General features: G+C 35.5%; 53 protein-coding genes (1 of these 53 running past the window's edge). 30 read left to right on the top strand and 23 right to left on the bottom strand.

From position 1 onward, the window contains the following. Together HM990_RS19740 and HM990_RS19735 are read left to right on the top strand one after the other, a co-directional pair. On the top strand, positions 1-1258 hold the 3' portion of the coding sequence (locus HM990_RS19740; protein WP_178991747.1) for a DUF5689 domain-containing protein. The gene continues 203 nt to the left of window position 1, outside the view; the window shows 1258 of its 1461 coding nt (coding positions 204-1461); its start codon lies beyond the left edge, outside the window; its stop codon occupies positions 1256-1258. A gap of 71 nt (positions 1259-1329) precedes the next feature. Continuing rightward, a complete protein-coding gene (locus tag HM990_RS19735; protein ID WP_178991745.1) occupies positions 1330-1692 on the top strand; it encodes a hypothetical protein in 363 nt (120 codons plus the stop codon). 109 nt (positions 1693-1801) lie between these two features. Here the strand turns inward: HM990_RS19735 and HM990_RS19730 are convergent, their stop codons facing one another. Further along, on the bottom strand, positions 1802-2317 hold the full coding sequence (locus tag HM990_RS19730) for a cation transporter (protein ID WP_178991743.1): 516 nt from the start codon (positions 2315-2317) through the stop codon (positions 1802-1804). Positions 2318-2413: 96 nt separating this feature from the next. Between HM990_RS19730 and HM990_RS19725 the strand changes: the two genes are divergently transcribed. Beyond that, a complete protein-coding gene (locus HM990_RS19725; RefSeq protein ID WP_178991741.1) occupies positions 2414-3289 on the top strand; it encodes a DMT family transporter in 876 nt (291 codons plus the stop codon). Between the two features lie 132 nt (positions 3290-3421). Here HM990_RS19725 and HM990_RS19720 read toward each other — a convergent pair whose 3' ends face one another. Both HM990_RS19720 and HM990_RS19715 read right to left on the bottom strand, forming a co-directional pair. Next, positions 3422-5518: an insulinase family protein gene (locus HM990_RS19720; protein WP_229719326.1), complete on the bottom strand. Its 2097-nt coding sequence runs from the start codon at positions 5516-5518 to the stop codon at positions 3422-3424. A gap of 1 nt (position 5519) precedes the next feature. Next, positions 5520-6839, bottom strand: a complete 1320-nt coding sequence (locus HM990_RS19715) for a M16 family metallopeptidase (RefSeq protein ID WP_178991739.1) — start codon at positions 6837-6839, stop codon at positions 5520-5522. 298 nt (positions 6840-7137) lie between these two features. Here HM990_RS19715 and rplU point away from each other — a divergent pair, with 298 nt between their 5' ends. From rplU to HM990_RS19700, 3 genes are all read left to right on the top strand, one after another. Continuing rightward, the gene (rplU, locus tag HM990_RS19710; RefSeq protein WP_178991737.1) at positions 7138-7839 is read left to right on the top strand and encodes a 50S ribosomal protein L21; all 702 of its coding nucleotides are present in this window, start codon (positions 7138-7140) and stop codon (positions 7837-7839) included. Between the two features lie 65 nt (positions 7840-7904). Then, the gene (gene rpmA / locus HM990_RS19705; RefSeq protein ID WP_013869859.1) at positions 7905-8165 is read left to right on the top strand and encodes a 50S ribosomal protein L27; all 261 of its coding nucleotides are present in this window, start codon (positions 7905-7907) and stop codon (positions 8163-8165) included. A gap of 87 nt (positions 8166-8252) precedes the next feature. Beyond that, the gene (locus HM990_RS19700; protein WP_178991735.1) at positions 8253-8591 is read left to right on the top strand and encodes a GldM family protein; all 339 of its coding nucleotides are present in this window, start codon (positions 8253-8255) and stop codon (positions 8589-8591) included. 3 nt (positions 8592-8594) lie between these two features. Here the strand turns inward: HM990_RS19700 and HM990_RS19695 are convergent, their stop codons facing one another. The 6 genes from HM990_RS19695 to HM990_RS19670 form a co-directional block, all read right to left on the bottom strand. Further along, complete coding sequence (locus HM990_RS19695; protein WP_178991733.1) at positions 8595-10367, bottom strand: MutS-related protein; 1773 nt, start codon at positions 10365-10367, stop codon at positions 8595-8597. Positions 10368-10455: 88 nt separating this feature from the next. Beyond that, positions 10456-11202: a succinate dehydrogenase/fumarate reductase iron-sulfur subunit gene (locus HM990_RS19690; protein WP_178991731.1), complete on the bottom strand. Its 747-nt coding sequence runs from the start codon at positions 11200-11202 to the stop codon at positions 10456-10458. 8 nt (positions 11203-11210) lie between these two features. Beyond that, positions 11211-13208: a fumarate reductase/succinate dehydrogenase flavoprotein subunit gene (locus HM990_RS19685; RefSeq protein WP_178991729.1), complete on the bottom strand. Its 1998-nt coding sequence runs from the start codon at positions 13206-13208 to the stop codon at positions 11211-11213. Positions 13209-13223: 15 nt separating this feature from the next. Beyond that, entirely contained in the window at positions 13224-13910 is a 687-nt protein-coding gene (locus HM990_RS19680; RefSeq protein WP_178991727.1) for a succinate dehydrogenase cytochrome b subunit, read from the bottom strand. A gap of 92 nt (positions 13911-14002) precedes the next feature. Then, positions 14003-14875, bottom strand: a complete 873-nt coding sequence (locus HM990_RS19675) for a hypothetical protein (RefSeq protein ID WP_178991725.1) — start codon at positions 14873-14875, stop codon at positions 14003-14005. A gap of 8 nt (positions 14876-14883) precedes the next feature. After that, positions 14884-17727, bottom strand: coding sequence for a VPS10 domain-containing protein (locus HM990_RS19670; RefSeq protein WP_178991723.1), 2844 nt, complete (start codon positions 17725-17727; stop codon positions 14884-14886). A gap of 294 nt (positions 17728-18021) precedes the next feature. On the opposite strand from HM990_RS19670, the gene HM990_RS19665 reads away from it, so the two are divergent. Next, positions 18022-19314, top strand: a complete 1293-nt coding sequence (locus HM990_RS19665; protein WP_178991721.1) for an aminopeptidase P family protein — start codon at positions 18022-18024, stop codon at positions 19312-19314. Between the two features lie 3 nt (positions 19315-19317). On the opposite strand, the gene HM990_RS19660 is transcribed toward HM990_RS19665, so the two are convergent. Next, positions 19318-19788 carry a hypothetical protein gene (locus HM990_RS19660; protein ID WP_178991719.1) on the bottom strand — a complete coding sequence of 157 codons (471 nt, stop codon included), beginning with the start codon at positions 19786-19788 and terminating at the stop codon, positions 19318-19320. Continuing rightward, positions 19788-20057, bottom strand: a complete 270-nt coding sequence (locus tag HM990_RS19655) for a helix-turn-helix domain-containing protein (RefSeq protein ID WP_178991717.1) — start codon at positions 20055-20057, stop codon at positions 19788-19790. Before HM990_RS19655 ends, HM990_RS19660 begins: the two co-directional genes overlap by 1 nt. An 80-nt stretch (positions 20058-20137) precedes the next feature. Here HM990_RS19655 and HM990_RS19650 point away from each other — a divergent pair, with 80 nt between their 5' ends. Continuing rightward, entirely contained in the window at positions 20138-20452 is a 315-nt protein-coding gene (locus HM990_RS19650; protein WP_178991715.1) for a hypothetical protein, read from the top strand. 1 nt (position 20453) lies between these two features. On the opposite strand, the gene HM990_RS19645 is transcribed toward HM990_RS19650, so the two are convergent. Both HM990_RS19645 and HM990_RS19640 read right to left on the bottom strand, forming a co-directional pair. Continuing rightward, positions 20454-21782, bottom strand: a complete 1329-nt coding sequence (locus HM990_RS19645) for an aspartate kinase (protein ID WP_178991713.1) — start codon at positions 21780-21782, stop codon at positions 20454-20456. A 479-nt stretch (positions 21783-22261) separates the two neighbouring features. Further along, positions 22262-23815 (bottom strand): serine hydrolase, encoded by a 1554-nt coding sequence (locus HM990_RS19640; RefSeq protein WP_178991711.1) that lies wholly within the window; start codon positions 23813-23815, stop codon positions 22262-22264. A 94-nt stretch (positions 23816-23909) separates the two neighbouring features. Here HM990_RS19640 and HM990_RS19635 point away from each other — a divergent pair, with 94 nt between their 5' ends. The 3 genes from HM990_RS19635 (at position 23910) to HM990_RS19625 (ending at position 25318) form a co-directional block, all read left to right on the top strand. Continuing rightward, positions 23910-24686 (top strand): alpha/beta fold hydrolase, encoded by a 777-nt coding sequence (locus tag HM990_RS19635; protein WP_178991709.1) that lies wholly within the window; start codon positions 23910-23912, stop codon positions 24684-24686. A gap of 77 nt (positions 24687-24763) precedes the next feature. Continuing rightward, positions 24764-25006 (top strand): hypothetical protein, encoded by a 243-nt coding sequence (locus HM990_RS19630; RefSeq protein ID WP_178991707.1) that lies wholly within the window; start codon positions 24764-24766, stop codon positions 25004-25006. Between the two features lie 81 nt (positions 25007-25087). After that, positions 25088-25318 carry a hypothetical protein gene (locus tag HM990_RS19625; protein ID WP_178991705.1) on the top strand — a complete coding sequence of 77 codons (231 nt, stop codon included), beginning with the start codon at positions 25088-25090 and terminating at the stop codon, positions 25316-25318. Here the strand turns inward: HM990_RS19625 and thiL are convergent. Beyond that, positions 25302-26354, bottom strand: a complete 1053-nt coding sequence (thiL, locus tag HM990_RS19620; protein WP_178991704.1) for a thiamine-phosphate kinase — start codon at positions 26352-26354, stop codon at positions 25302-25304. The genes HM990_RS19625 and thiL overlap by 17 nt on opposite strands. Before the next feature lie 224 nt (positions 26355-26578). On the opposite strand from thiL, the gene HM990_RS19615 reads away from it, so the two are divergent. From HM990_RS19615 to sufD, 7 genes are all read left to right on the top strand, one after another. Further along, positions 26579-26818, top strand: a complete 240-nt coding sequence (locus HM990_RS19615) for a hypothetical protein (protein ID WP_178991702.1) — start codon at positions 26579-26581, stop codon at positions 26816-26818. A 146-nt stretch (positions 26819-26964) separates the two neighbouring features. After that, positions 26965-27294, top strand: a complete 330-nt coding sequence (locus tag HM990_RS19610; protein WP_178991700.1) for a HesB/IscA family protein — start codon at positions 26965-26967, stop codon at positions 27292-27294. A 36-nt stretch (positions 27295-27330) separates the two neighbouring features. Further along, positions 27331-27726 (top strand): four helix bundle protein, encoded by a 396-nt coding sequence (locus HM990_RS19605; protein ID WP_178991698.1) that lies wholly within the window; start codon positions 27331-27333, stop codon positions 27724-27726. Positions 27727-27765: 39 nt separating this feature from the next. Next, complete coding sequence (gene sufB, locus HM990_RS19600; RefSeq protein ID WP_178991696.1) at positions 27766-29214, top strand: Fe-S cluster assembly protein SufB; 1449 nt, start codon at positions 27766-27768, stop codon at positions 29212-29214. Positions 29215-29331: 117 nt separating this feature from the next. Then, complete coding sequence (locus HM990_RS19595; RefSeq protein WP_229719325.1) at positions 29332-29754, top strand: hypothetical protein; 423 nt, start codon at positions 29332-29334, stop codon at positions 29752-29754. Positions 29755-29758: 4 nt separating this feature from the next. Then, complete coding sequence (gene sufC, locus HM990_RS19590) at positions 29759-30511, top strand: Fe-S cluster assembly ATPase SufC (RefSeq protein WP_178991694.1); 753 nt, start codon at positions 29759-29761, stop codon at positions 30509-30511. A gap of 157 nt (positions 30512-30668) precedes the next feature. Further along, positions 30669-31985: a Fe-S cluster assembly protein SufD gene (gene sufD, locus HM990_RS19585; protein ID WP_178991692.1), complete on the top strand. Its 1317-nt coding sequence runs from the start codon at positions 30669-30671 to the stop codon at positions 31983-31985. A gap of 36 nt (positions 31986-32021) precedes the next feature. Here the strand turns inward: sufD and HM990_RS19580 are convergent, their stop codons facing one another. The 4 genes from HM990_RS19580 to HM990_RS19565 are packed head-to-tail and all read right to left on the bottom strand — an operon-like array spanning position 32022 to position 34618. Next, entirely contained in the window at positions 32022-33677 is a 1656-nt protein-coding gene (locus HM990_RS19580; RefSeq protein WP_178991690.1) for a serine hydrolase domain-containing protein, read from the bottom strand. Next, positions 33665-33844: a hypothetical protein gene (locus tag HM990_RS19575; RefSeq protein WP_178991688.1), complete on the bottom strand. Its 180-nt coding sequence runs from the start codon at positions 33842-33844 to the stop codon at positions 33665-33667. The genes HM990_RS19580 and HM990_RS19575 overlap by 13 nt, the downstream gene beginning before the upstream one ends. A 10-nt stretch (positions 33845-33854) precedes the next feature. After that, complete coding sequence (locus HM990_RS19570) at positions 33855-34283, bottom strand: DUF3309 domain-containing protein (RefSeq protein WP_178991687.1); 429 nt, start codon at positions 34281-34283, stop codon at positions 33855-33857. A 2-nt stretch (positions 34284-34285) separates the two neighbouring features. Next, a complete protein-coding gene (locus tag HM990_RS19565; RefSeq protein WP_178991685.1) occupies positions 34286-34618 on the bottom strand; it encodes a PadR family transcriptional regulator in 333 nt (110 codons plus the stop codon). Positions 34619-34745: 127 nt separating this feature from the next. On the opposite strand from HM990_RS19565, the gene HM990_RS19560 reads away from it, so the two are divergent. The 7 genes from HM990_RS19560 (at position 34746) to HM990_RS19530 (ending at position 41433) form a co-directional block, all read left to right on the top strand. Further along, a complete protein-coding gene (locus HM990_RS19560; RefSeq protein ID WP_178992121.1) occupies positions 34746-35960 on the top strand; it encodes an aminotransferase class V-fold PLP-dependent enzyme in 1215 nt (404 codons plus the stop codon). Between the two features lie 44 nt (positions 35961-36004). Next, positions 36005-36826, top strand: coding sequence for an META domain-containing protein (locus HM990_RS19555; protein ID WP_178991683.1), 822 nt, complete (start codon positions 36005-36007; stop codon positions 36824-36826). A 33-nt stretch (positions 36827-36859) separates the two neighbouring features. After that, the gene (locus tag HM990_RS19550) at positions 36860-37282 is read left to right on the top strand and encodes a SufE family protein (protein WP_178991681.1); all 423 of its coding nucleotides are present in this window, start codon (positions 36860-36862) and stop codon (positions 37280-37282) included. Between the two features lie 92 nt (positions 37283-37374). Further along, positions 37375-37701 (top strand): iron-sulfur cluster assembly protein, encoded by a 327-nt coding sequence (locus HM990_RS19545; protein ID WP_178991679.1) that lies wholly within the window; start codon positions 37375-37377, stop codon positions 37699-37701. Positions 37702-38007: 306 nt separating this feature from the next. Then, a complete protein-coding gene (locus HM990_RS19540) occupies positions 38008-39843 on the top strand; it encodes an ABC transporter ATP-binding protein (RefSeq protein ID WP_178991667.1) in 1836 nt (611 codons plus the stop codon). Between the two features lie 17 nt (positions 39844-39860). After that, a complete protein-coding gene (locus HM990_RS19535; RefSeq protein WP_178991665.1) occupies positions 39861-40373 on the top strand; it encodes a DUF2480 family protein in 513 nt (170 codons plus the stop codon). 130 nt (positions 40374-40503) lie between these two features. Continuing rightward, positions 40504-41433 carry a DUF3078 domain-containing protein gene (locus HM990_RS19530; RefSeq protein WP_178991663.1) on the top strand — a complete coding sequence of 310 codons (930 nt, stop codon included), beginning with the start codon at positions 40504-40506 and terminating at the stop codon, positions 41431-41433. 72 nt (positions 41434-41505) lie between these two features. On the opposite strand, the gene HM990_RS19525 is transcribed toward HM990_RS19530, so the two are convergent. Together HM990_RS19525 and hflX are read right to left on the bottom strand one after the other, a co-directional pair. After that, positions 41506-43779 carry a transglycosylase domain-containing protein gene (locus HM990_RS19525; protein WP_178991661.1) on the bottom strand — a complete coding sequence of 758 codons (2274 nt, stop codon included), beginning with the start codon at positions 43777-43779 and terminating at the stop codon, positions 41506-41508. A gap of 150 nt (positions 43780-43929) precedes the next feature. Continuing rightward, the gene (gene hflX / locus HM990_RS19520; RefSeq protein ID WP_178991659.1) at positions 43930-45141 is read right to left on the bottom strand and encodes a GTPase HflX; all 1212 of its coding nucleotides are present in this window, start codon (positions 45139-45141) and stop codon (positions 43930-43932) included. A gap of 47 nt (positions 45142-45188) precedes the next feature. Here hflX and HM990_RS19915 point away from each other — a divergent pair, with 47 nt between their 5' ends. The 4 genes from HM990_RS19915 to HM990_RS19505 all read left to right on the top strand — a co-directional run bounded on the left by HM990_RS19915 (position 45189) and on the right by HM990_RS19505 (position 53877). After that, positions 45189-45428 (top strand): endonuclease/exonuclease/phosphatase family protein, encoded by a 240-nt coding sequence (locus HM990_RS19915; RefSeq protein WP_262886569.1) that lies wholly within the window; start codon positions 45189-45191, stop codon positions 45426-45428. Between the two features lie 225 nt (positions 45429-45653). Then, on the top strand, positions 45654-51002 hold the full coding sequence (locus HM990_RS19515; protein WP_178991657.1) for a fibronectin type III domain-containing protein: 5349 nt from the start codon (positions 45654-45656) through the stop codon (positions 51000-51002). Positions 51003-51028: 26 nt separating this feature from the next. After that, positions 51029-51934, top strand: a complete 906-nt coding sequence (locus HM990_RS19510) for a PorP/SprF family type IX secretion system membrane protein (protein WP_178991655.1) — start codon at positions 51029-51031, stop codon at positions 51932-51934. A 20-nt stretch (positions 51935-51954) separates the two neighbouring features. After that, entirely contained in the window at positions 51955-53877 is a 1923-nt protein-coding gene (locus HM990_RS19505) for an OmpA family protein (protein WP_178991653.1), read from the top strand. Between the two features lie 75 nt (positions 53878-53952). On the opposite strand, the gene HM990_RS19500 is transcribed toward HM990_RS19505, so the two are convergent. Continuing rightward, the gene (locus tag HM990_RS19500) at positions 53953-54453 is read right to left on the bottom strand and encodes a CYTH domain-containing protein (RefSeq protein WP_229719324.1); all 501 of its coding nucleotides are present in this window, start codon (positions 54451-54453) and stop codon (positions 53953-53955) included. A 20-nt stretch (positions 54454-54473) separates the two neighbouring features. On the opposite strand from HM990_RS19500, the gene dinB reads away from it, so the two are divergent. Further along, entirely contained in the window at positions 54474-55577 is a 1104-nt protein-coding gene (gene dinB, locus HM990_RS19495; RefSeq protein WP_178991651.1) for a DNA polymerase IV, read from the top strand. Between the two features lie 103 nt (positions 55578-55680). Here the strand turns inward: dinB and pyk are convergent, their stop codons facing one another. Then, positions 55681-57123, bottom strand: a complete 1443-nt coding sequence (gene pyk, locus HM990_RS19490) for a pyruvate kinase (protein WP_178991641.1) — start codon at positions 57121-57123, stop codon at positions 55681-55683. Position 57124: 1 nt separating this feature from the next. Next, the gene (locus HM990_RS19485; RefSeq protein WP_178991639.1) at positions 57125-57604 is read right to left on the bottom strand and encodes an IPExxxVDY family protein; all 480 of its coding nucleotides are present in this window, start codon (positions 57602-57604) and stop codon (positions 57125-57127) included. Positions 57605-57671: the final 67 nt, after the last annotated feature.

Here is a 57671-nt window from a genome sequence, read left to right as displayed (position 1 = left end):
ACAACCCTTAGATTACTCAAATGAATCTGATACAGTTGCTTATGTGTTTAGTGATACTGATTTTTATGTAACAGGATATGTAGTATCATCTGATGAAGGTGGTAATTATTTTGAGGAATTAATTATTCAAGACAAACCAGAAAACCCAACCGTCGGTATTAAAGTGTTAATAGATGTCAATCCATTATTTACCAAATATGAAGTAGGCAGAAAAATATATGTAAAGATTAGTGGGTTAGCCGTGGGTATCAGTAATGGCGTTTTGGTTCTAGGATCTCAAGCTGGAAGTGGCGTAGATAAGATACCTTCACAATTTGAAAATGAATTTATTGAAAGGTCCACTGAAGTTGCAACTATTATACCGCTTCCATTTAATATTTCTGATTTGAATGAAGATGCTCGTGATAAGACAAATTTGATGATTGGATTAACGAATGTCCAATTTAACAGAAATGAAGTTTTTGATGTTGTCAATAACTTTGACACTTATGCCTCATCTGCTCAAGATCAATTTGATGGCGAGCGAACACTTGAGAGTTGTGAATCAGGTGATGATGTTATATTTAGTACGAGTACATTTGCTGATTTTAAAGGTTTGGCCTTACCTAAAGGAAGAGGTACTGTGAATGCTGTTTTGTCTAGAACTTTTGAAGGCGATAATTATATTGTAGCTATAAATACACCTGAAGATATAGAATTTGGTCCTGAAGAGGAACGTTGCGATCCAGATTTCTTCGATTGTACAGGTCCTTCTGGTGGAGGTGCTGCATTTTTCTCCGAGAATTTTGAAGGTTTTGCAGGTTATGCTGCAGAAGGTTGGACTAATGTTAATGTAAGTGGTGGAAGCACAACATGGATTACAGGTAGTTTTAGTGGTTCTACTTACGCTCAAATCTCTGGTTTTAATAGTGGTGATGACGAAATAAATGTGTGGTTAGTGACTCCTCCTGTAGATATGGATTCAACAGAAGGTGAAGAATTATCTTTTGATATACAATCTAACTTTGATAATGGTACTATATTAACTGTTTTAGTATCTACTGATTTTACAGGAGACCCTACAACGGCAACTTGGTCCATATTAGATGCTTCAATTCCTTCTGGACCTAGTGGAGGATTTGGTAGTTTTGAAGGTGTAGGTCCAATAAACGTTTCTTGTATTGATGGCACTGTGCACTATGCCTTCTTTTACGAAGGATCTGATCCTAGCGCAACAACAAGATATCACGTTGATAACATAGAAATTACAGGTAACTAAGATTATCTAATTATATAATCAAAAGCCACATTATTTTTAAATATGTGGCTTTTTTTTGATATTAAAAATTTATGCTAGATCGTTATTATATTTCTGTTTTTAACCATTATAAAAAAGCTTTTGGTAGGCGTAGTTTAACCATTGCTCTTTTTTATATCAACTTTTTAGAGCTGTCATTTACTTTTGTATTAGCTGCATTTTTTATGGCATTCGCTAAGCAGATGAAAATTCAAGTCATGTCATCCACAAAATTTTGGGTGTTGCTAACTTTAATTGCACTCTTTATAATTGCAAAAAACTGGATGCGCTATAATGGAAAGAAAAGAACTATTCTTAACGCCAAACTAAAGACTAAGCAGACTTCAGTCTTATTATTATGGCTTCTCCCTTTAGGTTGCTTTGCTCTGGCGTTTATACTTCTTCAGGTTCAATAAGCTTAACTCCTTTTTTACATATAAAACAAAAGTCGAGGTGAGAACAATAAAAAAACGCTAACTTTACAGCTAGCGTTTCATCTTTAATAATTTTTCAAGTATAATAGGTTTACTCTGTTTTTTCCTCTTTACTGCAACATGCCTTCTCGCAATCGGCTTTACAAGCTTTCTTTTCAGCTTCAGTTTTGTTTGCACAACATGCTTTATCGCAATCAGCTTTGCAGGCTTTCTTTTCAGCACCGAAATCATCAACCTTGTGCATATCCTTCACTTTATATATGTCGGCAACGTTACTTACTACCTCTTCTAAAGATTTAGGAGTTACTTTAGCTTCATCATATTCAACCATTGCTAAACGTTTGTCAAAATCAACTTTTGCCGATTTTACACCTTCCATTTTAGCCATTTTCTTTTCGATCGTTTTGGCACAACCCATGGCACAAGTCATTCCATCTATACCAAATTCAACTTTCGCGTAGGTGGCATTTGGGTCTAAAGTTTGAGCAACATCTTTTTTAGAAACTTCTACATCTACGGTTTTAACTTCTGGCGTCGTTTCATTTTTACAAGAAGTAAAAGCTAATGCCATAATTGCAACAATACTTAATGTCTTTAAGGTCTTCATAAATTCAAACTATTATATTTTGGATAAATCTAATAAATATTAGTGCTTCTTGCGAAAGAATTAACGAATTTTGTGATTGATTTACATTGATTTTGTATGAAAAACCCTAATGTTAAGTGGATTTATCTTTTAATTCTCTCCGTAATTTGGGGAAGTTCATTTATTTTAATCAAAAAATCCCTTTTAGGACTTACGCCTTATCAACTTGGTGCTTTAAGAACTATTATTACTGGGATTCTGCTTTTAGCTTTTGGCTTTAATAAACTTAAGGCCATTCCAAAATCAAAATGGAAATGGCTCTTCATTTCTGGGCTCTTAGGCTCTTTTATACCTGCTTTCTTTTTTGCCATTGCAGAAACTGAAATAGATAGTGCTGTGGCTTCTATATTGAATTCTTTAGTGCCACTCAATACCATTCTATTGGGTTTTGCCATTTTTAGAATTACCTCAACCAAGCGCCAAGTTATAGGTGTTATTATTGGGTTCATTGGTACCGCTATTTTAATCCTAAAAGGTTCTGAATTAAACCCAAGTCAAAATTATCTATATGCTGGATTCGTCATTGCTTCTACGTTTATGTATGCTGCTAATGTAAACATCATTAAGCGTTATTTACAAGATGTAAAACCATTAGCTATTGCAGCTGGTAATTATGTGTTTATTGTTGTTCCTGCTCTAATTGTGCTCTTGTTTAGTGATTTTTTTACGGCCGAAACATTTAACAATCCTGCTTTACCAAAAGCACTTATGTATGTGAGTATTCTAGCCATTTTTGGTACAGCTATAGCAAAAGTTATATTTTTTAAGTTGGTGCAAATTTCAACACCTGTTTTTGCCTCTTCAGTAACTTATATTATGCCTATTGTTGCACTAGGTTGGGGAATTTTAGATGACGAAACCTTTAGTTTTATTCAAGGTTTTGCAGCCTTATTAGTTTTGGTTGGTGTTTATTTATCCCATAAACGTAAATAAAAGATCCCGTTCCGAAAACAGGATTAGTTCAACTAATAATTTTAAAAATAATCTGCGTTTATTTTCAAAATAATTTTCACAAAAAAACCGAAGCTTTCACTTCGGTTTAGTTTTATCTATTTTTAGATGTGACTAGTTAAAATCTGCATCTGAAACTCCTTCGTTAATCTTAACTTCAGTAGTTTCAAAAGATAACACTTGAGGTCCTGTTGCAATTTTCATGGTGTTAGGAAACATAATACCATCTTTCTCTTTGTAATTTGAGTAATCTATAACCGTAGTTACAGTTTGACCTTGCATTTCGGCAGATTCTTCCTTTCTAACTAAATAGCCATTTTCTACATCATAATAGCGATAAGAAGTATCTTCACCTTTCGTCACTTTTACCTTATATACATCCTTTCCATCAATAGTCATTAAGCTTTCCAATTCTAAATTAGACGCATCCATATATAATTCCGGAAATAAACCCTTCTCAGCTTTTTTTGCAGCCAGTTCTTTGCCTTCCATAGGAATTTTTTGGCCTTGCTGCTCAGTAAATCCGCTCTCACCATTAAAACTTTGCTTCATTAAAGTCCCCATGCCTTCAGCAATTATTTCAATATTAGATTTGTTGGGAGCCATTTGTTTTACGGTAGCTTTAGGCTTAAATGGAGCACCTTGAATGGTTACTTCAGAGTTAACCAAAATGGTATTGACCTTATTTAAATTTTCTTGGCCTCCAACCGCTGTTATATAATTGTCAACAACTGCTTTTGCAGTTAAACCTTCTGGTAATGGCTTAGAGAAAACCGGCTTTTCAGTTTGGTTGGCAAACTTGTCAAAGTACATAATTGGAATTCCTGTTTTTTCGAGGTTCTCTAACACCTCTGCTCCGTTTCCAACAACTATAATTCTTAAGTTATCCGATTTAAAATATGTGTTCGCCACACGTTGAATATCCTCTACAGTTACATCATTGATTTTTTGTAAATACGTTGTATAAAAATCTTCTGGTAAATCGTTCAATTCAATATTTAACGCATAGTTGGCAATAGTTTGTGGACTTTCTAAAGCCATCACAAAATTCCCAACATATTTTGCCTTGGCATCTTTTAAAAGCTGAGGGTCAACTGGTTCTGTTCTAATTCTATTGATTTCTTTTAAAGCTTCAACAACAGCACTATCAGTTACGGCATTTCTCACTTTTGCAGTCGCATTGAAACGAGATGCACCGTATCTATCATTACCTAAGCTAGAATAGGCTCCATAAGTGTAACCTTTATCTTCTCTAAGGTTTTTAAAAAGGTAACCTTCACCTCCACCGCCTAAGATATTATTGGTAATTAAAGCCGCATGATAATCTTCATCACCCATCTTTAAATCTACATTATTTGTAATAGAAAGGTTAGATTGTGTAGCGTCTGGCACATCCACAAAATTAATTTGTGTGTATTGTACATTAGGACTTGGTTTTGGTACTGTAGAATTTACACCAACAGACTTTGTCCATTCACCAAAATGTGTTTTCACTTGTTTCTTAACGTCTTTAAAATCTACATCACCAACAACTACCAAATAGGCGTTGTTTGGATTAAAGTATTTTTCGTAAAACGCAAGTGCATCCCCAAATGACACGTTATTAATCGTTTCTTCGGTTATAAACTCTCCATATGGATGATTTTTACCATAAGATAGTGCTGAACCAACTCTTCCTGCTATAGCATCAGCACTTTTGGCTTCGGCTTTTAAACCCTCGATAAGTTTCGTTTTCTCTTTTTCAAACTCTTCTTCAGTTAATAACGGATTAATAGCTGCACCAGCTAATAATTCTAAAATTCTTTCAGAATATTTGGTTAAAGAACTTGCAAAACCTCCGCTAAAACCAAAATTTAAATTAGCGCCTAAAAAATCCACTTCTTCATTAAATTCATCTTTAGAAATCGTAGTGGTTCCGTTACCCAACATACTACCTAATAAACTTTCTACCCCAGCTTTTTTACCTGTAGAAATAGGTTGATTATCTATTCTCAATGAATACGAAACTCTTGGTAACTTATGGTTTTCTACCACTAATACTTTTAAGCCATTTTTTAATTCGAATTCTTGTGGTTTGTCAATTGAGATTTCTGGTTCTGGGCCAGCAACAGGCATTTTGGATCTATCTATCTGTGCGTTTGCACTAATAACCATTATAAATAATGTGAAAAACGTTACTATTTTGGTGTTCATATTTAATACTGTTTTCATTTTATTGTTCCTCTGTTTTTGGTAGATATTCTATTTCTACACGTTGATTAGGGCTTAAATATTTTTTAGCCACATCCTGAATTTCTTCTCTTGTAATAGATCTGTAGGTCTCTAACTGATTGTTAATGATGTTTACATCACCATATAGCAAGTAGTATGTTGCCAAAGAACCTGCAATTCCTGCTACACTAGAATTAGAGCTCACGAAATCATTTTCAAACTGATTTAAAAGTTTTTGATAATCGCGCTCACTAATTAATTCATTTTGCATTTTAGCAATTTCTTCATCCATCTCTGCTAATAAGGTGTCTAAACTTACATCACCTAATGGCAAAGCAAATAAGGCAAAAATATTATAATCTACTTGACCTAAATTAACAGCTTGTACTGTTAACGCTTGTTTTTGTTCGTCAATTAATTTCTTGTACAGCACAGAACTTTTTCCACCACTTAAATAAGTGGAAATCATATCCAATACATAAGCTTCTCTAGTCGATTGACCAGGTAAACGATAGGCTGCTATAATTGCAGGTATTTGAATATTCTTATCGTAGGCCACTACTTTTTTCGTTTCCGTGATTGGTGACTCTTTTGGAAAGTTGCGCACGACCTCTGGTCCTTTTTCAACAGCACTGAAATAATCTTTTACCAATTTTTTTGTCTTGTCATAATCAATATCACCTGCCACGACTAATACCGCATTATTCGGTACATAATATTTATCAAAATAGGCATTGAATTCTTCTAAAGTCGCCGCATCTAAATGCTCCATAAGACCAATATTCTGATCTTTGTAAGGATGCACATTAAATAAGCTTTCGCCAATAGTTTTTAGCAGCCCTCCATAAGGTCTGTTATCATAACTTTGACGTTTTTCTTCTTTAACCACTTCGTTCTGCGTATCTACACCAACTTGGTCAATAACTGGATGCAGCATACGTTCAGATTCTAACCACAATCCTAGTTCTAATTTGTTAGAAGGAAATATTTCATAATAATACGTTCTATCCTGAGATGTGTTTGCATTAAAAGTACCTCCATTTGCCGGTATGATTTTCATGAATTCGCCTCGACCAATATTTTCTGAGCCTTCAAATAACAGGTGCTCAAAAAAGTGTGCAAACCCTGTACGTTCCCTATCGCCATCTTTCCCTCCAACGTCATACATCACAGATGTAATTACAACTGGTGCCGTGTTGTCTTGGTGCATAATAACATGCAAGCCATTTTCTAAATCAAATTCCTCAAATTCAACCTTTTGTGCTATTGCCTGATGACCAATAAACAACAAAGAAGCCAAAGCCAGTAAATAGTTTTTCATTGTAGTTTTTTTAAGTTTCAAATTGTTTTATATGTTAGTCTGTACTCAATGAAAATTGTTACAGAACCCCACAAAAATAAGCAATGAATTGTCTTTTTAACATAATTATATGTGAAAACTCTATTTTAGTATGACCCTATTTTTGCCTTTCTTTGTTCAACTGTTTTATAATTAAGGTCAAAACAGGTCTAAAACACTTAAAACGTTTGCCAATTAAGAATTTAGGATTATATTTGCACCCGCTTTCTTAGAGGAAGGCATTATTATTTAATAATCAAATTAATAAAAACGTTACGCTATGTACGCAATTGTAGAGATAGCAGGGCAGCAATTTAAAGTTGCAAAAGACCAAAAAGTTTTTGTTAACCGTTTATCTACCGAAGAAGGTAAAAACGTTTCTTTCGATAACGTTCTTTTAATAGGAGATGGTGACAAAACAACTTTAGGCGCCCCAGCTATAGACGGAGCACAAGTAAGTGCAAAAGTCTTAAAGCACCTTAAAGGTGATAAAGTAATAGTTTTCAAAAAGAAAAGACGTAAAGGTTACCGTGTAAAAAATGGACACAGACAATCTTTAACTGAAATCGTAATCGAAAGTATTGTTGCTTCAGGAGCAAAGAAAGCTGCTCCGAAAAAGGAAACTAAAAAAGCTGAACCAAAAGTAGAAGCGAAAGCTGATGCAAAGCCAGAAGCTAAAAAAGAAGCGCCTAAAGCAAAACCAGTTGCTAAAAAAGCAACAGGAAAAGCTGACGATTTAAAGAAAATTGAAGGTGCTGGACCAAAAGCTGCTGAAGCATTGGTAAACGCTGGATACGAAACTTTTGAGAAAGTGGCTAACGCAAAAGCAGAAGAATTAAGCAATGTGCTTTCTGAAGCTAGCTCTAGATTAGCACACATCGTTACCGATACTTGGCCAAAACAAGCTAAATTAGCTGCAGATGGTAAGTGGGACGAATTAAAAGAATTACAAGAAAGATTAGACGGTGGAATTGAAAAGTAATTTTCAATTGCATTAAATTATAAACTAGTTCCTGACCTTACGTTAGGATAAAAAACCTTAAGATCATGGCTCATAAAAAAGGAGTTGGTAGTTCGAAGAATGGTAGAGAATCAGAATCGAAACGTTTAGGCGTTAAGATTTTTGGTGGACAAGCTGCTATTGCTGGAAACATTATCATAAGACAACGTGGTAACACGCACCATCCAGGTGAAAACGTTTACCAAGGAAAAGACCATACTTTACACGCTAAAGTTGATGGTTTAGTGAAATTTACTAAGAAAAAAGACAACAAGTCTTACGTTTCTATTGAGCCTTTTGAGGCTTAGGAAATTATTTTCTTAAAATTTATAAGAACCCTTTCTGGAAACAGAGAGGGTTTTTTTGTATTTTAGACTTTAGCAAAATATGTTATTATGAAATATCTATTATTACTAACTCTAGTTTTGTCTTCATTGAATGTGAAAGCTCAAAATGAATTCAAGAAAACAAGTTGTGATATAAATATGTCTATAAAAGACATTTTAAAAGAAGGATTTCAAAAAGACTGCAAAAACCTCAAGGACAAAATTATTGTTAGTTTTAAAGTTAAAGTTCCAAAACAAAAAACAGTATTTGTAAAAGGAAATTTACTTAACGACAAAGCAACGGATTATATTTCTAATGCAAAAGTTGGTGACAAAATAACGATATTTAACATTAAGGTGAAAAATAATATACCTGTTCATCCCATAACTATTACAATCAAAGAATAAACCTTACACAATCTCCATCTTCTTCAACAAAAAGCTAGCGTTCATATTTTGGCAGACGCCTTGTTTTAATTTGTAATCGAAAAAGAGTTCATCGTTTATGATTTCTGCGTCAAAATAATAGTTTTTTACTGCTCCTAATTCGGTTTCTATTTCTGTTAAGCTTAAATCGTGCGTAGCAATAATTCCTGTGGCATTTTGTTTCACTAACTTTTCTACGAATTTTCTGGAGCCAATGGCTTTATCGGTACTGTTAGTCCCTTTTAAAATTTCATCGAGGATTACGAAATAGTTTTTGTCGCTTTCAATGGTATCCACCACAAATTTTAATCGTGTCAATTCACTAAAGAAATAGGAGCTGTCGTCGGTTAACGAATCTGTGGTTCGCATGCTTGTAATTAACTTAATGGGCTTATACTTGCTCTCTTTTGCACACACAGGCAATCCAACATTGGCCATAACAATATGAAGTGCAACCGTTCTTAAAAAGGTGCTTTTCCCAGCCATGTTTGCGCCTGTCACAATAAAGAATTGTTCTTCTTCCAGCTTTAAATCACTATCTATTCGTTTTTCAGGATGTAATAAGGGATGTCCTAAACCTTTAGCCAAAATTGTAACTGGTTCATCTGTTAGAGTTGGATATGTAAAGCTTTGGTGGTTAAAGCCATAGTTTCCAAAACTATTAAACGCATCAAAGAAGGTTACGACCTCAAACCAATCGGCCACTTTATCGGCATTTTTAGAAATCCATTTTTCAACAGCATAGCTGTATCGTATATCAAGAAGCAGGTAGCCATTACCTAGAACCAATGAAATGAGATTATTTCTATTATCCAAAGCATCGAGTGCTTTTGAAAATTTTGAAAATATTTCAGATGCTTTTTGGTCTTCAGATTGAATCAATTGTTGCTTGGACTTTAATAATTCAGAATGAAACGTTGTCGTTTCAATAACCTCTAAAAGTAATGCATATTGCTTAAACGTATCTTTTGCGCTTCCTGTATGCTGTGCGAGAACATCAATTTTTTTCCAATATATGCCTGTAATACCGAGTCCCAACAATAACCAATATCCAATCATGGAAATCGGAATAATTTCCATAATTCCTAATCCAAGAATCACTAAAGATGCTATACTAAACGCAATAGTTAAAATATACTGTGCTTTTCCTAAAAAAGGTTTGTAATTTTTTAACCATGTAGTAATTGAAGCTGCGGAATGTTCTATTTCAACACCTTGTGCCACTGCGGTATAGTTTTGTCGCCATTCGGGCATTGCAGCCAATTCCTGTATCGCTTGTTGTCGCTCTTTAATATTTGTAATATCATTCGAAAGCAATTTTTCGGTTAACTTTTCGGTACCTTCTTTTATTGCTGTTCTATTGATAAATTGAAAGAAAGATCCTTTTCCAAATAAATCGATATCCAAACTAAAAAAATGCTTTGGGTTTTGGAATTCTGAGCCATCTGGTCGTTCATGAAAATTCCCTTTTGCTATGTTTAATTCGTTTTCGTTAATAGCAATCAGTCGTTTGTGTAGGTTTCTTTTCGACTTTAAGTCTGTATATCGCGATAATAGAAAAAGGAAAATGGCCATACCAACGACACCAATACCTGCCGCAATTTGCCAGTTTTTATAGGTAAAATAAATGCCTATTCCTGTAAGTATAAAAACGGAAAGTCTAAGTACGCTGAAAAGACTCAGTTGTTTGAATATACGCTTAGATTCCTTTTGATTTACCTCTAATTGTTCTTTATAAAAAGTATTTGGGTTTTGCATGATGCTGAATTAAAAAATCCCAAGATAATACTTTACCTTGGGATTCTATTATTTTTTGTCCTTCCCTAAAGGAAGGGTTGGGATGGGTCTATCCTTTTAATGTCGCAGCTAAATATTCACGATTCATACGCGCAATATTCTCCAGAGAAATACCTTTAGGGCATTCCACTTCGCAAGCTCCAGTATTTGTACAGTTACCAAAACCTTCTTCATCCATTTGCTTTACCATATTTAAAACACGATCGGTAGCTTCCACTTGACCTTGTGGTAATAATGCAAACTGAGACACCTTAGCTGATACAAACAACATTGCCGAAGAGTTTTTACAACTTGCTACACAAGCACCACAACCAATACATGTTGCTGCATCAAAAGACTTATCTGCATTTTCCTTTTCAATCGGAATTGAATTTGCATCTTGTGTGTTTCCTGAAGTATTTACAGAAATAAAACCTCCTGCATGTTGAATACGGTCAAAGGAACTTCTATCTACGATTAAATCTTTAATAACTGGAAATGCGGTTGCTCTCCATGGTTCTATGTAGATTGTATCACCATCTTTGAAACTTCTCATGTGCAGTTGGCACACAGTAACCATGGTATCTGGTCCATGCGCTCTCCCATTTACAAACATTGAACATGATCCACAAATTCCTTCTCGGCAATCATGATCAAAAGCAACTGGTTCCTCGCCTTTATCAATAAGCTCCTGATTTAAAACATCAAGCATTTCTAGAAATGACATATCTGGCGATACATCGCTCATTGGATAATCGACTATCTTTCCTTTATCATTGGCATCTTTTTGACGCCATATTTTTAATGTTAAATTCATAGCTTTTTTTATTTGTAACTTCTCTCTTTCACTTCAATATTTTCGTATACTAAATCTTCTTTATGAAGCACAGCATCTTTAGGTTCTCCTTTATATTCCCAAGCCGAAACAAACTGAAACTCTTTGCGACGCATGGCTTCACCTTCTGGGGTTTGATATTCTTCTCTAAAATGTCCTCCTGCTGATTCCTCTCTTACTAAAGCATCTTTAGCGAATAGCTCTCCTAACTCCAAGAAATCCGCAACACGACCAGCTTTGGCCAATTCTTCATTATATTCGTCTGCCCTTCCTGGAATTTTAACACCTTTCCAAAATTCCGCTCTTAATTCTGCAATTTCAGTAATAGCTTCCTTAAGATCTTTAGCGTTTCTAGCCATTCCGCATTTATTCCACATAATTTTTCCTAAACGCTTATGGAAATGGTCAACAGAATGTGTGCCGTTATTATTAATTAACTTGTCGAGTGTTTCAGTCACACTTTTTTCAGCATCATCAAATTCCTTTGTTTCTGTAGGGATTGGACCTGTTCTAATATCATGGGCTAAATAATCACCTATTGTATAAGGCAATACGAAATAACCATCAGCAAGTCCTTGCATTAATGCAGAAGCACCTAATCGGTTAGCTCCATGATCTGAGAAATTAGCTTCTCCAATACAGTATAAACCAGGCACCGTTGTCATTAAATTATAATCGACCCAAATACCTCCCATTGTGTAATGAACCGCTGGATAAATCATCATTGGTGTTTCGTACGGATTCTGATCTACAATTTTCTCGTACATCTGAAATAAGTTTCCGTATTTATTTTTTACGATTTCCTGACCTAATTTTTTAACTAGCGCCTCATCATTTTCGTCTAATCCTTTAACGTGAGCTTGTTCTTTTCCATAACGCATAAAGGCTGAGGCGAAATCCAAATACACTGCTTCACCGGTTTTATTCACTCCGTAACCAGCATCGCAACGTTCTTTTGCAGCTCTAGAGGCTACATCTCGTGGAACCAAGTTACCAAACGCAGGATAACGACGCTCTAAGTAATAATCTCTATCTTCTTCAGCTAAATCTGTTGGTTTTAAACTGCCATCACGAATAGCTTCAACATCTTTTTTATGTTTTGGTACCCAAATACGTCCATCATTTCTCAACGACTCAGACATTAAGGTTAATTTTGATTGATGATCTCCAGAAACTGGAATACATGTTGGGTGAATTTGCGTATAACATGGATTTGCAAAATAGGCACCACGTTTATGTGCTTTCCACGCTGCTGTTACATTACTACCCATAGCATAAGTAGAAAGGTAAAATGCATTTCCGTAGCCTCCTGTTCCCAATACAACAGCATGTGCTGAATGACGTTCAATTTCGCCTGTCACCAAATTACGTGCTATAATACCTCTAGCTTTTCCGTCAACAACGACAACGTCTAACATTTCGTGACGTGTAAACATCTTGATTTTACCACGACCAATTTGACGATTCATGGCTGAATAGGCTCCTAATAATAATTGTTGACCTGTTTGACCTTTAGCATAAAATGTACGTGATACCAAGACGCCACCAAAGGAACGATTATCTAATAAACCACCATAATCACGAGCAAAGGGCACACCCTGAGCCACACATTGGTCAATAATATTAGTGGATACCTCGGCCAAACGATGCACATTAGCTTCGCGCGAGCGGTAATCACCACCTTTTACAGTATCATAGAATAAACGGTAAGTTGAGTCACCATCACCTTGGTAATTTTTTGCTGCATTGATTCCACCTTGTGCCGCAATTGAATGGGCACGTCTTGGCGAATCTTGAAAACAAAACGCCTTTACGTTATAGCCAAGTTCGGCTAAAGTTGCGGCAGCAGAACCACCAGCCAAACCCGTACCAACAACAATAACATCAATAAGACGCTTATTAGCAGGATTAACGAGGTTAATTTCGTTTTTATGATTAGTCCACTTATCTTCAAGTGGTCCTTTTGGTATTTTAGAATCTAAAGCCATATTAGATGTGTATTATTAGTGATTAAAATGATGGAATAATGCAATAAATATGAATCCTATTGGAATTACAATTGCATAGAATTTTCCGAATCCCTGTAATCCTTTTGTGTATTTATTATTTGCTCCAACCGATTGGAATGCAGAGTCAAAACCATGTAGTAAGTGAAGTGACAGGAATACAAAGCCAAGGCAATAAAGGGCTACACGCCATATAGGTTCAAATTTATGAACGAGTTCCTCATAAAACCGAAAGCCACTATTTACATTATCGGGATCGATCAATCCAGTCATATCGCCTTTGAAATATTTGATATTAATTTCGGGCGCCCAAAAATCAATCATGTGAATGATTAGGAATATAAGAATAAATCCTCCACTCCAAATCATGTTTCTACTCATCCAAGTAGAATTGTCTGATGGATTATTTTTAGAATAGCTAATTTTTCTGGCCTTGTTATTTCTGATTTCTAATACGAATCCCATGACAAAATGAAATATCACCCCAAAAATTAAAATGGGTTGAATCACAAATTGAATAACCCAAAAAGTTCCCATAAAGTGGGATACTTCATTAAAAGTATCTGGACTTACTACAGAAAGAAAGTTGATTGCAAAATGTTGTAATACAAAAATCATTAGGAAGAGTGCCGAAAGTGCCATGGCAAACTTTCTTCCAATCGAAGAATTTAGAATTCCGCTCATTGTTAATCTAATTTATTTTAGTCTCGCAAAGATACAGCGCAATTGGCGTAATCCCAACTGACAATTGTCATAAAGATTTATTTAGAATGAATTTAATTAGAAACACTAGGAATCAATCCTCTTAATCCCATATCAACCACTTGTTCACCAGCAGAAGGTTCGTATTGCCCATCTGCATTCACTTCCGTCCATTCAAAACTATCATTAACTGAAAACGAAAGCGTTACAGTCACATCTTCAGTTTCATTTCCTGTAATAGTAAATGGGTTGGAAAATTCACCAGTAACAATACAAGACCCTTGAGGTACTGGCGAAGTTGCAAACAACGGGTTGGGAACAGTTGTTGCGCCTGGAGGTGCTTGCCCTTGAGTGGTGAAACCCAAAGCTTCAAAAGCCCAAAACCCTTGCAGAACATCATCGTTTACTGCAATTGCACTTCCGTTTAAATCAAATGTGGTGATGTAATTGTTATAACCAACAAAGCTTGCTAAAGTTCCGGTAATTTCAGAACCGTTATTTAAGAGCTGAATATCGCCTTCCTGATAGGCCAAAGATACTCTAACCCATTCGTAAGAACCTGAAGCAACTTCACTCAAAGGCATACTTAAAAACACCTCATCATCACCAGCAAAAATAGCCTGTTGAAAATCAATGGCCATGGCGCCACCTGCATCGGTTTCCTCTCCTACAAAAACCACCTCGCCTTGTCCCAATTGGGTCGTGGCAGTAGGTGCAAACTCAATATAATTGGCACTCATTTTTTGAATGGTTGGCGTTTGTGCTGCATTCCCATCTGGAATTGTAGCGGGTTGGCCTAAATTGTTTAAGCGTTGTTGGTTGGCATCAAAGTTTAACTTTATAATAAGGTTAGCTGCTGAGGGTTGTTGCGAATCGTCATTATCGGTTCCACAAGAGAACACCATTCCAAAGATTGCTAATACTAATACTGATTTAAGATGTTTCATTTTACTAGTTATTTAATTTCAAAAGTCGTTTTGGAATTGTCTATTTGTATCGTATAAACGCCTTTTGGTAAATAATATTTCTTATTGCCTGTTTCTTTAAAATGAATACTCGCATCTTCTTTCATTAAAGCCTTCTTTCCTTTTTCATCAAGTTCTAAATTATAATCCACGTAATTAAATCCTTTCTCAACCGCTACAGACAGCTTCACTAATTCGGAGCCCTCTTGAGACTGTATTTTCAAGGTTTTATTTCTCGAAGATTTACTAAAAAATCTAATCGTGGTTTCTGGTTCAAAAGCATCAAACCAAGGACTCCAAGAACTTCCCCATTGAGCAGAATGTGTTATCGGTTGGATATCCATGAAGGTAATATCATTCGTAGTCTCATCAGCGTTTATAATTTGAAGGGCTTCAATATTAGCCTTATAAATACTTCGGCCGTGCGTTCCTAATACTAAATCTTTAGCTTCGGGTTGAATCACGATATCATGAACAGCCACATTTGGAAGTCCTTTTGAAAATATATGCCACAATTTTCCCTTATTAAAAGAGACATACGCACCATTATCAGTTCCTAAATACAATACATTTTCATTAAACGTGTCTTCCTTTATTACATTAACTGGCGACGTAGGAATGTTGGCACTAATGTCTTTCCACGTTTGTCCGTAATCGTCGCTCCTATAAACATAGACTTTAAAATCATCCCAACGATACCCATTCAAGGTTACGTAAACACGTTCTTTTTTATGTTGCGAGGCAATCACTCTACTTACCCATAAATCTTTTGGCAATGCATTCGAAATTGTGGTCCAGCTTCCTCCTGCATCTTTAGTCATACTTACTACACCATCATCGCTTCCTGTGTAAATCAATCCGAATTGAAAGGGGCTTTCGCTAATAGAAGTCAAGGTGCCATAAGCGACATTTCCTTTTTTTCCACCATTGGTTAAATCATCGCTTATGGCTTCAAAATCATCACCTTTATTCATGGAACGCATCAACTTATTCCCACCCAAATACAGAATATCCTGATTGTGTGGCGACAACAAAATAGGTGTTTGCCAGTTAAAACGGTATGGTGTTTCTCCCAAGGTATGTTTGGGTTGAATGTATTTTAGCTCGTTGGTTTCACGATTGATTCTATAGTAATTCCCAAACTGAAATCCCGTATAAACGATATTCGCATCACGACTATCAATCTGAATTTGCATACCATCGCCTCCCATTAGCTCTTCCCATGGGTATTGTCCGCTTTGGTGCCAAGATTTATCTTCCCTGGCATTGTTAGCACCAACCCAAACGCCATTATCTTGTAATCCGCCATAAACATTATATGGTTTTTCATTATCGACGTTGATGGCATAAAATTGGCCAACGGCTGGCGAATTCAGCTTTATCCAACTTTCGCCGTCGTCGTAGCTCATGTTGAGTCCACCATCATTGCCATCGATTAAATGACCTTGCTTTTTAGGATTTACCCAAAGCGCCTGATGATCGGCATGAACATTTTCACGACTGATAGAAGTAAATGTTTTGCCAGCATCTTTCGATTTTAAAATGGGCACTCCCATAATATAAATGCCATTTTTATCTTGTGGATCTACTCTAATTTCCCCAAAATAATAGCCATAACTGTAATACAAACCATCGATATAATCCTCATGTGTTTTGTCCCAAGATTTTCCTCCATCTGTACTTATATAAACCTCAGCACCAATAACAGGCGTATCAAACAACATAGCATTGGCATCTTCTAAGTAATGTGCCAAATCAATAGGTTTTACAGATCCACTACTCACCAATTGCTTTACGTTAGAGGCTCTGTATTTTTCTTGAAACCCGTTAGTTTTAAGATAATCGTTGAGTGCGTTATCTTCGAGATTCATAAAGGCATCAACGCTCATTGTTTTAAAATCGTCTTTTGTTAATCCTGAAGTTTCTCCTTTTTTAGGCTCCTTTTTTCTATGGAAATGACTATCGTGCAAAGCATAAATGGTGTTTTCATCAAAAACTGCAATTCCTATTCTACCAACACCTTCGCCTGTTGGGAAACCGCTCTTCTCAGTGGTTACCTTTTTCCATGTTTCTCCGCCATCGGTACTTTTGTAAATGGCTGAATTAGTTCCGTTTCCTGTAAAATTCCATGCTTTTCGATCTCTTGTCCAAGACGAAGCGAACATCACATTAAAATTATCTGGCGCATGTTGCACGTCAATGATGCCACTTTTATTATCCACAAATAAGGTTCTGTTCCATGTGTTTCCGCCATCTGTGGTTTTGTAAATGCCGCGTTCTTCATTAGGTGAATACAGGTGACCTGTCACTCCAACAATCACTTCTTCTGGATTTTTAGGATTGATAAGAATACGACCAATATGATGCGAGTCTGGCAAACCAACATGCTCCCAAGTTTTACCGTTATCATTGGATTTTAAAATGCCAATACCTGCATAACTGGAACGTGAGCTATTATTTTCGCCTGTCCCAACCCAAATGGTTCTGTTTTTCCAATCGACAGCAATATCGCCAACATTTTGAGTTGGAGCATTATCTAAAATCGGTGTGAATGTCGTGCCGTTATTGGTGGTATGCCATACGCCTCCAGACGCATATCCAACATAAAATTCGGATGGTGTTTCCGGGTTCACATCCACATCAACTACACGACCGCTCATAACAGTTGGCCCAATACTCTCAAAAGGTACATTTTTGACCAGTGACGTTTCGGTCATTTGTTGTTTCTGCTGCAAAGCCTGCTTATTCGTTGCTGCTGAGGTTGCAGGTTGTTGGGAAAACGCAACAACTGAACTTATAAAAAATAAGAGTGATAAAAGTTTTGATTTAAACATGTTTGCTGGATTTTTAATGCCGTTAATTTAAACATTTCAGAATAAAACCTCATAAAAGTCTCTTAATTTATAAGAGATTATTTGCTTTGGCTTTTGCTTGCGGTTTTGTTTGTTTATTTTTGGGATTATCATATAGGAAGCACACAAATGTCAGCTTGAGCGCAGTCGAAAGCTATTAAATCTATCCACTTAAGACACTTCGACTGCGCTCAAGCTGATAATCAATCTAATATTAATAAGATTCCTTTCCGATAGTTATCGGAATTCACGGGAATTAAAAACTAAATTTTTCTGATGAAATACAATCCCATAAACAATCAACTTTTTATAAAAAACCGCAAAAATTTTATGGCTCAAATGGTGCCAAATAGTTTAGCCGTATTTAATTCTAACGATATTTATCCCATTGGTGCCGACAGTACGATACCTTTTCAACAAGACCGTAATATATTTTACTTAAGTGGTGTAGACCAGGAAGAAAGCATCTTGGTACTTTTTCCAGATTGTCCAAATCCAAAACACCGGGAAATTTTATTTTTAACCGAAACGAACCCACATATTGCAGTTTGGGAAGGTGAAAAACTAACCAAGGAAAAAGCACTTGAAACAGCGGGAATAAAAACGGTGTATTGGCTTGATGATTTCGACAAAATCATGAAGGAAATTATGTCACAAGCAGACACCATTTACATCAATACCAATGAACATTATCGTGCCAATGTTGCCACGGAAACCCGTGAAGCACGTTTTAATAAAAAGATCAAGGCAGAGTTCCCAGCGCATAAAGTGGAAAAAAGCAATCCTATTTTGCAACGTTTACGTTCGGTAAAAGATCCTTTGGAACTCGACCTTATACAAGAAGCTTGTAATATCACGGAAAAAGGATTTCGGAGAATTTTGGACTTTGTAAAACCAGGCATTTGGGAGTATAATATTGAAGCCGAGTTTATGCACGAGTTTTTAAACAACCGCTCAAGAGGATTTGCATACACACCAATTGTCGCTTCTGGTAACAATGCCAATGTGTTGCATTATATTGAAAACAACCAGCAATGTAAAGCTGGTGATTTAATTCTATTGGATGTTGGTGCAGAATACGCCAACTATGCCAGTGATATGAGTAGAACCATTCCTGTTTCGGGTCAATTTACCAAACGCCAAAAAGAGGTTTATAACGCCGTGAATCGTGTAAAAAACGAAGCCACAAAACTATTGGTTCCAGGCGCTATTTGGGCCGATTACCATGTGGAAGTTGGCAAATTAATGACTTCAGAATTAATAGGCCTTGGTTTACTGGACAAAGCCGATGTGCAAAATGAAGACAAAGATTGGCCGGCCTACAAAAAATATTTTATGCATGGCACCTCGCACCATATGGGATTAGATACGCATGATTACGGCATACTTCACGAACCTATGAAAACCAATATGGTCTTTACCGTAGAACCTGGTATTTATATTCCGGATGAAGGTTTTGGCATCCGTTTGGAAGATGACGTGGTGATACAAGAAGAGGGCGAACCGTTTAATTTGATGCGTCATATTCCTATTGAGGCTGATGAGATTGAGGAGATAATGAATGGTTAAACCTTATAAGTTTATTTGAAACTGAATTCTTTTATTTCTTATAATTTTTTCAAGTTCTTCTATTGTCAACATGGCGTAAGAAGGTGACTTTACGTTTAAACATACAAAACAAAATCTAAACCTATAACCTAATAATTTCCCGAAATTAAATTCATTTTCAGTAGCACCAAAAAAGAATCCTTTTGGATTTTCGGGAAGATATTTTTTTGTTGTTTTTAATTCAACAAAAAGTATTTCATCTAGATGAGTTTCTATGAAGTCTTTCTCAAATTTTATTCCTTTTAGTTTTGGAATATATATCATATCAAAAGACTGTAAATAATTATGTGGAATATTAACTCTATCTAAGAGTTCTTTTTTCATATCCTTATCTATTTTGAAAAAGCCAGTTTGTTCTTCGATTAGATAGTTAATTCCTTGCTTTTCAGTGACATTGTTAGATAATGTCAGTTTGAACGAATGTTTTCTTGACATTATTTATTAACTTTTAATTCATAATCATTAAAACTAAGTTTAGTATTTTGTTTTTTGAAATCTATCAATTCAGATACATCCATTTCAAAAGCTTTAGCAAATACCAAAATATTAGTAAGTGAAATATTACGCTCGCCACGTTCAATCATTCCAATATATGTTCTATGAAAACCTGTTAAAAAAGATAATTTCTCTTGGCTTAGTCCTGCTTGAGTTCTTAAGTGTCGAACTCGATTACCAAATTCTATAAGTATGAATTGATTTACCATTAATCAAAACTATACTTATTGTATGCGTTATTCAACATACAATAAGTATCATTTCCTTATATTTGATGAAAAAAGATATTATGGAAAAATATGCAAGAAAAAGTGATGTTGATGGCAACGGAATGAACAGTGGATATTGTTTTGGTAATGGAGATTTTTATTGCCAAAATGAAGAACAAGCTAAACAATATATAGAATCATTAGGATTAGATTGGAAAAATGAACTAAGTAAATTCAACACCAGAGAAGAATGGTTCTATTTTACAGAATGGGAAGAAATTGACCCAGAAGATTTTTTTGATAGTGAAGGTAATTCATATACAACATGTAAAAGATGTAATCAACCTGTAAAGCAAAAAAGTAAAATTTGTAAAAAATGTTTTTCAGCAATTTAATTTAAACGCTCACAACCGTACCCTCAAAAACATAACGCTGTAACTTCTGCAAAGTTTCCAACTTATCACTAGAATTTACCAAAAGTGAAATGTTATTGTTACTGCCGCCATAGGCAATCATACGGACATTAACATCTTGTAGCACTTGGAATAACTGTGGTGTATCTGGATGGTAAATAATTTGATTACCAACCAAGCAAACGATACTCATATAATCGTCAATCTCTACGGTGGCGAATTTTTCGAGTTCTTCTGTGATGGACTCTAAATGTGTGGTGTCGTCAATGGTTAGGGAAACGGCGATTTCAGACGTGGTAATCATATCAATGGAGGTTTCGTATTTTTCAAAGACCTCAAAGACTTTCTTTAAAAAACCGTGAGCCAACAACATACGTACCGACTTTATTTTTATGGCTGTAATCCCATCTTTGGCGGCAATGGCTTTTATGCCTTCACCATGAATTTGGTTGGTAATTAAAGTCCCATGTGCGTTAGGCGCCATCGTGTTTTTAAGTCGCAATGGAATGTCTAAACTACGTACTGGCATTACGGTTTGTGGATGTAAAATTTTAGCACCAAAATAGGCCAATTCCGCAGCTTCATCATAAGATAAATGCGATAAGGCTGTGGTATTATTTACAAAACGTGGATCGTTGTTATGGAAGCCGTCGATGTCGGTCCAGATTTGGACTTCTTCGACTTCAAGTGCTGCACCAATGATGGTAGCTGTGTAATCGCTTCCGCCACGTTGTAAGTTGGTAATTTGCCCTTCGGCATCCAAACAAATAAACCCTTGTGTGATATAAATATCGCTGTCTTGGGATTGATTAATAAGACGCTCTAAATTTTGTTTGATGTAGAAATTATCGGGTTCGTTGGTGCGGTCTATACGCATAAATTCTAAAGCTGGCAGCAAGGTGGCTTTTAAACCTTCTTGTTGTAATAGTCGGCTAAACATAAACGTGGACAACAACTCGCCATTGGCCACAATAGTATTGTGCAATAATGTAGAGTGCGGCTGACTGGCAGCATCCAATAACGCATCGAAAATCGAAGTGACATAGGAACTGACCTCGCTACGTAAGGTTTTGTCGGTAATTAAATCGTTTACTGTGGACTTATAACTATGGTGAAGTTGACTGATTTTATGTTTCGCCTGCGACACTTCCTTGACCTTTATCAATCCTGAAATCTCTACCAAAGCATTGGTGGTTCCAGACATGGCAGAAAGGACGACTATCTTTTTACCTTTAGTATTGATGATATCTTTTACGTGGTTCATATTAATGACAGAACCTACAGAAGTGCCTCCAAATTTATAGACTAACATAACTATTCAAATTTTAGGTTGTAAATGTAAATACGATAGCAATGCTTACCATAAAAATGTAAAAATTTGTATGTCTTTTTACAAAATGTTAATTATATAACAACTATAATCAATTCCCCTTCCTTCGTTACTGGAAATGAAGAAATTTACCTTTGCTTTGTTATAAAATCAGATTTTTCAGACAATTTTAGTCTTAAAATTTAGTACATGACAAAAATAGAAGTAATCGATTTTTTTGCCACAAATACACGAATCTGATATAGGCTATTTATGAAGTTCTATAAATCTTAGGAACAAACCTTAGGTCTGTTTCATTTGTTTTATGAATAGTCAATTATTTTATAATATAGAAAACGAGTGAATTCGTGTATTTGTGGCAAAATATATAGTGATTAATAAGTAACGCTTTATCAAAAACTCCCAACAATACTTTCGAGTTCTTGGTAGGCTTAAAATCTTGATTTTCATTTGTTTAGGGCTTATTCAGTTTTTTGAAGTTCCAAATCATGAAAATCAAAACTAAAATCGGTAATTGGCGCAATATATTTCATGGTGGCTGAAACAGCTTCTTCCTTTTCATTAAAGGCAAATTGCACATAGACATCTGCGTCATAACTTCTATTGTTCCATTTGGCAACAAAAGTGGTCGCATTTAAGGGCAATAACTCGCCAAACAATCTGGACGAACGTTTACTCTTTATCACATACCCTTTATTTGCATCGTGTGAAATAATCACGTCCCCAAACCAATCGTCGGTGTACGTGCCCACAATATGTTCTGGTTTCGGTAAGGTTTTTAATTTTTGGGCTTTTTCAACTTTAGAGTACACTTCTGCTTTTATACTATCGTTATACTTAATGTAATCTGCGTTTCGCTTTCCATATTTTTCAATCCAATCTCTATTGTCATATCCTAAATACGAATCTTTAATAGTGTTGGTAATGGTGTTAAAAGCTGAACCGTTCATTTGGTTGGTCAACACCACAATGGCTAAATCCAAATCCGGAATCATGGTAAACTGTGTAACCGTACCCAATAAACCACCTGTGTGATACACTTGTTTATGGCCGCCTTTGACGTCTGCAACAAACCAACCTAAACCATATCCCTTAAAATTAGAGTCATACGAATCGTTAGGATAAACCTTTAAAGGGGTCTGTAATTGCCAAAGCTCATGAAACTGTTTTTCACTTAATATACGTTCACCATCTTTTGTTACCGCATCGTTCATTAAAAATTCTGCCCAAGTCAACATATCTGGGACGTTGCTCATTATGCCTCCTGCAGGATTGGCCAGTTCGCTCCAATCGTGTGGAATCTGGATGACTTTTCCGTCAGCCATGGTATGCGCATCAATAATATTCGATTTATCGGTAACTCTGTTGTAAGCGGCTTTACTACTGGTCATCCCAACCGGTTTCATAATTTTGGTTTCAATAAATTCTTCCCAAGACAGACCGCTGACCCGTTTTAAAACTTCACCCGCAATAATGAACATATTATTATTGTAAGCGAATTTACTTCTGAATGAGGTTTCTGGTTCCAAATATTTTACATTCTTAATAACATCGTCAACCGTAAAATCACTGCCTTCAGGAAAAAACATTAAATCGCCCGCGCCTAAACCCATGCCACTTCTGTGCGTTACCAAATCCCGAACCGTGAAATTGTCAGTTACCCAAGAATCGTGTAATTGAAATTCCGGAATATGCTGCCTTACTTTATCGTCCCAATTTAATTTGCCAGCATCAACCATCATCGCTAATGCAAAACAAGTAAACCCTTTACTGTTTGAAGCAACACCGACTAAGGTTTCAGCATTCATCTCTTTTTTATTGGTCAAGGATCGTACACCATGACCTTTGGCATACACAATTTCTCCATCCTTATAAATACCAACTGAAATGCCAGGCACATCAAAAGTGGTTAGGGTTTCCTTGATAAGATTATCAAGTTGTTGTTCTTCAATTTGAGCGTTTAATAGAAAAGCCGAAACAATAAGTGCTGCAGTAAATAGTCGTTTTAAAAACATTAGGTATTGAATTTAGTTTTGAATGCTTCCAAAGATACTAAATTGTTATAATGATTAATGGTGTAAAACATTTTCAAAATTTATCTTTGCCCACATGACTTTAGATTACAAAAACAGTACAATTAACTATACCACTGAAGGTAAAGGAGAAGCTCTTGTTTTACTTCACGGTTTTCTTGAAACCTTAGAGATGTGGAACGATTTTATTCCTGAATTTTCACAAACCCATCAAGTGATTTGCATCGATTTGTTGGGCCATGGTAAAACTGGTTGTTTGGGTTATGTGCACACAATGGAAGCTATGGCGGAAGCTGTTTTTGCTGTTTTGGAACATCTAAATATTGAAACTGCATATTTTGTTGGGCATTCCATGGGCGGTTATGTAACCTTGGCTTTGGCCGAAAAGCACCCTGAATTATTTAAAGGTCTGTGTTTAATGAACTCCACTTTTGAAGCCGATGATGATGAAAAGAAACAACTGCGTACGCGTGCCAATGCCATGGCCAAAACAAATTTTCAAAATTTAGTACGTATGTCTTTCGTAAATTTATTTGCACCCGAAAGTAAGGATACTTTTAAAAATGACGTTATAGATGCTTTGCAAATTGCATTGCAAACACCAGTACAAGGTTACATCGCAGCTTCAGAAGGCATGAAATTAAGACCCAATCGCTTTGAGATTTTAAAAAATTTGAAAACTAAGCGGCTAATTATTATCGGTAGTAAAGATGGTTTAATTGATGGTAATAATCTTATCAATCAAATTGAACATACGGCAATTGAATTTGTAGCGTTTTCAGAAGGACATATGAGTCATATTGAGAATAAATCAGAATTAACTTACAATTTATTACATTTCATCGAAAATTAATCCCTTTAAACGTTTTGTTTGTTCTTTTTTTCTAAGTTTACCTCAGTATTAAAATATTAATTGTAAACAAACCGATCATGAAACCTACAAAACTATACTGTGATTTATTTGGCCATAATTATCAAATAAGCAAAAAAGTAACCAATCACGTCAAAGAGTACACCTGCAAGTGTTGCAAGAAACAATTAACGACAAACACTAATGGAAGTCTTACCGAATTAACGGAGAAACGTCAAGAAATAAATTCAGCTTTAGAACGTATTTACAACAACCGAACGATGCGTTTAAAGCAAAAAATGCTCAGTTCGTCGATTTGTTAATTGTTAACAACTTTTTAGTAACTATTTTTCTTATATTTCAAACCCTACTTGAAAACCTAATACCTCTAAGAAAACTAGTAAATGAAAAATGTTTATTGCTCATTGTTTGGTCACGACTATAAAGTCTCCAAAAATGTTACTTACCACGTTAAAGAATATAAGTGTAAAAACTGTAAATCTGAAATGACCATCGATGGCGATGGAAAATTTATTCCTTTAACACCAAAATTCAAAGAAATCAATTCTGTATTGAATCGTGTGCACACCAAACGACTTGAAAAGAGTCAGCGATTTGTTATGCTTGATTTTTAAGCGCATTCCAACCTTTAGCTATAATCGGAATCTTTTCTTCCGCTCTTGTTACTAAATGCATACCTCTGTCTTCTTCCGTTATATAGCCAATAACCGTTAAGTTCGGGTTGCCTTTTATTTTAGGAAAATCGTCTTGGGCAATGGTCATTAATAATTCGTAATCCTCACCACCATTTAATGCAATTGTAGTACTGTCTAAATTAAATTCCTCACAAGTTGAAATCACCTGCGGATCTAAAGGAATCTTAGTTTCGTAAATATCTGCACCAACCTTACTTTGCTTACATAAATGGATGATTTCAGAGGAAATGCCGTCGCTAACATCTATCATACTAGTCGGTTTTACTTCCAATTGCTTAAGTAATTCTACAATATCCTTGCGTGCTTCCGGTTTAAGTTGTCGCTCAATAATATAAGTGTACATGGATAAATCGGGTTGGTTATTTGGGTTCACTTTAAAGACTTCCTTTTCGCGCTCCAAAACCTGTAAGCCCATAAAAGCACCACCAACATCACCTGTCACTACGATTAAATCATTAGGTTTTGCTCCAGAACGTAACACTTCGTTGCCTTTGTCAACTTCACCAATCGCTGTCACGGAAATTATCAATCCAGAAGTTGAAGACGTAGTATCGCCACCGATTACATCGACATTGTAAATTTCTGCTGCTGTGGAAATTCCATCGTACAATTCTTCAAGTGCCTCCAGAGGGAAACGATTAGAAACAGCTATTGAAACCGTAACCTGCGTGGCAACAGCATTCATGGCATAAATATCCGAAAGGTTGACTACAATCGCCTTATAGCCCAAGTGTTTTAAAGGTGCGTAACTCAAATCAAAATGCACGCCTTCCACTAATAGATCTGTAGAGACAACAACTTGTTTTTTACCAAAATTTAAAACAGCAGCATCGTCGCCAATACTTTTTACGGTAGATTTTTGGGTCACTTTAAAGTGTTCCGTCAAATGTTCTATCAGTTTAAATTCGCCTAATTCGCTTAAAGGGGTTCGCTGTGGATTTTTATCTTCTATCATAATGCAAAAATATTGTGCTTTTTTTGAATAGAATTATTTCTATGGTAATTTATTGTAAAAAGATCCAATCTCCTATTATCGAAATTTATCCATAACCCGAATATCTCCAGTTAATTATTTGATTAGAATCTAAATATTTTATGTATTTCATCGAAAAATCGAGCATCTTGACAAAAAATTGACTTGGTTTTATATAAATTGTGATCCCCTAATAATTTTAACCTATGAAACCTACCTCTGCCGAAACACTCCCTTGTGCCGTTTTTGGGCACAATTACGTAAGATCAAAAACCAATATTGACCATACTATTGAAATGACGTGTTCACATTGCGATACCGTTGTGGTTACTGATCGTCATGGAAATTTTGAAAATCATACCGTTCCCAACAGCCAAATAACCGATACCTTACAAGAATTATATAGGCTTACAAAACGTATTTCTAAAACAAAAGTAGCTATATAGTCCCCATTCAACATTGACTTTTATTTAATTTAACTTCCATAGCCAAATCTTATTAAATCATATGCTAATATAATGTTAGTACCTATGGTTTAACCCTTGTTATATCGTATATTTGCATTCTATTTAGAGTAAATCTATATAAGAATATGATAAAAGTTTCTGAAACAGCTAAAAAGAAAGTCGTAGAACTGATGAATGACGATGGCTTTAACCCAACTACAGATTTTGTTAGAGTTGGTGTAAAAAGTGGTGGTTGCTCTGGTTTGTCTTACGATTTAAAGTTTGATAACTCACGAGCCGAAGACGATAAGGTTTTTGAAGATAATGGTGTAAAAATCATTGTGGACAAAAAGAGCTTTCTATACCTTATTGGTACCACTTTAGAATATTCTGGTGGCTTAAACGGAGCCGGCTTTGTCTTTAATAACCCAAATGCGAACCGCACTTGTGGTTGCGGAGAGAGCTTTTCGCTGTAAATGAAGTTCAAAATTTAAAATTGTTAATTCAAAGTTATGGCAACAGTAAAGCAGTTTGAAGATTTAGAAATATGGAAATTAGCTCGAGTTCTTTGCAAAGAAATAAATAAGATTGCAAATGCCACAGGATTAAGAACAGATTACAAACTATATAGCCAAATAGATGGTTCATCAGGTTCCGTCATGGATAATATTGCAGAGGGGTTTGAAAGAAACGGAAATAAAGAATTTATACAATTTCTATCTATCGCAAAAGCATCATGTGGAGAAACAAGATCCCAATTGTACAGGGTTTTAGATAGAAATTATGTGAGTAATGATGAGTTCATGGTGCTCAAGGACCAAACCATGGTATTGAGCAGAATGATTGGAGGATTTATGAACTACCTAAAAAAAAGTGATTTAAAGGGAAGCAAGTACAAAGCAGACTAGCCCAACTTTGAATTTTAAATTAAAAATTCGGAATTGAATATGAGTAAATATACTGAAGACGACCTTAGAGAAGAATTAAAAACCAAAGAATACGAATACGGTTTTTATACAGATATTGAATCTGACACCTTTCCTATTGGTTTGAATGAAGAGATTGTTATTGCCATTTCCAAGAAAAAAGAAGAACCGGAATGGATGACGGCTTGGCGATTGGAAGCGTTTAAAGTTTGGAAGGAAATGACTGAGCCAGATTGGGCAAATGTTCATTATGAAAAGCCAGATTTTCAAGCGATTTCCTATTATTCAGCACCCAACAGTAAACCAAAATACGATAGTATTGATGAAGTGGACCCAGAATTATTGGCGACTTTTGAAAAATTAGGTATTTCATTAGACGAGCAAAAGAAATTAGCTGGCGTAGCCATGGATGTCGTTGTTGATTCTGTTTCAGTAGCAACAACCTTCAAAAAGACTTTAGGCGAAAAAGGAATTATCTTTATGAGTATTTCTGAAGCTATAAAGGAACATCCAGAATTGGTTAGGAAACATCTTGGAACTGTAGTGCCACAAAAAGATAATTTTTACGCAGCATTGAATTCTGCCGTATTTAGTGATGGTTCATTCTGTTATATTCCAAAAGGCGTTCGTTGTCCGATGGAATTATCAACCTATTTTAGAATCAACCAAGCAGGAACAGGTCAGTTTGAAAGAACGCTTGTTATCGCTGACGAAGGCAGTTATGTCTCTTATCTAGAAGGTTGTACTGCACCAAGTAGAGATGAAAACCAATTACACGCAGCTGTAGTAGAATTAATTGCTCTTGACGATGCGGAAATAAAATATTCAACCGTTCAGAATTGGTATCCAGGAAATGCCGAAGGAAAAGGTGGTGTTTTCAACTTCGTTACTAAAAGAGGTCTTTGTGAGAAAAACGCGAAAATTTCTTGGACACAGGTGGAAACTGGTTCTGCAGTCACATGGAAATACCCTTCTTGCATATTAAAAGGCGACAATTCGGTGGGCGAATTTTATTCTATTGCTGTAACTAATAATTACCAGCAAGCAGACACAGGCACCAAAATGGTTCATTTGGGTAAAAACACCAAGTCAACAATTATATCCAAAGGAATTTCTGCAGGTCATTCCCAAAATTCATATCGCGGATTGGTACAAATCAACTCCAGAGCAGAAAATGCACGTAATTTTTCGCAATGTGATAGCTTACTCATGGGCAATGAATGTGGCGCACACACCTTTCCTTACATAGAAGCAAAAAATAAAAGTGCTATGATTGAGCACGAAGCAACCACAAGTAAGATTGGTGAAGATCAAATTTTCTATTGTAACCAAAGAGGTATTGACACTGAAAAAGCTATTGCACTAATCGTGAATGGATTCAGTAAGGAAGTCCTTAATAAATTACCAATGGAATTTGCTGTGGAAGCACAAAAATTATTGGAAATTAGCCTTGAGGGCTCAGTAGGATAACACATTCCTGCGAAAGCAGGAATCGCATATTCTACAAGGTTTGTACTTAACTTGGTTCAGTACCAAAAACCTTGAGCGTTTTTAAAAAGTAAGTATAATTAAATAAGATATCTGCTTATGCAGGCATTTAGAATGAAAAAAATCAACCTTATTATCATTTTAGCACTAACCCTGTTAACTTGTAAAAACGAACCAAAACAAGAGGTAAATCTTGAAGAAAACCGCGCAAAATCCTTCGACCAAAACGATGGGTTTATAACTTTAAGAGGTGACTTTGTCTATTATGCGGATGCTGCCGTTTTACAAACACCAAAGGAAATCTATGGTGTGGTCATCGATGAGAATATGCACCTCTTGGAAGAACAAGTAAAACCTTTAAAAAAAGAAGCGACCGATATGGTTCCCGTAACTGTAAGAGTTCGAAAATTTGAAAAAGATTCGCTTGAAGAAGGTTGGCAATACCGCGTAGAAATAAAAGAAATTTTAAAGGTTGAAGCACCCAACCCAGAATCAAAAGACGTTATAAAATTAGCAAATTAAGATTATGTTAAAAATAAAAAACTTACACGCAAGTATAGAAGATAAAGCCATATTAAAAGGCATTAATCTCGAAGTAAACGCAGGAGAAGTTCATGCCATTATGGGACCAAACGGTTCTGGTAAAAGTACTTTGGCTGCCGTAATTGCAGGTAAAGAGGAATATGAAGTTACCGAAGGTTCAATAGAATTGGAAGACGAAGATATCGATGAATTAGCAGCAGAAGAACGTGCGCACAAAGGTATTTTCCTGTCATTTCAATATCCTGTTGAGATTCCTGGAGTAAGTGTGACAAACTTTATGAAAACGGCGATTAACGAAACCCGAAAAGCAAAAGGTTTGGAAGACATGCCAGCAAAGGACATGCTGAAAATGATTCGTGAAAAATCGGAACTATTGGAAATTGATCGTAAATTTTTATCACGTTCCATAAATGAAGGTTTTTCTGGTGGAGAAAAGAAACGTAACGAAATCTTTCAAATGGCAATGTTAGAACCAAAATTGGCCATTTTAGATGAAACCGATTCTGGATTGGATATCGATGCGCTTCGTATTGTTGCCAATGGTGTAAACAAACTAAAATCCAAAGATAATGCAGTTATTGTCATAACACACTACCAAAGGTTGCTAGACCATATCGTTCCAGATTTTGTACATGTGTTACACGAAGGTAGAATTGTAAAAACAGGAGGCAAGGAATTAGCACACGAGCTAGAAGCCAAGGGTTACGATTGGATTAAGGAAGAGGTTAACGCGTAGCGTTAGTCGCAGTTTGCAGTCTCAGTTGACAGTTGCTTACTCTAAACTGATTACTCAAACGCAATATCTTTATTATAAAAATTTTAATAGTAAACAGATTTTTATCGCAGCACTACACAACTGAATACTGCGACTGAAAACTGAAAACTGAAACAGAATGAGTTTAAAAGAAAAATTAGTATCGTCATTTATGGCCTTTGAGGACACCGTTGATGTGCACTCGTCCATACATGATATTCGTACTGAAGCTATAAAGACTTTTGAAGCTGAAGGGTTTCCTTCAAAGCGTTTGGAAGATTGGAAATATACCTCGTTGAATTCTATTTTAAAGCACGATTATAGTGTGTTTCCAAAGCATGAAAATGACATAGAATTTAAAGATGTAAAGAAATATTTTATACATGAGATTGATGCGTATAAAATCATTTTTATAGATGGAAAATATGCGTCACATTTATCACAAACCACGCATGATGGTTTGGATGTTTGCCTTATGTCCGCAGCATTGACCAAGCCAAAATATAAGATGGTAATTGATAATTATTTCAATACGATTGCAGCAAAAAATGGTTTATCATCATTGAACACGGCATTTTCTTGTGAAGGTGCTTACATCAATATTCCTAAGAACAAAGTGGTTGAAAAACCGATTCAAATTATACATTTTTCAACAGGTAATGAAGCTGCCGTGATGTTACAACCTCGTAACTTAATTGTGGTCAATGAAAATGCACATGTTCAGATTATTGAGCGTCATCAGAGTTTAACGGACAATCCGGTTTTAACGAATTCGGTGACTGAAATTTTCACTAACAAACGCGCCATTGTAGATTATTATAAAATTCAGAATGACAGGCAAACAGCATCATTAATTGACAATACTTTTGTAAATCAAAAACAGGAAAGTTTAGCCAAAGTGCATACCTTTTCGTTTGGTGGAAAATTGATAAGAAACAATCTCGAATTTTACCAGAACGGCGAGCGCATTGATTCTACCATGAAAGGCATCACAATTATTGGCGATAAACAGCATGTAGACCACAATACATTGGTACATCATATTGAACCGAATTGCGAAAGCCATCAAGATTACAAAGGTATTTATGATGATAATGCCACAGGTGTTTTTAATGGTAAAGTGATTGTTGAAAAATTGGCGCAAAAGACCAATGCATTTCAGGCCAACAACAATATTTTAGTAAGTGACAAAGCGAGCATCAACACCAAACCTCAACTTGAGATTTTTGCGGATGACGTCAAATGTTCCCATGGTTGTACGATCGGTCAATTAGATGAAAGCGCCATGTTCTATTTACGTTCAAGAGGAATTCCTGAAAAAGAAGCTAGAGCTTTATTAATGTTTGCATTTAGTAATAATGTTATGGACTCTGTGAAAATCCCTGAGGTAAAAAATAGGATTACTAAGATTATTGCTAAGAAATTGGGCGTTAATATTGGGTTTGATGATTTGTGAAATTTATCAATTATAAAATTTTGAAAGGATTGCTATTTAGCGATCCTTTTCTTTTTTAAATACAATTTCTTTCACAGTACCATCACAGGATAAAAGCATTCCGGTAACAGAATTACTTTTATCTTTGATAAAGTGATAAAGCGTTCTATCATTATTTCCGAATTGATTTAACTGAACAGGCTTTAAGATGACGTTGTCATTCCCTTTGTACGATAATTTAAGCGTCTCGTTTTCAACAAAAAAATGATAATTGACATCTAATTCTTCTGAAGAAAAAGAACCTTCAAACGCATTGAGTACTACTGAATCTGCGTCAATAAAATTTGCACGCTCAAAGTAAAATGGAGTGCCGCCAAAAGAAATAACCATATCATGAGTTGCTGATGGCGAAAAATCATATTTCACTTGTTCACTTTGTACTCTATGAAACTTATTCTGATCATACTGTACTAAAGCCGAAGCTAGTCTTCCCATAGAACCCATAGATTTTAAAGTGTCATTTTCAACGAATAGCCTCATCGTCATATCACTGTTAATTTCTTTGTATTCACCAATAAATCCCTTAAAATCTTGCTTGTTAAATGGTTTGATATCTACATTTTCTTCTGAAGTCATTTCATAAGTAGATAACAGGATGTCTAAAATCTGATAACCAATTCTTGGTGCATCAATCGACTGTAAATTGGTTAAAACAATGATACCTATTTGTTTTTCGGTAATTGTAATTAACTGTGAGCGTCCGCCAAAACCAAAACCGCTATGATTTGCAACTGTAAAACCTTTGTAGTCATCTATCATTAATCCTCTTGCATATTTTGCCTTTTCGCCAGACGATAATACTTCAATTTCTTTTAAAAATTGAGCCAATGATTTAAATTTTTCATTCTGCTCATTCAACATGCGCATCCAAATAGCCATGTCGTTAGTAGAAGAACCCATGCTACCTGCGCCATAACTCAACTGGTCCTTTGTATTATACTTGAAGATGTCTTTCTGTTTTTGATAGCCAACAGCTTTATTTTTAATTGGATTGCCGTGCTCAACTCTTACAAATGTGCTATGCATTTCTAACGGATCCAAAATTTTGCGCTTGAGATAAGTGTTAAGATTTTGTTCTACAATACGTTCCACAATAATTGTTAACAAATTATAATTGGTATTGGAATAGCTTACTTTTTCACCAGGTAAGTGGTTTAAAGATTTTTGTCTAACCGCTAAACCTAAAACCGTGCTATTGTCGTAATACGACGTATCATAATTAAAACCAGCCAAATACATCAATGTATGATAATTTCGAATTCCGCTAGTATGATTTAGTAAATGTTTGATCTTTACTTGCTCCTCGTACTCCGGAAATTCAGGCAAATAGAGTCTGATGTCATCGTCTAAACTAATTTTACCCTCTTTTGACAATGCCCAAATTACTGAGGCCGTAAATTGTTTTGCTAGAGATGCTATATCAAAAATCGTGGAATCCGAATTTTTAATAGTGTAATCTAAATTTGAAAGTCCAAAACCTTTAGCATAAATAGATTTTCCTTGATGGATAACTTTTACGCTTAATCCAGGCGTATCGTTGGTATCATAAATTTCTAATAAGGCATCAATCCTTTGAACTATTTTTTCTTGAGCTGTTGTGAACCAGCAGATGAAAAAGCAAACCAAAAGGCAGCTTTGCCTTAAGATTGACATTGCTTATATTTTTGGTAGAAGTACGTAGGAATAAGTCCGAAATTGAGAAACAGAAACCCAATAAAAACAATGACACCTCTATAAGGCCACGTTAAAAATTCAAACATGGCGCCTATTCCGAGAATAAAAAACGTCATAAATCCGAGAATATAAAATGATTTCCTCATAATAAATGATTTAAGAATAGTTGTGAATCGATTTTTTATAGTTCGCATAAAAGTGAGCAGGAAGAATGATTAAAACCGAAATTAAAATTGCACCAAGTATCCAGGCATTTGCATAAGGCCATTGCATCATTTGAAATACCAAACTCATAACCAAAAGCAGAATAACTATAAAACCAGCTGAAAACTTCAACTTATTAACCGTAATAATTTGTTTGGCAAGTTTTTGATGATGAGTCTCCAATTGTAGATTCTGAAAACTTGTATAACCACCGAATTTCTGAAGAGCTTGTTGATATAACATGTTAAAATCATCGGCATCCTGGTTTTCAATATAGGTACAGATATGATCGACCAAGTCCTCTTTTAAGTCTTTATTTTCAACACCATATAACGCTAAACTGTTCTCTATAAAAGCGATATGTTTTTCTGACAATTCCATATTTATATGGGTTTAGGATTAAAAATTAAACTCAAGGTCTCAATAAAATCATTAATTTCTTCAGTAACCGTCTCGACCATTTTCTTCCCTTCTTTGGTGACTTTATAATATTTTCTAACACGCTTCCCAATAAAAACCTTTTCGGTTTCCAACACCTTTTTTGCTTCAAGCTTGTGTAGAATGGGATATAATGCACCTTCTGAAATATCAATTTTTCCCGAAGTCATTCTTTTAACGTCTTGCGTAATCTCGTAACCATACATTCTACCCTTAGTATTTATAAGCGCTAGAATGATTGGTTGCAACGTTCCTTTTGTTAATTCTTTGCTATACATAGTACAAATATACATTTTATATAAATGTATCCTAATTAAATGTAAAAAATGTTATTATTAAACCCTTGTTATAAGTTTTACTTTCATAGCAATGCTTTGTATCTTTGTGTTTATGGAATTAGAACTTATGTTTGATGTACAGAAAATAAGAAAAGACTTCCCAATACTTCAACGTGAAGTTAACGGGAAACCACTCATTTATTTCGATAATGCTGCAACGTCTCAAACACCTCAACAGGTCATTGACGTTATTGTCGATTATTACAGTAATTACAACGCCAATATTCACAGAGGCGTCCATAGTTTAAGTCAGGAAGCGACTGATGCTTATGAGCAAGCGCGATTAAAAATCCAAACGCATTTCAATGCCAAACATAGCTATGAGATTATTTTCACTTCTGGCACAACGCATGGCATCAATTTAGTGGCTAACGGATTTTCTTCAATTTTGAAAAAAGGCGATGAAATTATGGTATCGGCTTTAGAGCACCATAGTAATATTGTGCCTTGGCAAATGCTCTGTGAACGTACAGGCGCAACCCTGAAAGTGATTCCTATGAATCAAAATGGTGAACTGATACTTTCAGAATATGACGAATTACTGAATGAAAACACCAAGTTGGTATTTGTAAATCATATTTCAAATGCATTAGGCACAATCAACCCTATTGAATACATCATAGAAAAGGCGCATAAAGTCGGAGCAGCCGTTTTAGTAGATGGCGCGCAATCTTGTCCGCATATAAAACCAGATGTTCAAGCTTTGGATGTTGATTTTTATGTTTGTTCGGCTCATAAAATATGTGGTCCTACTGGTGTTGGTATGCTCTATGGAAAAGAGGAATGGTTAAATAAATTACCGCCATACCAAGGAGGAGGCGAAATGATTGCGGAAGTTTCATTTGAAAAGACCACCTATGCAGGTTTACCGCATAAATTCGAAGCTGGAACACCAAACATCTGCGGAGGCATTGCATTTGGAGCGGCTTTAGATTATATGAATACTATTGGCTTTGACAATATTGCTAAATATGAACATGAGCTTTTAGATTATGGCACTGCAGAACTACTCAAAATTGAAGGCTTAAAAATTTATGGAACTGCCAAAGAAAAAACATCCGTGATTTCATTTAACGTAGGTAATATCCATCCTTACGATATCGGCACAATTTTGGATAAAATGGGAATTGCCGTGCGTACAGGTCATCATTGTGCCCAACCTATTATGGATTTTTATAAAATCCCAGGAACCATAAGAGCTTCTTTTATGTTTTATAATACTAAGGTAGAAATTGATGCTTTTATTATGGCCTTAAAAAAAGCGATAATGATGTTGTCTTAACTTTGGCATTAAAAGTGTAACTTAAAGCATTAAACTCTTTACAGATGAAAATTTTACTTCCTTTTTTTATGCTTTTAGCGACAGCAAACTCTTGTGATTCGTCTAAAAGAGCCATTGAACTTAAAGAAACAATACAAGAAAAACTTTCAGGAACGTATCAAATAAACCAACTAAAAAAGGAAGATGTGCTTTCTAACAAAATCACTATTTCTTTTGACGACACATCAAATAAGGTCACAGGTTTTGCAGGTTGTAATAGTTTCTTCGGTAGTTATACCCTGGAAAACAATAAGGTAGCGTTCAGTAATTTGGCTGCTTCAAAAAAATTCTGCTCAAATGATATCTTGAAATTTGAAAATCAGTTTTTAGAATCTCTGAGAGCGGTAGATACATTTTCAAAGCGTGGTGATACTATATTTTTTTCGGCAGAAGATGACATTATAATAAGTGGAACAGAAACCGCTGTCGCCTCTGAAAAAAGTTCAATTGTAAACTATACAGATAATACAGCTGTGAAATACCAGACCGTCTCAAGAGCCTCTTTTGATTTTATAATGGTTTCCAAAACACAATTAATGATTTCCGAAGATAGTAGTCTTAAGACTATTGATAAATATCAAATGGAAGCCAACGATTGGGACGCTGTAAATGCATTGATTGAAGCTATCGATGTAGAATCCATTCAAAATTTAACGCCACCTTCAAAAAAACATCAATATGATGGCGCAGCTCTTGCCACTTTAGCTATAATAGTTGGCGATGTGGAATATATGACACCTGCTTTTGACCATGGCAATCCACCAGAAGCCATCGAAGCTTTAGTTAATAAAGTGTTATCAATTAAAGAAAACACGTTAAAACAATAGCGATTTTGTAATTTTGCACAAAAGATTGAGACTATGACCATTGAAGAAGTACAAAACGAAATTATTGATGAGTTTTCCATGTTCGAAGATTGGGAGGAACGCTACCAGTATATGATAGATTTAGGGAAAGACTTACCTCTAATAGACGAAAAATATAAAACTGAAGATAATATCATTAAAGGTTGCCAAAGTAAAGTTTGGGTTCATGCCAATATGCAAGACGATAAGGTAAACTTTACGGCAGATAGCGATGCCATAATTACCAAAGGTATTATAGCTATATTGATTCGCGTGTTTTCAAATCAACATCCAAAGGACATTCTTGATGCGAATACCGATTTTATTGACAAAATAGGATTAAAAGAACATTTATCACCAACTAGAGCCAATGGCTTAGTGAGTATGATAAAACAACTAAAAATGTACGCTATTGCGTACCAAACACAATTGAGTTAAATTGTATAGTCATTCATTGTTAAGGCGACAACTAAACGACTAACAACTAAACAGATTCCCATTTACATGGGAACTAAAAAATAAATTTTACGATGAGCGATACCACTATAGACACCGCAGTACTGGGAGAAAAAATCCTAAGAGTCATAAAAACCATATACGATCCTGAAATTCCTGTAGATATCTACGAATTAGGGTTAATCTACGATGTTTTTGTAAACGAGGATTTCGAAGTAAAAATCTTAATGACTTTAACAACACCAAACTGTCCTGTGGCAGAAACCTTGCCTTTAGAGGTTGAGGAAAAAGTAAAATCCATCAACGAAGTTAAAGATGCTGAAGTAGAAATTACATTCGATCCACCTTGGTCGCAAGATTTAATGAGCGAAGAAGCCAAGTTGGAGCTTGGTATGCTATAAGAATAAGTTGGCAGTATGCAGTGCTTGCGTGAACTCTAAAAACTTGTATTAATTTTCAATCTCTTACTAGCTCTAAAACTAGAGACTTAAGTCAGATTATTAATTCTGTGATTATTGGCGAAGCGTAATAATCCTGCAAGGATTTAATCCCGATAGCTATCGGGACTTTGTAGGTATGTTTTTGTTCAGTTACAACACCAACAAGGTCTAAAAAAGACCTTTCAGGATACAAAACAATTAGATTAACGTAGTAATTCAGTTAATCATAATTTAGTATGAATCGGACTTAGTTTATTAAAAAAATAAATGCCAAGACGCCAACCCACTTCCCTAAAGGACGGCAAAAAAACAAATTTAAAATCGTCCTTTAATGCCTTAGTTTATATTCCTAGATTCTTTAAAGAAATCTGGAACGTTAACAAAAGCCTCTTTTTATTATCCGCTTTTTGCAGACTAATTGGCGCAGTGCTTCCTGTAATCATTTTATGGGTAGGAAAATTGATTATCGATGAAATCATTCTACAAATCTCATTGGATAATCCTGATTATTATACCCTTTGGACTTATGTGGCCTACGAGTTTGGCTTAATTGTACTTTCCGATTTAATTAGCAGAGCTATTTCTTTAACAGATGGTTTACTTGGCGACGAATATAATATTGCCACTTCGGTCACTATTATCAAAAAAACCAATCAGATTAATATTAGTTTATTAGAGGATTCTGAATTTTACGATAAACTAGAACGCGCAAGAACCCAAACGACTGGTCGAGTTGGACTCATGTCTAATGTACTAGGGCAAGCCCAGAGTACTATTTCCATTGCTACGCTTGTTGCTGGTTTAATTTATTTTGAACCGTATCTAATTATTCTTTTAGTATTAAGTATTATTCCATCATTTATAAATGAAGTCCGTTTTAGTCAACGCCAATATTCTTTAGCACGAAGCTGGACCTCTGAACGACGTGAATTGGATTATTTGCGCTTTATAGGAGCAAACGATAATACTGCAAAAGAAATCAAGCTTTTTGGCTTAACTGATTTTGTAGTGGACCGTTTTAAAAACTTATCTGAAGAATATTACCAACTCAACAAATCCCTTTCCATTAAGCGTTCGGCTTTAGGGTTTTTATTTAATGTTTTAGGCTCTTTCAGTTATTATGGCGCTTATGTGTTTATTATTTACCATGTGCTTTCAGGTGCCATTACACTTGGGGAATTGACCTTTTTATCGGGTTCATTTAATCGCTTAATGCGAAACCTTCAGGATTTCTTTTCAAAATTCACACGTATTTCAGAAAGTGCGCTGTATTTAAATGATTATTTCGACTTTATTGATATTTCAATTATTTCAAAAGTCAAGGAAGATGTTCCGCTACCGAAAAAAATTATAAAAGGTTTTGAATTTAAAGACGTTCGATTTGCTTATCCGAATTCCGAAGTTGAAATTTTAAAGGGCATTACATTCCATCTTAAAGCAGGGGAAAAATTAGCTTTCGTCGGTCAGAATGGCGCCGGAAAAACCACTTTAATTAAATTGTTATTACGATTTTACGAACCTACTTCAGGCGAAATATTATTAGATGGCATCAACATTAACCGTTTTAATATCGCTGAGTATCAAGAATTCTTTGGCGTTATTTTTCAAGATTTCTTTAAATATGAATTTACGGTAAAGGAAAATATTGCCATTGGAAACATAGAGGAATTAGAGAACCAAGCTAAAATTGAAAATGCCGCGGAACTAAGTTTAGCCAATGATGTTATATCTGAATTGAAACACGGTTATAATCAGCAACTGGGAAAACGGTTTTCTAACGGCCAAGAATTATCAGGCGGTCAATGGCAAAAAGTGGCTTTGGCAAGAGCCTATATGAAAAATGCCGAAGTAATGATACTGGATGAACCCACATCAGCACTGGATGCACGTGCCGAAAGTGAAGTATTTGGTCGGTTTATTGGCTTAACAGAAGGTAAAACAAGTATTATTATTTCGCACAGATTTAGTACGGTTCGCCAAGCTGATAGAATTTTAGTCTTAGAACATGGGAAAGTTTTAGAAATTGGTACGCATCAAGAACTTATAAAAAACCAAGATTTGTATTCCGAATTGTTTACGTTACAAGCCGAAGGCTATCAGTAAAATAGTATCTTTGTATTATGGCAGAAGAGATTATTAATAGAGTCGCAATTAGCAAACTCAAAGTTATAGATTTAGAAGACTACTATCCAAAAGGCGATCGTATTCTTTTTGATATTAAAGATTGGTTGCTTGAAGGTTTAGTGTTGCGGGAAAAAGAGTTTAGAGCTCATGTTTCGGCACATGACTGGTCGCAATACCAAGATACTTATGTGGCGTTGCATTGCTCCACGGATGCCATTGTACCAGATTGGGCTTACATGCTAATTTCGATTGCACTACAGCCGTTTTCAAAAGTAGCCATTATTGGTTCTTTAGGCGATTTAGAGTCTATTTTATATGCTGATATTATTTCAAAATTAGATGTTTCAGAATTTGAAGATTTTCCTGTCATTATAAAAGGTTGTTCCCATAAACCCGTGCCGTCAAATGCTTTAGTGTTATTATCCCAAAAATTAAAGCCCTTAGCTAAATCCATTATGTTTGGAGAAGCTTGTTCTTCGGTGCCACTTTATAAAAAACCAAAGAATTAAAATGTGACCTTAGCGAAGTATTGGTGTCTTAAAGATAATGATATTATGATTTTTTTAATTTAACAAAAATCAGAAAACATTTATATTTGCGAACTTTTAACAACTATAATTTATTTAAAATTAATCTCTTATGAATAAAAAATTACTTTTATCAACATTCTTAATGTTTGCCATTACAATTGGTTTTTCTCAAACAAAAGAAGAACTTCAAGCCCAAAAAGCGGAAAAACAAGCTGAAGCAAACAAGTTTCAAGCAGAAGCTGATGCTTTGCAAAAACAAATTGATGCCTTACCAGGTTGGAGAGTAGGTGCATTCGGTACTATTGGTGGTAGCTTATCTAACTTCAACAATTGGTATGCACAAGGAGTACCTAATAATAGTTCTGGAAATATTGGGATTACCTTTAATGCTTTTGCCAATAAAATCGAAGACAAATATTTTTGGAGAAACTCTTTAAACACAAACCTTTCATGGGTAAAATTAGATAATAAAGATACTGATACAGACAGTGATAATTTTGAACCAACGACTGATGTTTTTAACTTATCCTCCCTTTACGGTAGAAACATAAGCAAAACTTGGGCAGTATCTGGTTTAATGGAATACAGAACTACGCTTTTGGATAACTTTAACGATCCAGGTTATTTAGATCTTGGTGTTGGTGCTACATGGACGCCATTAGAAAATCTTATCGTGGTAATTCACCCATTGAACTATAACTTTGTATTTGCCGATAACGATGCCGTTTTTGAATCTTCATTAGGTGCAAAAATTGTTGCAGATTATACACGACAAATTGGTGCAATTGCTTTTAAATCCAACTTCTCAACCTTTCAAAGCTACGAATCTAGCGATTTATCTAACTGGACATGGACCAACTCTTTTAGCTACACGCTTTGGAAAATGATTGGTGTTGGTTTCGATTTTGCTTTAAGAAATAACAAGCAAGAAGCATTAAGCTATGCGTTGGCTCAAGATCCTCCTGCAGCAACTTCTTTTGAAGATTTAGACAACAAATTACAATCCTATTACACTATTGGCTTGAGCTACAAGTTCTAATCATACTTAATAGTTTTAAAATAAAAACCTATCTAAATTCAAATTTAGATAGGTTTTTTTTATATCTAACACTCAATTAAATGTTTTCTTCTTATTCTTTTTCTTGAATAAGCGCTTAATAAATCCATCACGTTTAGTGGGCTCGCAATCCAGATCCTCTAAGACTTGCTGTGAAGGGTTTTCAAATTGAGCTCTGGTAATTGAATTAAAATCATTGTCTGTATTCAATTTTTGAAAAAACTTAGCAAAAATAGGTAAGGCCGAGTTGGCGCCTTGTCCCATTCCAGTAGATTTGAATCCTATGGAATGATTATCATTTCCTACCCAAGTAATGGTTACTAATTTTGGCGTTAAACCCACAAACCAACCGTCTTTATTGTTCTGTGTCGTTCCTGTTTTACCAGCAATTTGATTTTTTAGACCATAGGTGCTTCGTAATCTTGAAGCAGTTCCTTTATTGACTGTAGATTTCATCATTTCTAAAAGCACCTGTCTTGTATAGTCATTATAAGCTTCTTTTTCTGAAATTTCAGGTTGAAACGTAGCGATGACGTTTCCAGATTTATCTTCAATTTTAGTGATGTAATAGGGTTTTACGGATTTGTTGTTATTTAAATAACTGGCATATGCACCTGTTAAATCCTTCAAATTGATTTCTGCAACACCTAAAGCTAAGGACGGTTCATTTGGTAATTTTTTTGAGATGCCTAATTTTTCAACCTGTTCTAAAACCTTTGGAATTCCAACCCTTTCCATAACCTTAACAGATATGGTGTTTATCGAATTGCTTAATGCATTTTCCAATGTATAATTGATGTAAGGATCTTCGTCTTCATCACTACCAGAATTGCTTGGTGTCCAATCATCATAATCGGTGTAAGTCACCTTGTTTAGCGAAAAATAAGTACACGGATCCAAGCCATTCTCGATAGCCGCTGTATAAACAAAAGGTTTAAAGGTAGAGCCAACTTGCCGTTCACTTTGTGAAATATGGTCGTATTTAAAATACCTGTAGTCTATACCTCCAACATAAGTTCTCACAGCGCCTGTTGCAGGTTCTATTGAAAGCATTCCTGTGTTTAAAAATTTGAGATAATGTTTTAAACTATCTATAGTCGATATATTTTTGATGGTATCACCTTTCCAACTAAATACATCAGTCAATTTTTTAAGACTCAAAGAGTCGTTGATTTGACTTTCGGATAAACCTTGTTCTTTATATAATTTGACTTTGGGTAGATTATTAATGACATTTTCGAGTAGTTTCTTGTTGGTTTCCCAAGGTGCGCTTTTACCATATGAATTCTCAAAATCAGTTTGAAGTTTGCTGATGTGTTCTTTCATGGCTTCTTCTGCCAATTCCTGCATTTTATAATCAAGTGTCGTGTGGACGATTAAGCCATCTTTGTATAAATTATATCGCTCTCCTTCAGGAGTTTTTAAGGTATCTAAAATCGATTCCAATTGTTTTTTGACTTCAGCCCTAAAATAAGGTGCCAAACCTAAATCATGCTTAAACGACCGGTATTCTAATTTTAAATCTTGATTTGAATAATGGTCTAATGAATCTTGTGCCAAATAATTGTAATTTACCATCTGACTTAAAACCACATTCCTTCGGTCTTTACTACGCTCCAAATGTACTCTTGGATTGTAATATGTATTGGCTTTTAAGGTGCCAACTAAAGTGGCAGCTTCATTCAATGAAATATCTGTTACCGATTTATTAAAGAGTTTACGGGAGGCACTTTCTATACCATAGGTATTATCGGAAAAAGGAACGGTATTAAGGTACAGGGTTAAAATCTCTTCTTTGGAATAAACCGATTCGATACGTTTGGCAACAATAGATTCTTTAAATTTATTGATGAGCATGCTGAATAGAGCATAATTCTTCCTACCATAAAGATTTTTAGCCAATTGAAGTGTTATAGTGCTTCCGCCTCCTGCTGACTTATCCTGAAGAATTAAATTTTTGACAAACACGCGCATCAAACTGATATTATCAATACCATCGTGTTTATAAAATCTTGAATCTTCTGTAGCAACGAGCGCATCAATAAGGTGTTTTGGGAAATCTTCAAATTTTACGGGTTGTCTATCGTAGATATAATATTTGCCAATTAATTTTTCATCCTTATCTAACAACTGTGTGGCCTGCTCTTGCTTTATGGAACCGATAGCTTCTAAAGTAGGAAGCTTTCCAAATACCCCAAGATAAATGCTGATGTAAAGCCCTAGAAGAAATAGTACAACAATACTAGCTAGAATAAGCGACCATTTTATCCACTTATTCTGCAACACTTTTTTTAATCTAGATGTAATCTGATTTGAATTAGAATTCATATTGAAGCTATTTCTATGTCAATCATACTTTTTCGAAAATCATTCTAAAAGAAAAAATTATTTTTCAATTTAAATACAAATTTTTGTCAGCTAGTTAGAACCAAGTCTAAATTCTAACATCTAAAAGCGAAGCGGTCTGATATCTTTTATCTATTCTATATCTTCAACGTCTGGATACAAGAAATGATTGTATGGAAAGCGAGTCACATGGATTTCCCTGACTTCTTCGTAAACCCTTTTTCTAAATTCATCCATATTTTCCTTGTTCAAAGCCGAAATAAACAACGCATTGCCATCTAACCGTGACATCCAAGTTTTTTTCCATTCCTCAATAGTAAAATTGGCTTTGGTACGTTCTTCAACTAAATCATCCTCATCAAAAGGTTCTGGTTCATAGGCATCAATCTTATTAAACACCATGATGGTGGGTTTATCCTTACTATCAATTTCGTCTAAGATCTGATTGACGGAATCTATATGTTCTTCAAAGTTGGAATGTGAAATATCAACGACATGAAGCAATAAATCGGCTTCCCGAACTTCATCTAGCGTACTTTTAAAAGACTCTACCAATTGTGTTGGTAGTTTTCTAATAAATCCCACGGTATCACTAACTAAAAAAGGCAAGTTTCCAATAACCACTTTTCTCACGGTTGTGTCTAGTGTAGCGAATAACTTGTTTTCTGCAAAAACATCACTTTTACTAATCACATTCATCAATGTTGATTTTCCAACATTGGTATAACCGACCAGCGCCACACGTACCATTTTTCCACGATTGCCACGCTGAACAGCCATTTGCTTATCAATGGTTTTGATCTTTGATTTTAGCAAAGCTATTTTATCACGAACAATACGTCGATCGGTTTCAATCTCCGTTTCTCCAGGTCCACGCATACCAATACCACCTTTTTGCCGCTCAAGGTGTGTCCACATCCCTTTAAGCCTTGGCAATAAATATTCGCATTGTGCCAATTCTACTTGGGTTCTTGCATAGCTTGTTTGGGCACGTTGTGCGAAAATATCCAGAATAAGATTCGTTCTATCCAGAATCTTACAATTCAGTATTTTACTGATGTTTCGTTCTTGAGCTGGCGATAACTCGTCGTCAAAAATTACGGTCCCAATGTCATTTTCTTTTACAAATTTGGTAACTGTTTCCATTTTCCCTGTACCAATAAAGGTTTTAGGGTTTGGCATAGTCATTTTTTGAGTAAAGCGTTTTATGACCTCACCACCAGCCGTGTAAGTTAAGAATTCGAGTTCATCTAAATATTCTTTTGATGTTTCTTCATCTTGGTCTTGTGTAATAATACCTATTAAGACTGTTTTTTCTAAATCTATATCTTTTTTTTCTATCATAAATACATTAAAGTACAAAGTTAAGCAATTAGTGGCTGTCCATATAAATTTTAAAAAATCATAATTTTCAATGGAATATTTTTGATCATATACTATTCTCTACAAATTTTTTTAACACACAATCAACCAACTTAGTATTTAGTAAGGCTAAAGTATTTAATATCAAGTCTCTAAAACAGTATCACAGTAGATACAAAGGACAGCCTTTTAGAACCTATGTCGGTAAAAAATATAAAGGGGAATATAGCGACCATTTGCCCGTTTATATTCAATTGAAGTCAACCTAAAAATCCACCTGTACCATTTGTCGATTATTAAGGTAGTTAATCTATTATAACATTGTTAGGCTCTTGTTAATAGGCATTTTTTATATATTCGAATTTGCATAGCCAAATCGTCCAACCAACGCTAGCCATGTACATTACAACACATTTTTATTAAAACACTTATAAAACTCCTTTTAATCCAATGATTATAAGGGAATTAAATAATTTATAACAAATCGATTAATAATGAAAAAGATTACTCTATTTTTAATTATGCTTGGGTTTTTCCTAACGGCTAGTGCTCAGTATAATTTTCCTACGATTGCAGGCCCTACAAATGTGGCCCAAGGATCACCAGTTACTATTAATCTCAACGATGTGGCGAATGGAGCGGGTGTTCCAGCTTCTTCAACAGGTTCATATGAATCCTTTTCCGTATCGGCCGATTGGGTTGCTGGAGGAGGAAATCCATTTTCTTCTGAGGCAGATATTACAGTAAACACTACAAGCGGTTCCATTGTAATAGATCCAGCTACCGCAGGTGGACTTACTAGTGGTGCTGATACTACACTTACCTTTGAAGGCGATTTCGCAGATCTTTATGTGCCGGCGACGGATGGCTTCTTAGAGGTTATATTGAATCAAAGTTGGACTGGATCGGATGCCGATTGGTCTAATATTGTTGTGACATTGTTTGAAACACCAACTTGTCTTGAGCCAACCGGAATTACTTCTTCGAGTGTAACTTCAAATTCTGCAACTCTAGATTGGACTGCTGGTGACTCTGAAACAGAATGGAATATTGAATATAATGGTGGTGCCGATTTTACACCTGGGAACGGTGAAGAAGAAAATGCATTTTCTGTAACAGGAACGCCAAATACAATGTTATCAGGTTTAACACCGGTGACAACTTACTATATATACTACCAAGCTAATTGTGGAACTGATGGTCTTAGTCTATGGGCTGGTCCTTTTACCTTCACAACACTTTGTGATGTGTTTATTCCAGATTATTTGGAAGATTTCTCAACTGTTACTTTTACGGTTGCGCCTGATTGCTGGGAAGAAGCAGATAATGGAGACATAACAACTGGTCCAACAGATTTAGGGGCTAGTTCATGGACAGCTGATGAGTTTCTTAATATTGGAACTGACGACGGTGCCTATAAAATAAACATGTTTGGTACAGCAAATTTAAATGATTGGATTATTTCACCACTTTTCGATTTAACTGGTGGTCCTTTTCAAGTAGAATTTGATTTTGCAATAACCGAATGGAATCAAAGTGATTCTACCGAAGCTTTAGACGCTGATGATACTGTTCAATTATTAATAACTACCGATAACGGAACTACTTGGACTGAGCTATTATTATATGATAGTACTTCTGTTGTGCCAATTCCTGGCATTCATCCGGTTGTGGATTTGACGGCATATTCTGGACAAACCGTACAGTTTGCCATTTATGCTTCTGAAGGAACTGCTAATGCTGCAACTGGTATAGATGTAGATGTCTTCGTAGATAATTTTCAAGTTAGAAATATACCATCATGTCCTGAACCTTCAGACATGAGTGTTTCTGGTATTACAGCAGATTCAGCTATTTTAGATTGGCTTGCAGGTGACGTAGAAACAGATTGGATCATTGAATTTAATGGTGGTGCTGACTTTACACCTGGAAATGGGGAAGAAGAGGGTTCGGTACCTGTAACCACGACGCCTAATACCACACTAACAGGTCTTACACCGGCAACTACTTATTATGTCTATTACCAAGCTAATTGCGGCCCAGGCGACCTTAGTTCATGGACAGGACCGGTGATTTTTGCTACAGAATGTACCACCTTTGTAGCACCTTATACAGAAGGTTTTGAAAATGCTGGTGATATTCCTTTATGTTGGTCTATGGATAATGAATGGGAATTTGCTGATGATACAGGTTTTGATAATATTGGTAACGATGGTGTCATTACCGGATCTACTGCCACCAATAACTATTTTGCTTGGGTAGATGCATCTGGAGATGATGGTCCTAGTACTTTAACGAGTCCTTTCGTAGATGTTAGTGGCTTGGCAGCACCTGCACTTTCATTCTATGAAATTAGCAATAATCAAGGTGATGCCAACAGTACATTAGAAGTTGAGGTATGGGATGGCGCAGCTTGGAACCTTATGGGTACTTTCAATACTAACACTGATGGATGGGAACTTATAATATTAGATTTAAGTATCTTAACCATAACAGGAGACGTGCAAGCACGTTTTATAATCTCTGAAACCGTACCTGGTGATTTTACTGACGATATTGCAATCGATGATGTTACTTTTGATGAGGCTCCAAGTTGTTTTGCACCAACCATGCTAACAGCAAACAATTTAAGCACAACATCAACCGAAATAGGATGGACAGAGGCCGTACCACAATCTTCTTGGAACATAGAATACGGTATCACTGGTTTTACCCAAGGTGCTGGTACCATTGAATCTGGTGTAACAACCAACCCTTATGTACTTACTGGTTTAATGCCAGACACTAGTTATGAATTTTACGTACAGGCTGTATGTGGTCCTGGAGATGAAAGTACATGGTCAGGCCCGTTTCAATTCTTTACAGGCTATTGTGAGTCCATTCCATCAAGTAATGATGGTGATGGTGTAACTAACGTGACTATTGATACAACAGATTTTCCAAGTTTTGGACCAGACGAAACTTATGAAAACCATACGGCAACTGTAGTGAATCTTTTTCCAGCAATAAATACCAATGTGCAGATTACATTTGCCACAGGTTTTACCTATGGGACAAATATTTGGATAGATTTTAATGATAACCTTGTATTTGAAGACACAGAACTTGTGTATCAAGGTGTATCTTTAGGTGATAATCCCACAACTTTAGACGCCTCCTTTGTTATGCCAGTAACGGCAACTCCTGGAGAACACAGAATGCGAATAGGAACTGCTGATAGTGGACAAGCAACACCAAACCCGTGTTATAATGGATCTTTTGGTGTAACCTTAGATTTTACGGTAAATATTGAGACCTTACCGTGTACACTTCCTGAAGCAACATATACACCTGTTTATGACTGTCCAAACTATCAATACTTTGTAGATGTAGAGATAACAAGTTTAGGGGATGCTACTTCTTTAGAAATATCTAATAGTTTAGATGCTACAACTATACCAGTAACAGCGACAGGTACGTTCCAAGCTGGTCCTTTCGATTTTGGAACTGAAGCTGTAAATATTTTTGTTGCTCATGAACAAGAAACATTATGTACCATTAGCAGTCAACCACTCGACCTGGTCATATGTCCGCCTTTAAATGACGTACCTTGTGCAGCAACAGTTGCTACAGTAAACGACAACTATCTTTGTGAGACCAGCACGTTTGGTACCCTTTCAGGTGCTACTGCATCTGGTGTGGCTGACCCTTCTTGTGGAGGTGATGCAGATGATGATGTTTGGTTTCAGTTTGTAGCACAGAGTGAATTCCAATTAATTGCTATAGCTAATTTAACAGGAAGTAATACCACGGACATTAATCACAGCATTTATGAAGGTGCATGTGATAACTTAACAGAAATCTCATGTGTAAATGGTTTTGATGAAACGTCTAGTGCTACACCTCAACTTACAATTGGAGAAACCTATTTTATTAGAATTTATTCGGGCGACACAGATATGGAAGATACTACTTTTGATCTTTGTATTACACCATACATTGCTCCAACCAACATTGATTGTACCACAGCTCAAGACTTTTGTAGTGGTAGTTCTGATGATAGTAATTTTCTTTATTTGAACAACACCATAAATTTACTTCCCGGAGATGGAACTATAGAATGTTTATTTTCAACGCCTAACCCTACTTACTTTACATTGCCAATTGTAGAATCTGGTGATATTTTAATTACCATGACACAAAATAGTGCCTTTAACGCAAATAATGAACCTATTGGTAACGGATTAGATGTCGATTTTCTACTTTGGGGTCCTTATGCACCAGGTGACGATTTATGTGTGTTAGGAGCGCCTGTCGATTGTAGTTATTCTGCGGCTCCTATCGAAGATTCAGTGCTGCCAGGAGCTGTACAGGGTGAAATATATCTTTTATTAATAACAAATTTTGCGCAAGATGCGGGTATCATTCAGGTACAACAAACTAATGAAGATGAAACAGGTGCTGGTGCGATAGATGCCACTGTAGAAACAGAAATTGTGAACCTTTTAGGCTATCCTATTTTTGATACAGATAATGATCCTGCAACTCCAGATGAGCTAAATGCCTGTGCTGATTCCTTAATCTTGGACTCCAATTCACTTGCTGCCAACGAGTATGAATGGTTAAAAGATGGTGAACTAATAGCAGGCGAAACCTCTAGCTCACTTTTAGTGACGGAAAGCGGCACGTATATATCCCGCGTTTACAATACCAATTGTGGCGAGGCAACTGCCGATTCTGAGCCAATTGTTGTTAATCTATACACAGATCCAGATGCTATGGCGCCAATGACTTTTGACCTTTGCGATGGACCTGAAAATGATGGTTCTGAGTCGTTCGATTTAGTTGCTTTTTCAGACAACTTAGGTTTACCGGATGGATTTACAGTAAGTTTCTATACCAATACAGGAGATGCAAACTCCACAATGAATCCTGTTACTTCACCATATACCTCAACAGGTGAAGACTTAATTATGCGAATAGAAGACACGGACCAAATCGATAACCCTTATTACTTTGGCTGTCGTGAGTTAGTAGTGGTTTCATTAGTAGTTAATCCTACCATAATTATTGACCAACCAATGGATTTTATAGTTTGTGATGATTTGGATGGTGCGGTTGATGGTGTTACGGAATTTGATTTATTATCTATCAATAGTGAAGTGACTACGGACCCGACACATACAGTGACTTATCATACGTCTCAAGAAGATGCTGACGCTGGAACTGGTGATGTCTCAAGTTCGGCATATTCAAGTAGTGGAGAAACCATTTATGTAAGAGCTGAAAATGCTACGACTGGATGTTATGAGACCACATCATTCGGCTTAGAAATAAATATAGTGCCTTTAGCAACAATAGATGAACAACAATATGATTATGAAGTATGCCCTGCGCCTTCAACAGGAGAAGTAACTATTGGTATTGTGCCAACCAACTTTACGGAAGATGAAGTATCTATAAGTTGGACTTTAGATGGCAATCCTTTTAGCGGAAGTGGCCTAATATTGGATAATGTTGTAGTCGCTGGTGAATATGTGGCTACCATAACCTTTAATGATAGTGGCTGTTTAAATCAGATCCCAGTAGAAGTTGTGGAGCTTGAGTCCTGCGTCTTCCCTGAGGGTATTTCACCAAATGATGATATGATGAATGATACTTTTGATTTAAGTAGTTTCAACGTTACTAAACTTGAAATATTCAATAGAAACGGAACACTTGTATACTCTAAAACCAACTATGTTGACGAGTGGCATGGACAAACCGATGATGGTGAGGAATTACCAGTAGGAACCTATTTCTATACCGTTATTTACGAAGGTGGTGCAAAATCAAAAAGTGCTTGGGTGTACATTAACAGATAATCAACTAACAGAATCAACTTAATATAATGAAAAAACTCTCTATTATAGCGGTTTTGCTCTTAGCATTTCAAATGCACGGGCAACAAGACCCTCAGTACACACAGTACATGTATAATATGAATATAGTAAACCCTGCTTATGCAGGATCAAGAGAAGGTCTTTCTTTTGGATTACTATACAGAAACCAATGGTCTAGAATTGAAGGTGGTCCAGAAACAGGAACATTTTTCGGTCACACACCAATTGGAAGTAATCTTGGATTAGGTCTCTCAGTTATCTCAGATCAAATTGGTCCCGTAAAAGAAACCAATGCCTATGTGGATGTTTCATACACCTTAAATTTAGGTGGCGAACATAAATTGGCCTTTGGTGTTAAAGGAGGTGCCACGTTTCACGATATCGGATTAGCTGGTATTGATATTGTTGATGAAGATGATCCCTTCCTCAATCAAAATATAAATTCAACGACACCCAATATTGGTGCTGGATTCTTTTATTATACAGAAAAATATTATGTGTCATTGTCCGTTCCAAATTTATTATCATCGGTACATTTAGATAATGATGGTCGTAAAATAGGATCAGAAACACAGCACTATTTCTTAACTGGTGGTTACGTGTTCGATCTTTCACCAAATACGGAGTTAAAGCCATCGGTTATGGTAAAATCTGCATTTGATGCACCAACATCATTTGATGTCAACTTAAATGCACGGTTTTTTAAGAAGTTTGAAATTGGAGCATCATATCGCTTAGATGATTCATTTTCTGGCTTAGTAAATTTTGCACTTACAGATGGTTTAAGAATTGGCTATGCATACGATGCTATATCCTCGGATATAAAAGCTTACGCACCAGCATCACATGAAATCATGTTATTATTCGATCTTAATTTCCCTAAGCGTGTTTCACGTTCACCAAGATACTTTTAATCAGTTAAGCTAAAACAATTATGAAAAACTTTAAAACATTATTATTTATTACGTTGATGAGTAGCTTATGCTTAACTGCTCAAAATAGCGATACAAAGAAAGCAGATAAACAATTTGCTAGATACCAATATGTGGATGCCGCAGAAAACTACGAGGAACTTGTAAATGAAGGTAAAGGAGACACCTATGTTTATAGCCAACTTGCCGAAAGCTACTATAACATTTTTAATACAGAAGCAGCAGAACGCTGGTATGCTAAAGCTTTAGAAACTTCCGATAAGCCAGAAATGGTTTATAAGTATGCACAAATGTTAAAAGCTAATGGAAAGTATGAAGCATCCAATCAACAAATGGAAAAATTTGCTTCTATGCGTCCAGGAGACAATAGAGCTATAGCATATAAGAAAAATCCAAATTATCTTCCTAAAATTTTAGAACAAGGTAAAAAGTTCAACGTGCAGAATGCTTCTTTTAATTCTGAACAATCCGACTTTGGTGGTACCCTAAATGATGGCAAGTTATATATTACTTCTGCTCGTAATGATAGTCGTAAAACTTATGGATGGAACGAACAGCCTTTTTTAGACATTTACACCATTGTTAAAAATTCAGACAGTACGTATCAAGAAGCTACTTTAGCAAATAAAAAACTAAACACGAAATACCATGAAGGTTTAGTGTCTTTCTCACCTGATGGGAATACCATGTATTTCTCACGTGAAAGTTTTTATGAAAAAGATTACGAAAAGGATTCTCTGAGTAGTACACGTTTTAGTCAGCTTTATTTATTTAAAGCGACAAAATTAGGAGATGATTGGGACACCATAGAAGATGTAGGTATTAATAGCGAAAACTATTCTGTTAAAAACCCATCTGTAAGTGCGGATGGAAAAACGTTATACTTTACATCAAATATGCCAGGTGGTTTTGGCGACTATGATATTTACAAAGCTCCAATAAACGCTGATGGTACTTTAGGCGTACCAGAAAATTTAGGTCAAAAAGTCAATACTGAAGGCGAAGAAGGCTTCCCATATATAAGCAGTAATAACACACTATATTTTTCATCGAATGGTCACTTAGGACTTGGTGGATTTGATGTATTTTACACTAAAGAAATCGATGGTACTTTAGCAAATGCGCGTAATGTTGGTATCCCTATAAATAGTAATGCCGATGATTTCGCTTTTATAATTGATGAGGAAAACAATAATGGCTTTGTATCTTCTAATAGGGAAGGCGGTAAAGGAAGTGATGACATTTATGAGTTCAAAAAACTACAACCTCTATGTGATGTTGTTATTAGCGCAACTGTTCTAGACGATAAGAACCGGGAACCGATTTCAGGTGCTTCGGTCTCTTTATTTGATGAAGAAGGCAATAAAGTATCCTCAAAAATGACCGATGACGAAGGTATTGCTGAATTTATCGTAGAATGTGATAAAGATTCTGAACTAGAAGTTGTTATGGACGGATTCGACAGTAAAAAAGTTCCTGTCGAAGGTACAGACGACGAGGTAAATAACGTTCAAATTTCTTTAGATCCAATTGAAAACATAATGGAAGATGAAAAAATTGTCTTAGCTCCAATTTTCTTCGAATTCGATAAATCTAATATAACAGCGCAAGCTGCTTTTGAATTAGACAAACTCGTCCAAGTCATGAAGAAATATCCAGAACTTGTTATTCAGGCTACATCACATACGGACGAAAGAGGTTCTGAATCTTATAATATGAATCTTTCTGACCGCAGAGCTAAAACTACGGTGCAATATGTGATTTCTCAAGGTATTGACGAATCTCGTATTTCTGGAATAGGTAAAGGCGAATCAGAGCCTAAAATTGATTGTTCATCTGGTTGTACTAAAGAACAACATGCTGAAAACAGACGTTCAGAATTTATAATAGTAAATGAAGATAAGCAAAATATGTACGAAGAGTAATTTACATATAAAAGATAAAAAGCCTATCCTTTGAAAAAAGGATAGGCTTTTTTTTTCGAAAAACTTTGATATTTTTTACCAATCCTTAAAAGGATTTTTACTCAGCTGAGAATTATAGTATCTAGTCTCTCCTGTAACCTCCTTACCCAACCATTTCGGTTTCTCAAAATGTTCACTTTCAGAATTTAATTCAATTTCTGCAATGATTAAACCTTGATTAGCACCAAAGAATTCATCAACTTCAAACGTGTGGTTTCCGTACTTTACTTCATAGCGTGTTTTTTCAATAATACCTTCTTCGCAAAGTTTTAAGAGATGTTCTGCATCATTTTTAGTAATCTCTTTCTCCCATTCAAAACGGGATAATCCGTTAACTGTAGATTTTCCTTTAATGGTTAAATAACTACTATCTTCTTTCAACCTTACACGTACGGTTCGTTCTTTATGGGTATTTAAAAACCCTTGTTTTATAGTATAACTTTTAAACGCCTCTTTTTTAAAAGCTTTTGATTTCACTAAATATTTTCGTTCAATTTCTATCGCCATATACATTAAAAATAAATTATTAAAAGGCATTTAATGCCTAAATTTACACCATGCTTAACGATTTTCCTATAAGAAAGATAATTCATGTAGATATGGATGCCTTTTATGCGTCTGTAGCACAAATGGATAATCCTGAACTTAGAGGTAAAGCCATAGCTGTTGGCGGCGGAGGCACAAGAGGTGTCATAAGTGCAGCAAGTTATGAAGCCCGAAAATTTGGAGTTAAAAGCGCCATGTCTGGGCGATTGGCTATAAAATTATGCCCTGAACTTATTTTCGTTAAAACCGATTTTGATCGTTATAAAACGATTTCTAACCAAGTCCGTAAAATTTTTCACGATTATACCGATTTGGTTGAGCCATTATCCTTAGACGAAGCTTATTTGGATGTAACGGAAAACAAAATAGGCTTGCCTAGTGCCACTATTCTGGCACAAAAGATAAGAGCCAGGATTTACGATGAAGTTGGCTTAACGGCTTCCGCAGGTATCTCCATTAACAAGTTTATTGCAAAAGTAGCCAGTGATTATAACAAACCCAATGGGCAAAAAACGGTTAATCCAGAAGATGTTCTCCAATTTTTAGAAGATTTGGACATTCGTAAATTTTATGGAGTAGGTAAAGTTACTGCCGAAAAAATGTATCAAAAAGGCATTTTTACTGGTAAAGATTTAAAGGCTAAAAGTTTTGAATATCTTGACGAAAATTTCGGAAAATCAGGTCGCTATTATTATGATGTCGTAAGAGGTATTCATAACAGTGAAGTAAAACCCAATCGCATTCGTAAATCGTTAGCTGCAGAACGTACGTTTAGTGAAAATCTGTCCTCAGAAATTTTTATGCTAGAAAAACTAGAGCATATAGCAGAAGAAGTCTCAAGACGTTTAACTAAAAGTAAAGTATCTGGAAAAACCATTACCCTTAAAATAAAATATAGCGACTTCACCTTACAAACCCGAAGCAAAACCCTACCCTATTTTGTAGGTGAAAAAGCCATTATCCTTGAAACTGCAAAAGATTTATTGTACCAAGACATACTGAATAATTCGGTTAGACTATTAGGAATTTCGTTATCTAATTTGAATACAGATTCTAAAAAAATTAAAAACGAGGAAAAAGAAGCTGTTAGTGTACAGTTAAAGTTTGAGTTTTGAAAGTATGCAAAATTGGATATCACATAAAATTTACACTTATCCTCTTAAAAACCTGATTAATTACTTTTTATACTCAATCGCATAAAAAAGATAAAAATACTTCCTAAAAACTACAACTCTCTATCTCAGTAACCCGCAACGTATTGACCATTCCTTTTTCTTGAATTGGCATTGCCGCTAAACTAATCAACATATCACCAACTTCTAAATAGCCTTTTTTACATGCAATGGCATTTACATCTTCAATGGTTTCGTCCGTACTTACAAATCTGTCATAATAGAATGCTGTAACTCCCCAAAGCAAACTTAATTGGGTCAAAATACGTTTATTTGACGTAAATACTAAAATATGTGCAGAGGGTCTCCAAGCCGAAATCTGAAAGGCCGTATAACCACTATTGGTTAATGTGGATATCGCCTTTGCATTTATCTCATTCGCCATATTGGCGGCATGGTAACAAATCGCCTTTGTGATATAACGCTTAGTTCTAATGTGTGGTGGCGATTGCGGCACTTCAATCAAAGGCGAATCTTCAACACTACGAATTATATTTGCCATTTGACGAATCACTTGAACAGGATATTGCCCAACAGAGGTTTCACCAGATAGCATTACAGCATCTGCTCCATCCATTACAGAATTGGCAACATCGTTTACCTCAGCACGTGTTGGTGTTAAACTTGTAATCATGGTTTCCATCATTTGGGTAGCGATAATTACAGGAATTCTAGCTCGTTTTGCTCTAAGCACCAATTGCTTTTGAATCAACGGCACTTCCTCAGCAGGAATTTCAACGCCCAAATCACCACGAGCTACCATCAAACCATCACAGTACGCCACAATTTTATCGATATTCTCAACCGCTTCTGGCTTTTCAATCTTTGCAATAATAGGAATTTTATGGTCGCTATGTTCACTTATTAACTGTTCAAGCTCCATTAAATCTTCTGCATGACGCACAAAAGACAAGGCTATCCAATCTACTTTTTGTTTACATGCAAAAATAGCATCTTCGACATCCTTTTCAGTTAATGCTGGTTGAGAAATATTAGTGTTCGGTAAGTTTACCCCCTTTTTGGATTTTAATGGTCCACCTTGTATCACTCTAGCTTTAACTTCAGATTTTTTATCTGTAGAAACGACTTCAAAAATCAATTTTCCGTCATCTAATAAAATACGTTCTCCAGGCTGCGCATCTTGAGGAAACTTGTCGTAAGTCATGTAAACACGTTCTTTTGTACCCTCGAAACGCTTTCCTGTAGCGAAAATAATTTCGTCGCCTTCATTCACAATCACTTCACCTTTCATGGTGCCGACACGTAATTTTGGTCCTTGTAAATCACCTAAAATAGACGCATTATAGCCAAACTCCTCATTGAGTTCTCTTATCATTTTTATGCGCTCTTCAACGGCTGCATAATCGGCATGTGAGAAGTTAATTCTAAATACATTTGCACCTTCATCTAGCATCGCTTTCAATACTTCTTTTGTGCTTGTTGCAGGACCTAAGGTCGCTACTATTTTTGTTTTCTTGTTTGACATCAATTCAAAAAATTAAATGGTCTTTCGACTTTATTTTTAACGGATCTACCGTATAACTTGTAATTATTTGTGGAATGGCTTGTAATTTATTTACGATAAGTTTTTCATTTACATTCTGTATTTCGTCTGAAATCTTAATGAAATAATCCACTTTTTTGAATTCAGATATTAAATTGAATGTTTTCAGTACTTTCTCACTCTCGTTAAATAAAGTTCCTGTACTGGATAAACCATCCTCTTCTTTCTTGCACATGTTGGAAATTAAATTCCAAACCACGTATTCGGTCTCATTATCCCATTCAAAAATACTGTAAGATGACTCTAAATATTTTAAGTCTATGTCCTTATCATTACGTTCTAACTTAAGCCCTAAATGTTTGTTTAGCAAATAGGCCAATCGATAATCTTCTAATCTACAATGTATCGCAATTAGCTTAAAGGAATCATCATAAAAATCATCAACCTGAAGTTTGTGTAAAGCCATACGATTATAACCTTAAAACCAATTAAATTTTAAACGTTGCATGAAAATTTGAAAATCTAACTTGTAT

This window comes from Winogradskyella schleiferi, assembly GCF_013394655.1.
Classification (GTDB): Bacteria; Bacteroidota; Bacteroidia; order Flavobacteriales; family Flavobacteriaceae; genus Winogradskyella; species Winogradskyella schleiferi.
Note: the sequence above shows the minus strand (reverse complement) of the source record. Positions and strands in the feature narration are given on the sequence as shown.

Coding starts and splice junctions, on each gene's coding strand:
- HM990_RS19735 (WP_178991745.1), top strand. CDS start 1,330: ATGCTAGATCGTTATTATATTTCTGTTTTTAACCATTATAAAAAAGCT.
- HM990_RS19730 (WP_178991743.1), bottom strand. CDS start 2,317: ATGAAGACCTTAAAGACATTAAGTATTGTTGCAATTATGGCATTAGCT.
- HM990_RS19725 (WP_178991741.1), top strand. CDS start 2,414: ATGAAAAACCCTAATGTTAAGTGGATTTATCTTTTAATTCTCTCCGTA.
- HM990_RS19720 (WP_229719326.1), bottom strand. CDS start 5,518: ATGAAAACAGTATTAAATATGAACACCAAAATAGTAACGTTTTTCACA.
- HM990_RS19715 (WP_178991739.1), bottom strand. CDS start 6,839: ATGAAAAACTATTTACTGGCTTTGGCTTCTTTGTTGTTTATTGGTCAT.
- rplU (WP_178991737.1), top strand. CDS start 7,138: ATGTACGCAATTGTAGAGATAGCAGGGCAGCAATTTAAAGTTGCAAAA.
- rpmA (WP_013869859.1), top strand. CDS start 7,905: ATGGCTCATAAAAAAGGAGTTGGTAGTTCGAAGAATGGTAGAGAATCA.
- HM990_RS19700 (WP_178991735.1), top strand. CDS start 8,253: ATGAAATATCTATTATTACTAACTCTAGTTTTGTCTTCATTGAATGTG.
- HM990_RS19695 (WP_178991733.1), bottom strand. CDS start 10,367: ATGCAAAACCCAAATACTTTTTATAAAGAACAATTAGAGGTAAATCAA.
- HM990_RS19690 (WP_178991731.1), bottom strand. CDS start 11,202: ATGAATTTAACATTAAAAATATGGCGTCAAAAAGATGCCAATGATAAA.
- HM990_RS19685 (WP_178991729.1), bottom strand. CDS start 13,208: ATGGCTTTAGATTCTAAAATACCAAAAGGACCACTTGAAGATAAGTGG.
- HM990_RS19680 (WP_178991727.1), bottom strand. CDS start 13,910: ATGAGCGGAATTCTAAATTCTTCGATTGGAAGAAAGTTTGCCATGGCA.
- HM990_RS19675 (WP_178991725.1), bottom strand. CDS start 14,875: ATGAAACATCTTAAATCAGTATTAGTATTAGCAATCTTTGGAATGGTG.
- HM990_RS19670 (WP_178991723.1), bottom strand. CDS start 17,727: ATGTTTAAATCAAAACTTTTATCACTCTTATTTTTTATAAGTTCAGTT.
- HM990_RS19665 (WP_178991721.1), top strand. CDS start 18,022: ATGAAATACAATCCCATAAACAATCAACTTTTTATAAAAAACCGCAAA.
- HM990_RS19660 (WP_178991719.1), bottom strand. CDS start 19,788: ATGTCAAGAAAACATTCGTTCAAACTGACATTATCTAACAATGTCACT.
- HM990_RS19655 (WP_178991717.1), bottom strand. CDS start 20,057: ATGGTAAATCAATTCATACTTATAGAATTTGGTAATCGAGTTCGACAC.
- HM990_RS19650 (WP_178991715.1), top strand. CDS start 20,138: ATGGAAAAATATGCAAGAAAAAGTGATGTTGATGGCAACGGAATGAAC.
- HM990_RS19645 (WP_178991713.1), bottom strand. CDS start 21,782: ATGTTAGTCTATAAATTTGGAGGCACTTCTGTAGGTTCTGTCATTAAT.
- HM990_RS19640 (WP_178991711.1), bottom strand. CDS start 23,815: ATGTTTTTAAAACGACTATTTACTGCAGCACTTATTGTTTCGGCTTTT.
- HM990_RS19635 (WP_178991709.1), top strand. CDS start 23,910: ATGACTTTAGATTACAAAAACAGTACAATTAACTATACCACTGAAGGT.
- HM990_RS19630 (WP_178991707.1), top strand. CDS start 24,764: ATGAAACCTACAAAACTATACTGTGATTTATTTGGCCATAATTATCAA.
- HM990_RS19625 (WP_178991705.1), top strand. CDS start 25,088: ATGAAAAATGTTTATTGCTCATTGTTTGGTCACGACTATAAAGTCTCC.
- thiL (WP_178991704.1), bottom strand. CDS start 26,354: ATGATAGAAGATAAAAATCCACAGCGAACCCCTTTAAGCGAATTAGGC.
- HM990_RS19615 (WP_178991702.1), top strand. CDS start 26,579: ATGAAACCTACCTCTGCCGAAACACTCCCTTGTGCCGTTTTTGGGCAC.
- HM990_RS19610 (WP_178991700.1), top strand. CDS start 26,965: ATGATAAAAGTTTCTGAAACAGCTAAAAAGAAAGTCGTAGAACTGATG.
- HM990_RS19605 (WP_178991698.1), top strand. CDS start 27,331: ATGGCAACAGTAAAGCAGTTTGAAGATTTAGAAATATGGAAATTAGCT.
- sufB (WP_178991696.1), top strand. CDS start 27,766: ATGAGTAAATATACTGAAGACGACCTTAGAGAAGAATTAAAAACCAAA.
- HM990_RS19595 (WP_229719325.1), top strand. CDS start 29,332: ATGCAGGCATTTAGAATGAAAAAAATCAACCTTATTATCATTTTAGCA.
- sufC (WP_178991694.1), top strand. CDS start 29,759: ATGTTAAAAATAAAAAACTTACACGCAAGTATAGAAGATAAAGCCATA.
- sufD (WP_178991692.1), top strand. CDS start 30,669: ATGAGTTTAAAAGAAAAATTAGTATCGTCATTTATGGCCTTTGAGGAC.
- HM990_RS19580 (WP_178991690.1), bottom strand. CDS start 33,677: ATGTCAATCTTAAGGCAAAGCTGCCTTTTGGTTTGCTTTTTCATCTGC.
- HM990_RS19575 (WP_178991688.1), bottom strand. CDS start 33,844: ATGAGGAAATCATTTTATATTCTCGGATTTATGACGTTTTTTATTCTC.
- HM990_RS19570 (WP_178991687.1), bottom strand. CDS start 34,283: ATGGAATTGTCAGAAAAACATATCGCTTTTATAGAGAACAGTTTAGCG.
- HM990_RS19565 (WP_178991685.1), bottom strand. CDS start 34,618: ATGTATAGCAAAGAATTAACAAAAGGAACGTTGCAACCAATCATTCTA.
- HM990_RS19560 (WP_178992121.1), top strand. CDS start 34,746: ATGTTTGATGTACAGAAAATAAGAAAAGACTTCCCAATACTTCAACGT.
- HM990_RS19555 (WP_178991683.1), top strand. CDS start 36,005: ATGAAAATTTTACTTCCTTTTTTTATGCTTTTAGCGACAGCAAACTCT.
- HM990_RS19550 (WP_178991681.1), top strand. CDS start 36,860: ATGACCATTGAAGAAGTACAAAACGAAATTATTGATGAGTTTTCCATG.
- HM990_RS19545 (WP_178991679.1), top strand. CDS start 37,375: ATGAGCGATACCACTATAGACACCGCAGTACTGGGAGAAAAAATCCTA.
- HM990_RS19540 (WP_178991667.1), top strand. CDS start 38,008: ATGCCAAGACGCCAACCCACTTCCCTAAAGGACGGCAAAAAAACAAAT.
- HM990_RS19535 (WP_178991665.1), top strand. CDS start 39,861: ATGGCAGAAGAGATTATTAATAGAGTCGCAATTAGCAAACTCAAAGTT.
- HM990_RS19530 (WP_178991663.1), top strand. CDS start 40,504: ATGAATAAAAAATTACTTTTATCAACATTCTTAATGTTTGCCATTACA.
- HM990_RS19525 (WP_178991661.1), bottom strand. CDS start 43,779: ATGAATTCTAATTCAAATCAGATTACATCTAGATTAAAAAAAGTGTTG.
- hflX (WP_178991659.1), bottom strand. CDS start 45,141: ATGATAGAAAAAAAAGATATAGATTTAGAAAAAACAGTCTTAATAGGT.
- HM990_RS19515 (WP_178991657.1), top strand. CDS start 45,654: ATGAAAAAGATTACTCTATTTTTAATTATGCTTGGGTTTTTCCTAACG.
- HM990_RS19510 (WP_178991655.1), top strand. CDS start 51,029: ATGAAAAAACTCTCTATTATAGCGGTTTTGCTCTTAGCATTTCAAATG.
- HM990_RS19505 (WP_178991653.1), top strand. CDS start 51,955: ATGAAAAACTTTAAAACATTATTATTTATTACGTTGATGAGTAGCTTA.
- HM990_RS19500 (WP_229719324.1), bottom strand. CDS start 54,453: ATGCCTTTTAATAATTTATTTTTAATGTATATGGCGATAGAAATTGAA.
- dinB (WP_178991651.1), top strand. CDS start 54,474: ATGCTTAACGATTTTCCTATAAGAAAGATAATTCATGTAGATATGGAT.
- HM990_RS19485 (WP_178991639.1), bottom strand. CDS start 57,604: ATGGCTTTACACAAACTTCAGGTTGATGATTTTTATGATGATTCCTTT.